The organism is Bradyrhizobium sp. CCGUVB23, assembly GCF_024199885.1.
In the GTDB taxonomy this organism is placed as follows: domain Bacteria; phylum Pseudomonadota; class Alphaproteobacteria; order Rhizobiales; family Xanthobacteraceae; genus Bradyrhizobium.
In genome coordinates, this window is the sequence record NZ_JANADQ010000001.1 from 8,513,027 (window position 1) to 8,568,490 (window position 55,464).

A 55,464-nucleotide genomic window follows, 5' to 3' on the forward strand; every position below is an offset into this window, starting at 1 on the left:
GGTCGAGCAGGCGGCCGGGGGTCGCGATCAGCACGTCGACGCCGCGCATCAGCTTGGCATCCTGGTCGCCGAAGGAGACGCCGCCGATCAGGAGGGCGACGTTAAGCTTCTGGCCGGCGCCGTAGCGGTCGAAGTTCTCCTTGACCTGGGCGGCGAGCTCGCGGGTCGGCTCGAGGATCAGGGTGCGCGGCATGCGTGCCCGGGCGCGACCCTTTTCGAGGATGGTGAGCATTGGCAGCACGAAGGCCGCGGTCTTGCCGGTGCCGGTCTGGGCGATGCCGAGCACGTCCTTGCGTGCGAGGACGTGAGGGATCGCCTGTTCCTGAATGGGGGTGGGGTTGGTGTAACCGGTGGCCGCCACTGCGGCGAGGACTTTTTCGGATAGTCCGAGATTTGAAAAGGACATTGAGCCTCTAGTCGAAACCGCCGTTCGGAATCGAGGGTAATTTAAGGCTGTCGCGCTCCACCCCGAAACGGCGCGCTCTCAAAGAAGCTGGGGGTGCTGACCTACGCGAGCAAGGCTTTGCGCGAACAACGCGCCAAACTCAGGAATCGCGTTTCGATACCGAGCCGCGTTGCCCGGAACATAGGGGGGAATCGGCCAAAGTCAATGGAGCGAGCGCGGGAAGGCTCTTAAAAACCTAGCGTTTTTGCTCAAATTGCGGGCGAAGTCGGGCTTTTCGCCCGATCGCCGGCCGGGCGACCGGGGGGAGGCCAGGAAGGCGGCTAACGCTTCTCGGCCGCCTGCGCCCGGAAATCGCCTGGCGGCAGCCCGTAAGCTGCGTTGAAGACCCGGTAATAGGTCGCAAGGCTTTCGAAGCCGCAGGCGGTGGCGACGTCGGCAATCAGCCGTTCCGGCGCTTCGCGCAACAGGCGGCGGCTCTGGGCCAGGCGTTGCTCGGTCACGGTCTGGGAGAAGCTCTTCTCCGCCATTTCGAACAGCATGTGGAGGTGTCGCAGGGACACCCCGAGCCAGTCGGCGACCATCGCCGGGGACAACCGGGGATCCTTCAGGTGGCGGACGATCAGGCGGCGCGCCAGCGAGAGCCGGCCGATCCGCAGCGCGTATTGTCCGCGGCGGCCGCCGGGCCTGACGATGCCGCGCTCGATCAAGGCGAGACAGGCCAGCGCCTCCACCAGCGGTTTGGCGTGGGTAGTCTCGTCCCCGCCGGCGAGTTCACCGAGTTCGGCAAAGGCGGCATCGAGTAGGGGGGCCAGCGCAGGGTCGCCGAACGGCTTTGGCGTGAGGTCGCGAGCGCGACTGTCCTGCGCCGGGACGCCGGCCACGGGGATCTTCAGGATCCTCAGGTGAAAGCCGGCGGCGCCGAGCGGCACGGTGCGATAGGGCAGGTCGGTATGGCTCGTGGCAAACCTGCCATTTTCGATTGCAAAATCGCTGCTGCGCATGCCGCCGAACCAGCCGCCGCCGCCGAGCTGCTGGTAGACGCAGATGCTGTCGCTGGCCGCGTCCGCAATGTCGGCTTTGCTACGCTCGACCTGGTAAGGTGAGGCCTTGAGCTCGACGAGGCCGGCACCGCCGACCTTGCGCAGCGTGAACTCGCCGGAGAAATCCGCGCGCTGCTCGCGGGCGAGTTCCGCGGTGACGCCGAACAGCCCCTTGGCGCGCACCTCCCGCCAATAATCGAAGCGGTCCTGCGGCTCGACCTCGTCGGTGCACCAGCGATACACGGAAGACCCTCGGGTAGATAGGTAATGCCGCTTAAGCAAAAGCAGATTCCGCTCAGGCCGGCCATAGGACAGATCGCGCGGGGGCATCCCGCTGGGCGCTTGCCTCGCCTTCTTGAAGCCCTGCCATGAACCCCTGACATGGCTCGGCCGACTATGACATCAGTGGCCGCAGGAACCCAACTGACCCTTCCTGCAAACGGGGATTTTTCGATGACGCGCAGGCTTCTTTCGGTTTTGGCGGCCCTTGGCATCATCGCCAGTCTGACGGCGCTCGCAGCCCCCGCGCACGCCGACAAGCGCGTCGCGCTCGTGATCGGCAACAACGACTACAAGAACGTTCCAAAACTGCTCAAGGCCGTCAACGACGCCCGCACCATGGGCGATACGCTGAAGCAGCTCGGCTTCTCCGTGATGGTGGCCGAGAACCAGAGCCGCCAGCAGTTCACCGAGACGCTGCTTGCCTTCGACAGGGCGATCGAGCCGGGCGACACCGCGTTCTTCTTCTATGCCGGCCACGGTTTCGAGATCGCGGGCCAGAACTATCTGCTGCCGACCGACGTGCCGGCGGCGACCGAAGGCCAGGAAGAGCTGGTTCGCGATTCCTCCATCCTCGCCGACCGCATCATCGAGCGCCTCCAGAACAAGAAGGCGCGCACCTCGATCCTGGTGTTCGACGCGTGCCGCAACAATCCGTTCGAGCGGACCGGAACGCGCGCGGTCGCCGGCGGTGGCGGGCTCGCGCCCATGACGCAATTGCCGGAAGGCGTGTTTTCGGTGTTCTCCGCGGGCCCGCGCCAGACCGCGCTCGATCGCCTCTCGAACGATGACGCCAATCCCAATTCGGTGTTCACGCGCACGTTTGCCAGGGAGCTGTTGCAGCCCGGCGAGAACCTCGTGCAGGTGGCGCAGCATACGCGGCGGCTCGTCAGCGAGATGGCCGACACCGTCAAGCACAAGCAGGTGCCGGTCTATTTCGACCAGATGGTCGACGACGTCTTCCTGAGCGGCGCGGCCAAGGCCGCGGCCGACGCCGCGGCACGCCCGGCCGATCCGCCGGCGCAGAAGGTCGCGGCGCTGCCGCCGGTCTCGGCGCCGCGCGTGCCGAAGGAGGAAGCCACCAACGCGCCGATCGCGAGCTTCTCGCGCCACAACGGTGGCTGGTCGGTGACGTTCTCCTTCGCAGATCCCACGCTCGGCATTTCCTGGCGCATGGCAGGCCAGGGCGACTTCCGCGAGACAGGCTTCATCGACACGCTCGATCCGCGCACCCGCAAGCGGCTGCCGAACCCCTCGATCGAATTGCCGCCGGATGCGCCGGCCGGCACCATCGAAGTCCGCTATGTCGATGCCTCCGGCGATATGCAGGGCCCGTTCCCGATCAAGTTCGAGCCCGAGGCTGCGCTGCTCCGCGACCAGCGCAAGATCCTCGACATGACCGCGACGAGCTGGCTGTCGTTCCGTGAGTTCAATGGGCTGCTCGTCTATTACACGCACCTCGTATCCTATCGCTGCGCCATCCGCGAGGTCCGCATCGGCATCGACACCGCAGTCCCCAACCAGGTGCTGAAGATGCCTGCCTGCGACATGCGCGACCCCACAGCGATCTCCGCCGGCATGCCGCTCTACATGAAGCTCGCGCCGTCGACGCAGGTCGTGTCGGTGGAACTGACTTATCGCGATGGCAGCGTGTCGGAGATCAAGAGCTTCCGGACCGCGAACCGCAGCAACAATTGAGCGCCGAATGCCTCAGACGGGCGCAGTCAGGTATCGTGCGTAGATATCCGCACGCCTGTCTGTCGCGAGCCCGACATAGCTTCTGTAGCGGGCAACGTCATCAAGGTCGATTTCCGCGCGTACGATGTCCTCGTCCTCCGTGGTGGACTGCGCGAGAATCTTGCCGTCCGGCGCAACGATGATGCTTCGGCCCATGAAGGCGCAACTGCCCTGCCTGCCGGCGCGGTTGCAACTGAGGAAGAAGACGCCATTCTCGGTCGCGCGCGTGTAGGCGCGGTGCGTGAAGATCTGCTCGTCTTCCAGGGGCTTGTCTTGCGGGCGGAACGACGCCCAGATATTCGTGACGATCTGAGCGCCTTGCACCATGAGTGCCCGCGTCAATTCCGGAAACCGGATGTCATAGCAAATCTGCATGCCGATCGGCCCCAACATCGTCTGCTGCACCGAGATGCTCTCGCCGGCAACGAAGTAGAGCTTTTCCAGATGCCAGCGATGAATCTTGTGGTAGGTGCCGAGCACGCCGTGAGGGCCAATCAGGACCGACGCATTATGCATCACGCCCTGCTGCACCGGATGACGGAGGGCCAGCCCGACGACAACATGGAGGCTGTGCTCACGGGCGAGGTCGCACAGCGACGTGATGAAGGGGCCGTTCTCGGGTTCGGCGGCCTGGAATAATCGGAGGGCATATTGTTCGGCTCCGCCGGATTCCGGGCTGAAGGGGGCGCCGGGCGTCACCGGCTCCACGTATCCCGTGTTCGACAACTCCGGGAATACGATCAACTGCGCGCCTGCCTTTGCCTCCGATCGCATCACTGCCTGCATTCGCTCGAGATTCGACGCCGGCTCCAACACTTGGACGTCAAATTGAATCAAGCTCACGTTTACTTTGCCGGTCATCGCTTGTCCGTTCTCCTGTCGCGGGCCCAGCGATCCGCGCGTGTCGTTCTCTGCTGGCGTTCAGCCGACATCAATGGGCTCTTTCAGGAGCAAGCGGAAATACGCGACGGGTATCCAGCCGCTCATAGGGCAGGAGCCGCAGGTCGGCGACGCCGTGGTCCGGCGTATCCACGATCATGATTTCCTCCGCCAATCCCTCATAGAACGCACGGAAATGGGTCTTTGAACGAAGCACGATGATGTCGAAGTCTTCCGGACGCAACCCGAATACTCCGAATGCATCGCCGTCGACCGCGAATGCAAAAGCGCTGACGACACTCACCGACACGCCATCGACGTCAAGCAACGCCGTCATTCCCAGATCGACAGGCATGCCATGCATGTAGGAGCCCGTCACGCGGTACGATTTCGGGCCTGCCCACTGCACGCGCGCAGTGATGTCCAGCGTCGGCCCTGCCTTCTCGGAGCTGTGGCCGCCAAGCCTTAGGTTCACCAACGCACCAACCCCGGCCTCGAATGCCTTCTGCGCTGCGGCCGCATCCCAGAGAAAGGGCACGGCAGCCCGCGAGACGCCGCGCTTGAGCAGCTCCGCCAGCAGGTACGTTGAGTCGTTCATTCGGTCTGCGTGCTCGACCAGGACGTAGGGGCGCCCCTGCGTCCTGCGCGTCGTCAGGCCTGTGCACGCGCGCGAGACCGCTGACTCTGCGGTGTAGACTTCGAAGGGCCCGGAGAGTGCATGCCGCTCGCTCCAGATCCGTTCCGAAAGATGGTCAGCGATCGCCTGGGCGCGCGCGGGGTCGCCGTCGGTGACGCACAGCACCGAAAAGCCGGCATTGTGCGCGTCGGCATAGGAAAAGCCGGCCATCAGCGAAATGTCGGTGTAGCGCTCGCTGTCACGTTCGATGCGCTGGCCTTCCTCGATGAGATCCGCCAAGGGGCGCAGCGCAGTCGCGCTGAAGATCGACGGGACGAGCACGCCAGGCTTGGCGATCGCCCATGTTGGCGAAATCTCTCCACGCAGTGTACGGAGCATGCAGATGGCGGCACGGCGTCCCGTGTCGCCCGTATCCGTATGCGGCGATTTTCGATAGGCGAACGCCGCGGTCGCGTTTTGCAGCGTGTTTGCATCGATGTTGCCATGGTAGTCCAACGCGACGATCAAGGGCTTGTCTTGCCCCAGGGCGGCACGCACCGTGTCGATGATGAAGCGCTCGGGGTCCGGATAGGAAGCCGTCCAGCACGCCCCGTGGAGGAAGAGCAGCACGCCATCCAGGTCCGACAAGGCGCGGACACCCGATGCCATCTCGTCCGCATAGCGTCTGACGGCCTCATCGGTGGCCGGACCCACGGCGCCGAGGGCCGTGTGGACGAGCGGAGCCAACGCCACGCTCGCCTGTTCGCAGACCTCGATGAAGCCGCCCATCACGGTGTTTGTGCCTCGGAGCTCTTCGACGATTTGATCCCCGCGCAGGGCCACCTGCTCGAAATCGTCCCAGGTCGAGACGGCCGGCAGGAAACTCACGGACTCAATATGGAATCCGGCGATGGCGATCCGAAATGGCTTGTGCATGCTGTGCCTGGGGCCGGAAGGGATTGGAGGCTCGTGGACCATAACGCTTCCCTAGGCCGAGACGACATGCCGGGCCATCAGGTGCCGCGGAATCGCAAAGATCAGCGCGGCCGCGGCGAACAGCGCGATCGCCAGCAGCGAGACGCCGGCCGTCATGCTGCCCGTCAGTTGGCTCAGGACGCCCAGGACGGCTGGACCGGCGAAGCCCGCGCTGGCCGCTCCGATATTGACCAGACCGGCGCCGCTGGCCGCGGCCGTTCCGGCAAGCACGCGTGAAGGCAGGCTCCAGAACATGGCCAGCGTGCACTGGATGCCGGAGATGCCAATTGTCAGGCACAAGAGGGAGAGCGCCGGCGCGTCTCGCGTCGTCACACTCGCCACCAAGGCGGCGCCGCCAACGTTCAGGGGCGCTGCGGTATGCCAGAGCCGCTCGCCGGTCTTCACTGAGTGGATCGAATTGAGCTGCATGGCACAGGCGGCGATCAGGTAGGGCAGTGCGGTCACCACGCCGATCTGGAAGTTCGTCAGCCCGCCGATCGACTTGATCATGCTCGGCATCCAGAAAACGAGGCCGTAATTGCCGAGGTTATAGAGAAACGACGTCGCGAACAAAATCCACAGCGTCGGCTCACGCAACGCTGGCCATAAGCTCGTTTGCTTGTCCTTGGATTCCTGAGCGAGTTCTCGCTGCACCAGGGCCTTCTCGTCGTGCGACAACCATGCGGCATCGTCCGGCCGCTCGACGATCGCCCTGATCGAGACGAGCCCGAGCAGGATCGCCGGGAGTCCTTCGAGCAGGAACATCCATTGCCAGCCTTTCAGGCCGTAGCCGCCATGGGTGACGTCCATGATCCATCCGGACAACGGACCGCCGAGGATCACGCCGAGGGGCAGGGCGAGGAAGAGCAAGGACATCACCTTGCTGAGCCTGAATGAGGGAAACCAGACACTGAAGAAGGCGATCACGGCGGGGAAGAAGGCTGCCTCCGTGATTCCGAGCAGGAACCGAAGCACGTAGAAGCTGGCTTCGTCCCGCGTCAGCAAGGTGGCCATGGAGACGAGCCCCCATGAGATCATCGACGCTGCGATGCACTTCCTCGGGCCGTAGAGCTGAACCAGGTAGCCGGCGGGCACCTGGAGCAGGAGATAGCCGATAAAGAACAGGCCTGCACCGAGGCCATAGGCGGCCTCGCTCAGACGCAAATCGTTGACCATGCCGAGCTTGGCGAAGCCGACGTTCACCCGATCCAGGTAGCCAAAGAAGTAGCAGACGAGGATGAGCGGCATGATGCGAAGCACGATCTTCCGGTAGATCGCATCCGCCTCGGCCACGTAGGCTGATGCAGTGGTGGCGATCGGCACGGGCGACGCTAGTTGCTGCTGGGTGGGCATCGATGCTACCTGTTCCCTTCGATCTGGCTAAACCCCAGGATCGTAGAAACCGCCGACTGCGAGGTCCAATGCGGGTTCGCTTGCGACTGATGAGACTCCCGCATGAAAGTCGAGAACGCTGAACTCGAAGCCTTCGTGATCGCGGCAGAGCTGCTGAATTTCCAACGTGCAGCCGAGAAGCTTCATCTGACCCAGCCCGGCCTGTCGCGCCGGATCCAGAAGCTGGAGCAGACGCTGGGTGTCGAACTGTTCAGCCGCACCACCAGGTCGGTGGTCCTCACCGGAGCTGGACGCCACTTCCTTCCGATGGCTCGCCAGCAGATCAACAACCTGAACGGGATGCTCGATTCAATTCGCGAGGTCGCCGAAAGGCGTTTCGGCAAGATTCGGGTGGCCAGCATTCCGACCGTGGTCTGCCAGGCCTTTCCGCCCCTGCTGAGGACCTTCACCGAGCGGCATCCGAACGTCGGCGTGCAGGTCTTTGACGGTAACCAGGACTTTGTCGTTCGCCAGGTCTTGTCCGGGTTGGCCGAATTCGGGGTCGGCGTGGATCCGGGGCCCGACCCCGATCTGACATTCGCACCGTTGCTAGCAGACCGCTTCGTCCTGGCCGTGCACAAGAACGACGCGCTGGTCGCTCGCCAGGAGGTCGCGCTGCAAGAGCTACAGGCGATGCCAAAGGTTCGGCTCATGATTGGCGGGCGCGACAGCGGCAACAGGCTCCTGCTGGAGGTCTTGCTCGGAAATGCTGCTCTGAAGCTGCGGTGGTTTTACGAAGTCGAACACGTCTCCTGCATCATCGAGCTCCTGGAAGCGGGCGTCGGCTGCGCCATCTTGCCGGCAATGGCCCTACCGACACATCCCGGCTCCAATATCCGGTCAGTTCCCATCTCCGCTCCCGAGATCAAGCGGACTGTCGGCGTCATTCGCCACCGGTCCTTGAGCATCTCGCCGCTGGCCAGTGAGTTTCTCGATCTCGTCACTCGGCATCTTAGTGCCGAGCCTGCGCTATAATCATTGTTGCGCATCGAACCACCGCCGAGGACCGGATCATGAACGCTAACGGGCCAGAACCGCCAGCCGCACCTCGCTCCATGAAAGTTCGCTGCTGCATCGTCGGCGGCGGACCCGCGGGCATGATGCTCGGCTATCTCCTGGGGCGCGCCGGCATCGACGTCGTGGTGCTGGAGAAGCACGCGGATTTCTTTCGCGATTTCCGTGGCGACACCGTGCATCCCTCGACGCTCCAGGTGATGGACGAGCTTGGCCTGATCGACGGCTTCCTGAAGTTGCCGCATCAGCGCTTGCAGACGCTCGACGGCATGTTCGGCGGCACGCCTGTGCGCATCGCCGATCTCCGCCGGCTCGACACCAAATACCCGTTCATCGCCTTCATGCCGCAATGGGACTTCTTGAATTTCTTGCGCGAGAGCGGTCAGCGTTTTCCCTCGCTCAAGGTGATGATGAGCACGGAGGCAACCGACTTGACCCGGCGCGGTGAGGCGATCGCCGGCGTGCGCGCGACGACGCCGGAGGGCCCGATCGACATCGAGGCGGATCTGACCATCGCCTGCGACGGCCGTCATTCGACGGTGCGCCAGCGCGCGGGCCTCGCGGTCGAGGAGATCGGCGCGCCGATGGACGTGTTGTGGTTTCGCGCCGGACGGCGGTCGAACGAAACCGAGAACGTGTTCGCACGCGTCGAGCCCGGCAAGATGATGATCACGTTCGACCGTGGCGAGTACTGGCAATGCGCCTATGTCATCGCCAAGGGGCAGTTTGACGCGGTGAAGGCGAGGGGGCTGCAAGCGCTGCTCGACGATGTCGTCCGCATGGCGCCGATCCTTTCATCCGGAATCTCCGACGTGAAGAGCTGGGACGACGTCAAGCTTCTCACCGTCGCGATCAACCGCCTCAGCCGCTGGACGCAGCCGGGCCTGCTCTGCATCGGCGATGCCGCGCATGCGATGTCGCCGGTCGGCGGCGTCGGCGTCAATCTCGCGGTCCAGGACGCGGTTGCGACCGCCAATCTGCTCGCCGACAAGATCAGGAACGGTTGCCCATCCGAAGCCGAACTCGACGCCGTGCGCCAGCGGCGTGCGTTTCCGGTGAGGATGACGCAGGCGATGCAGGTCGTCGTGCAGAACAATATCATCAGCGGTGCGCTCAGGCCCGGCAATCAGCCCGTGAAGGCTCCGCTGATCGTGCGTCTCGTTACGGCGTGGCCGTGGCTCCAGAAGATTCCCGCACGGTTCGTCGCGCTCGGCGTGCGGCCCGAGCACGTGCATTCGCCGGTCGCGCGCGCATCGTGATCGCGTGATGATCTAATAGGGATAACATCGCGTTAAGTCAGCCTACGCACGTTGCGCACGTGCAACAGCGCGATTGGATTCCGAGGCGCGCGAAAGCCAATGGTGCGGCTTAACTTCGTTGATTCCAATTTTAGTAAGGACTGTCTGTGAGCGTGCAGCCCATCTGAGGACAAGGGGTGTACCATGCGTTCCAAGTTGATTGCCGCCTTCACCTGCGCCAGCGCGCTCGTCGCAGCCGGTAGCGTTTCCGCCGCCGATCTCGCCGCGCGGCCCTACACGAAGGCTCCGGCCTATATCGAGCCGCTCTTCAACTGGACGGGCTTCTACGTCGGCGGCAACATCGGCGGCGCCTGGACCAATCAGCAGTGGATCAACAGTGCGAACACGACGCTGTTCGGCGATCTCTCGCCTGGCGAGGGCTTTCGCCAGCGCGGCTCCGGCCTCATCGGCGGTGCGCAGATCGGCTACAACTGGCAGGCCAGCAATTACGTGTTCGGTCTCGAAGGCACCATCTCCGGGCTCGACAACCACGGCACTGTCAACAACACAGTGTTCGGCGTCGGTCTGGACGATCAGTTCAGCTGGCGCACCAACGTGCTGGCGACGATCGTCGGTCGTGCGGGTTACGCCGTGCAGAACAACCTGTTCTACATCAAGGGCGGCTACGCTGGCGCCAACAATCGCCTCTCGGTGTCCGACACTGTCGGAGTTGCGACCGGCTCGGGCGGTCAGACTCATTGGGCCAGCGGCTGGACTGTCGGCGCCGGCTGGGAGTACGGCATTACCCGCAACTGGATCGTCGGTGTCGAGTACAACTACGCCGCCTTCACGAGCCAGACCTATCAGCTCGCCGGCACGGCCGCGGGAACCTACACCTTCGATGCCAAGCCGCGCGACATTCAGTGGGCAGTGGTGCGAGCGAGCTACAAGTTCGACTCGCCGGTCATCGCGCGCTACTGAGACTCAATCGCTTCGGCAATGAAACGAAAAGCCCCGGCATCGGCCGGGGCTTTTTGCTTTTGGTGCAACAGTTAGGGGCGAACTATTGACCTATCGCGGCCTATTTTACCGCTGATTTGTTGCTGGATGTTGCTGACGCGCCACGTCAGCTGAAAAAGCGAAACAAGACGAAGTGGCGCCCAGGGTTCCAACTCGTTTGATCATGTCAAGAAAGCTATCCTTTCTCCCGGAATTAAATTCGCTTTTTCATGATATTTTTGCAGGGGGAATTAATGAAATACCGCTTGGGCTGGGCGCTTGCAGCGTCACTCTTCTCAGTAGGAATTATCGGGACTGCATCGGCGGCAGACATGGCCGTCAAGGCACCACCTCTTCCGGTTCCGGAAGTCTGGACATGGACTGGCTTCTATGTCGGTGGCAATCTCGGCGGCGCGTGGTCGGACAACAGGCTCGGCTATGACATGCCGTTCACGACACCCGGCAACATCTTCACGTTCTGTGGTTCACCCGCAGGCGTAGCCGCCCCTGTCCTCGTGGGCGCCAATCCCTTCGACCTCTCGACCAGCTGCTCGCGTCCGAGCAGTTTCATTGGCGGTGCACAGATTGGCTACAACTGGCAGATGGGAACTTGGGTCGTCGGTATCGAGGGAGACGGTGCCTGGCAACAGCTCATCCAACATAGCTTTGTCCAGTTCGGGACCAACCGTGCGGTCGGAGCGCCCATGGGCACCGTCGCATCGGACACCGCCTATTTCCGCTCTGAGCAGGGTGCTCTCGGCACTGTCCGTGGCCGTATCGGCTATACCGGCGGCAACTGGTTGCTCTACGCAACCGGCGGTCTCGCCGTCGGCGCGGTGAAACACTCGATGACGGAAGTCCTTGCCCCGGGCGTCGCTTGTCCGGTTGCCCCCTCGGCAACGTGTCGCACGGTCAGCGACGATACAACGCGCGTCGGTTGGACTGTGGGTGCAGGCGCCGAATGGCTGTTCGCGAGGAACTGGTCGGTCGGCGCCGAATACCTCTATGTCGACCTTGGCAGGACGACGCTCACGCTGGCGCCGGCTGGTGGCTTTTTCTTCAATACGAGTACCGCGCGATTTGACGACCGCGAGCACGTGGCACGGGTCAAGATCAACTATCATTTTGGTGGACCGGTGGTCGCCAGATACTGATACCGGCTTGCCCGATCCTCTGATGCAAAGCCCCGGCCTCAAGCCGGGGCTTTTTTACGCGCGCCGTGATCTCAAGCCATCACCGAGAAGCCGCCATCGACGGGGATCGCGGTGCCAGTGACGAAATCGGAGGCGGGTGAGGCGAGGAACACCGCGATGCCGGCGAAGTCGTCGATATTGCCCCAACGGCCCGCGGGCGTCCGCGCGAGCACGCGCTCGTGCAGCCCGGTCACCTGCTGACGTGCGCCGCGGGTGAGATCGGTGTCGATCCAGCCCGGCAGGATCGCGTTGACCTGGATGTTGTCCGCCGCCCATGCGTTGGCGCAGGCGCGCGTGAACTGCACGATACCGCCCTTGCTTGCAGCATACGCCGGCGCGAAGCTCGCGCCGAAGATCGACATCATCGAGCCGATATTGATCACCTTGCCGCGGCCGGATGCCTTCAGCGCGGGATAGGCCGCCTTCGAGCACACGAAGGCGCTGGTGAGGTTGGTGTCGATCACCTTGCTCCATTCCTCGAGCTCGAGCTCGTGCGGTGGCTTGCGGATGCTCATGCCGGCATTGTTGACGAGGATGTCGATGCGGCCGAGCTCCTTTGCGACACGCGCGACCATCGCCTCGACCGCGGCCTTGTCGGTGACGTCCGTCGCGACCGCGATTGCCTTGACGCCACGCTGGCGGAGATCATCGACCGCCGCTTTCGACTTCGCTTCGTTGCGGCCGACCACGGCGATGTCGGCGCCGGCATCGGCCAGCCCGCGGGCCATGCCGAGCCCGATGCCGCCATTGCCTCCCGTGACGATCGCGACCTTGCCGCGGAGATCGAACCGGCTGGATGTCATGCTGTGATGTCCTTTTCTTGTTTGGTTTTTCTACTGGCTGCTTTCCCAGATCAGGACCAGGCCGAAACCGGCCATGGCTATGCCATAGCCGGCCCATTGCAGCTGGTTGACCATGAAGCTCGATCGCGGCCAGGGAAACGTGCCCGTGCCCTGTCCGATCCAGATCAGGCCCATGGCAGTCGCGAACAGGCCTGCGGTCAGCAGAAATCTGCGCATGCGTCCCTCCCATTGGTCTGCTTCTGTCGCGCTGCGGCATCGACGATGCCGGCGGTCGCGAAAGGCTTGGACCAGACTAGCCGCAGCTTTGGTGCGGAGACAATGGCAGCCGGGCTGCGGGCCGGGCGAGGAGTCCTTTCGGCGTCGCGCGGGCAGAGGCGAAGGCCTTTCGCAGCGCGCTCGGCGAGACGATCACGGATGCCGTTTCGGTGCGATCAAGACGCAGCCTCAGGACGCCTGCGGGGCACCGGCTAGCGTGCGGAATTGAATGCTGAAAAAAAGCCCCGGACGATGCCGGGGCTTTGAGTCTCGCATGAAGAGTGGATCAGTACTTCGCGACTACCGGCCACCCCAGTTGAAATGGTAGACCAGCGTGCTCCGGATCGTTTGAACGTATTTGTGAGAGTCGGTGTATCCAGCTGGGGTCGTGGTACCGAACGCGTAGTACGTGTCGCGCACTGTGCCAAAGTCCGAGAACCGATATTCGGTGTTCCACTTCAAGCCCGGAATCCAGCCCAGATCATATTCGAGACCGCTTCCGATGAACCAGCCATCCCGCCAGCCCGAATTCACACTAAAGAGCGGTGCCGTCGGAACCGGAAAAACGTTCCGGGTGAGATTGAAGCCGCTGAAGTGAGCCTGCGTGTAGCCACCGCTGAAGTAGGTGAGCAGGGTGGGCGTAACGAGCCAGCCGACGCGGGCGCCAACAGCCCAGGATTGGTCAAGCTTCTCGTCTCCGAAGTACGGCCAGGTACCGATCGAAGCGTTCCGAGTGCCGTGAATATCGGCGAAGTCATAGTCCGCCAGTGCGCCGACAACCATGTTCCAGCTGCCAAGCGCAAACTGGTAATCGCAACCGCCGCCGACCGTCCCGAACGAGCCGCGCCCACCTGACGTTGCCCAAACGGCGGAGTCGGGGGTACCCGCCAAGGTGAACTCCCGGGTATTTTGGCTCAGCAAGCCGCCTCCACCGCCACCACCGATGTAGCAGCCGGTCCAGCTCGCAACTGGAGCAGCAGCCACCGGAGCTTTGGTGTAGGGCCGCGCACCCAGGTCGGCCGCCGAGGCGGAGCCGGTCATTGCGGCCAGTGCGGTGAGTGCAAACAGGTATTTCTTCATGCCAATCTCCCAACCTTCACGCGAGCGGCCTCGCGTCCCAAAACGTGCGGCCGGCGTGTTCGGCGCAAGATTGGGAATAATCTCCGCGCGTCTTGCCGTCTTGTTCTGTGGCGACGTTCGATTGGTCTGTGGCGAACTCATGGATCATTGCGCGACAGGTGTTGCCGATAGAGCACCCGCCGGTGCAGCCAACGCCAATCGCATCAAGCGTTTTGCGATAATGTGGCGCGCAAAAGCGCGTCTTGCCGCGCCGAGGCATCGGCGACTAGCGATCGACGCGCATGTTGGAGAGCGATCGGGGACGAGGAGGCCTTCGCGGCTTCCGCCTCCCACACCACTGCACGTACGGCTCCGTGTATGGCGGTTCGTCCAAGCTCAGTACTTGGCGACGACCATGCCGTTCGGGTTGGAACGGTAGACGGTCGATGCGCGCCGGCTCACCGTCAGTGCAGAGCAGCCCACAACGAAAAAGCCCCGGGCGATGCCGGGGCTTTTGATGCTTGGACCAGTTCAGTTCAGTGGCGACTAACGACCCCAGTTGAAGCGGTAGACGAGCTCGCTGCGCACGCTGTGCTCGCGGAATTTGTTGGTCTGGGCGATTCCGGTCGGACCGACACCAACCTGGTCGATGCTGACGTCCGCGCGGTCAAACTCCGAATAGCGATACTCGGTTTTCCAGAACAGGCCGGGGAGGAAGTTCAGGGCATATTCGTCACCGGTGCCGATAAACCAGCCACCTTTGGTGAAGCCATTGTTAGCAAGCGGCACGCCCAGGAAGTTGCCGTAGTCGGTCGACTTCCAATGGGCCTGTGTGTAGCCGCCGGAGACATAGGTCAGGAGCTGGGGCAGAGCCAGGTAGCCGACGCGGCCGCCGACAGCCCATTGCGAATCCTGCTTCCGCGTTCCCACCAAGAAACCGGCCGCCGTGCTGTCACCGGACACATCCATGAAGTCGTAGTCGCCGAACAGGCCGACCACGAAATTGCTGATTTGATAGTCGCAGCCTGCTCCCACGGTGCCGAACCAGCCACTCGCGCCAGCCGTCGAGTTTCCGAGCAGCGAAAGGCCAGTCGTGGTGATGGACTCGCTGTGATCGTTCCTGGTGTAGGCGCCGCCACCGCCGCCGGCGACATAGCAGCCGGTCCAGTTGGCGACCGGGGCAGCAGCCACCGGAGCCTTGGTGTAGGGCCGCGCGCCGAGGTCGGCGGCCGAGGCGGAGCCGGTCATTGCGGCCACTGCGGTGAGTGCAAACAGGTACTTCTTCATTCCAATCTCCAAGCCCTTCACGCGAGCGGCGTCGCGTCCCAAAACGTGCGGCCGGCGTGTTCGGCGCAAAATCGGGAATAATCTCCGCGCGTCTTGCCGTCTTGTTCTGTGGCGAATTTCGATTGGTCTGTAGCGAACTCACTGGATCATTGCGAACAGGTGTTGCCGATAAAGCACCCTGCTGTGCCGCCAACACCAATCGCATCAAGCGTTTAGCGACAACCCGGCGCGCAAAACAACGTCTTGCCGCGCCGAGGCTTCGACGTCGAAGTCAAGTTCCGCTTGCTCGGTACTTGGTGCCGACCACGCCGTCCGAGTTGGAACTGTAGCCGGTTGATCTGCGCCGACTCACCGTCAGTGCGGAGCAGCCCCACAAGGAAAAAGCCCCGGACGATGCCGGGGCTTTTGAGATCTCGTATCGAACCGGCTCAGTACTTGGCGACCACCGGGCCCGCCCAGTTGAAGCGGTAGACCAGCTCGCTGCGCACGCTGTGTTCGCGGAATTTCTGGGACTCGCCGTAGCCGGTAGCAGGGCCGCCGTACCCGGTATAGTCGATGGTGACATTGGCGCGATCGAACTCAGAATACCGGTACTCGGTCTTCCAGAACAGACCGGGCAGGAAGCTCGTCAGAGCATATTCGTCACCCGTGCCGATAAACCAGCCGCCCTTGGTTGCTCCGCCAAGAGTTGCCGTTCCGCCCGCGAAGCTAAGTGAGGTGAGGGCCGTGCTCTTCCAATGCGCCTGCGTGTAGCCGCCCGACACGTAAGTCAGCAACTGCGGGAGAACGAGATATCCCACGCGGAGGCCGACGGCCCACTGCTGATCCTGCTTCTGGCTTCCAGTCGAGGTTGGGACGATGGTGCCGTCGATGCTGAGGTCGCCTCTAACATCCATGAAGTCGTAGTCCGCGAAGCCACCGACCAGCCAGTTGGTGCCCGCGAATTGGTAGTCGCAGCCACCTTGGACGGTGCCGAACCAGCCGCGCGCGCCACTCGTTCTATTGGAATTGCTGCTAATCGGTACGCCGGTCGTGGCGTCGTAGGTTTCATTGTGATCGTTGTTGGTCATCGCGCCGCCGCCGCCGGCACCGACGTAGCAGCCCGTCCAGTTGACGGCCGGAGCAACGGCCACCGGAGCCTTGGTGTAGGGCCGCGCCGCGAGGTCAGCTGCCGAGGCGGCGCCCGTCATTGCCGCGATCGCCGTGAAAGCAAACACAAACTTCTTCATTTCGAATTCCACCCCAGGAAGGGGGCGCGAGTGCCCCGGAATCGATTCAACCGATGGGTTCCTTATAAAGGGTTCCCTGGAAAATGCTGTTGCTGTTCCAACACAACAGCCGCGCGACTCCGCTGCCTGACGCGACGCGATAAGCTTCTGGCGTCAGCAGACGGTGTGTCCTGACGGGCTTGTCACAACGAAAAAGCCCCGGACGATGCCGGGGCTTTTGAACTCGGATCAGTACTTCGCTCAGTACTTGGCGACGACCGGGCCCGCCCAGTTGAAGCGGTAGACCAGCTCGCTGCGCACGCTGTGCTCGCGGAACTTTTCGGTCACCGAACCGGCGGTCGTGCCACCGCCTGCCGCGGCAGCTACGTTGAGCGGCACGTTTACGCGATCAAACTCCGAATAACGATACTCCGTCTTCCAGAACAGGCCGGGCAGGAAGCTAGTCAGCGCATATTCGTCGCCGGTGCCGATGAACCAGCCCCCCTTGGTACCGCCGGGCACCGTGAAGGTCGCCCCGATGCCTCCCAGCGGGAAGCTCAGATCCGTGTCTTTCCAATGGGCCTGGGTGTAGCCGCCCGAGACATAGGTCAGCAACTGCGGCAGAACCAGGTAACCGACGCGAGCGCCCACCGCCCACTGCCAATCCTGCTTCTGCGAGCCCGTGAACGGGCCGACGGCCGGCACGTTGATATCGCCCCTGACATCCATGAAGTCATAGTCGGCGAAGGCACCGACCAGCCAGTTGCCAGCGAACTGATAGTCACAACCACCCTGAACCGTAGCGAGCCAGCCGCGTGCGCCAGACGTAGTGTTTTGATCGACGGCAGCACCAGTAGCAGTGAGGAAGGTGTTATGGTCGTTGTTGGTCATGGCCCCGCCACCGCCAGCAGCGATGTAGCAGCCAGTCCAGCTCGGCACCGGAGCAACGGCCACCGGAGCCTTGGTGTAGGGCCGCGCGGCCAGGTCAGCGGCCGAGGCTGCGCCCGTCATTGCCGCGACCGCCGTCAGAGCGAGCACAATCTTTTTCATATCCAAATCCCCAACCAAGTAGCAGGCGCGAGCGCACTGATTCCGTTCAACTGATGCCTGAGCTTATAGACAGTTCCGGCCGGAAAGCTGTTGCTGCCGAGACACAATTGCCGGGAAACGATGTCGCAGGGGGATAGGCCCTTGGCGCGTTGCGCCGCGATTGAGGGGCGGCGCCGATCGGGAGGCAAGAACGAAAAAGCCCCGGGCGATGCCGGGGCTTTTGAACTCAGATCAGCACTTCGCTCAGTACTTGGCGACGACCGGGCCGCCCCAGTTGAAGCGGTAGACCAGCTCGCTGCGCACGCTGTGCTCGCGGAACTTCTCGGTCATCGAGACGCCGGTCGCGCCACCGCCAACTGCAGCAGAGAAGTTAACCGGCACGTTCACACGGTCAAACTCCGAATAGCGATACTCTGTCTTCCAGAACAGGCCGGGCACGAAGCTGGTCAGCGCATATTCGTCGCCGGCTCCGATGAACCAGCCACCCTTGGTGCCGCCGGGCACAGTGAAGGTCGACCCGAAGCCTGCAATCGGGAAGCTCAGATCCGTGTCCTTCCAATGGGCCTGGGTGTAGCCACCCGAGACGTAGGTCAGCAACTGCGGCAGGATCAGGTAACCGACGCGAGCGCCGACTGCCCACTGCCAATCCTGCTTCTGCGAGCCGACGAACCCGCCAAGCCCCGACGGGGCGAGATCGCCGTGGACATCCATGAAGTCATAGTCGGCGAAGGCGCCGACAACCCAGTTCTGGAACTGGTAATCGCAGCCGCCCTGCACGGTGCCGAACCAGCCACGCGCGCCGCTGGTGGCGTTGTTGGTGAGAGCAAGGCCCGTCAGGGGATCGAAGAGGTTGTTGTCGTTGTTGGTCATGGCGGCGCCACCGCCGGCGCCGAGATAGCAGCCCGTCCAGCTCGGAAGCGGAGCCGCAACCACCGGAGCCTTGGTGTAGGGCCGCGCAGCCAGGTCAGCCGCTGAGGCCACGCCCGTCATCGCCACGACCGCCGTCAGAGCGAGTACAACCTTTTTCATATTTACATCCCCAACCTTTGGTCTGAGCACCGAGCGCAAGCGCCGCGAATTCTGTCGCCTGATACAGACTATAGTCGTTCCCAGCTAAAAAGCTGTTGCAGCGCAGGCACAGTCACCGGAAAACAATCCGCACTTCTACGGACGACGACCTCTGGTTGCGCGAGTCGCGTCAAAAATTCCACCGCGTTTATAAGGCGTTGGCGCTGGAAATGGGTAGGACTCTTGCGCCAAACAGGAATAGGACTCAGACGTCCAGCAGGTCCTCGCTGGCGAATTCGGCCTTGTCCGAAATGAAGGCAAATCGTGCCTCCGCCTTGGTGCCCATGAGTCGTTCCACCGAATCGGCCGTGGTGTCGCGATCGTCGGCAAGCAGGACCACCTTGAGGAGCGTCCTCCGCGCCGGATCCATGGTGGTTTCCTTGAGCTGCGCCGGCATCATCTCGCCGAGGCCTTTGAAGCGGTTCACCTCGACCTTGGCGTTGGCGTTGAACTCGCTCTTGAGCAGCGCCTCCTTGTGCGCGTCGTCGCGGGCGTAGACCGATTTGGAACCGTGCGTCAGCTTGTAGAGCGGCGGCACCGCCAGGAAGAGGTGGCCTTCGTCGATCAGCCGCGGCATCTGCCGGTAGAAGAAGGTGATCAGCAGCGAAGCGATATGGGCGCCGTCGACGTCGGCGTCGGTCATGATGATGATGCGCTGATAGCGCAGATCCTCTTCGCGATATTGCGCGAGCGTGCCGGAGCCGATCGCCTGCACGAGGTCGGAGAGCTGGGCGTTTGCCGTCAGCTTGTCCTTGCCGGCAGAGGCGACGTTCAGGATCTTGCCGCGCAGCGGCAGCACGGCCTGAGTCTTGCGATCGCGCGCCTGCTTGGCGCTGCCGCCGGCCGAGTCGCCCTCGACGATGAAAAGCTCGGAGCCTTCCGTTCCCGCGTCGGTGCAGTCGGCGAGCTTGCCGGGCAGGCGCAGCTTCTTGCCGGCGGTCTTGCGCGCGGTCTCCTTTTCCTGGCGGCGGCGCAGTCGCTCTTCGGCGCGATCGATCACGAAGTCGAGCAGCCTGTTGGCCTGGTTCGGATTGCCCGAGAGCCAGTGATCGAACGGGTCCTTCATCGCCTGCTCGACGATGCGCTGTGCTTCAGCGGTGGCGAGACGATCCTTGGTCTGGCCCTGGAATTCAGGCTCGCGCACGAACACCGAGAGCATCACGGCCGCGCCCACCATCACGTCTTCCGAGGTGACGGAGGCCGCGCGCTTGCCCTGGCCGACGCGCTCGGCGTGGTCCTTCAGGCCGCGCAGCAGCGCGCTGCGCAAGCCGGATTCATGCGTTCCGCCATCGGGCGTCGGCACGGTGTTGGTGTAGGAGGACAGGAAGCCGTCGGCGTCCGCAGTCCACGCCACAGCCCATTCGCAGGCGCCGTGCGCGCCGTTGCGGCCCGACTTGCCGGAGAAGATGTCGGGGTGCACCAACGTGTCGGCATGGATCGCGGCGGCGAGATAATCCTTCAACCCGCCGGGGAAGTGGAACGTCGCTTCCGCCGGCACGTCCTCGACGCCCTTCAAGAGCTCGGGCGCACAATTCCAGCGGATCTCGACGCCGCCGAACAGATAGGCCTTCGAGCGCGTCATCTTGAACAGGCGCTGCGGCTTGAACGCCGCCTTGGCGCCGAAGATGTCGGTGTCGGGCTTGAAACGCACGCGCGTGCCGCGGCGATTGTTGATCTTGCCGAGGTCCTCGAGCTTGCCCTTCGGATGGCCGCGCTCGAACGTCATGCGATAGAGTTTCTGGCTGCGCGCGACCTCGACCTCGAGAAGGGAGGAGAGGGCATTGACGACTGAGATGCCGACGCCGTGCAAACCACCCGAAGTCTCATAGACCTTGGAGTCGAACTTGCCGCCCGAATGCAACGTGCACATGATGACTTCGAGCGCCGACTTCTTCGGGAATTTCGGATGCGGGTCGACAGGGATGCCGCGGCCGTTGTCGGTGACGGTGAGAAAGCCGTCCGCGCTCAGGTCGACCTCGATGAAGGTCGCGTGCCCGGCAAGCGCCTCGTCCATCGAGTTGTCGATGACTTCGGCGAAGAGGTGATGCAGCGCCTTCTCGTCAGTGCCGCCGATATACATGCCGGGACGGCGCCGGACGGGTTCCAGACCCTCCAGCACCTCGATATCGGCCGCGGTGTAATCGGCCTCGCCGCCACTCGCACGCGAAGCCGCCTTGGCCGGTGCGCGCGGCTTAGGCTCGTCGCCGCCGAAGAGATCGCCTTTTGCTTTGGTTTTCAATTGCTTGGACATATATCTTGATGGGTTTTGAGGGCCGCGGAGGCGGCGAATCGGTTAGGCCGACTATGCCACGGCTGGCCTGAAAAAGTGACCGTCGGACCGGTCGCCGGTGTCGTTGCGGGCCAATCCCGGCGATTTTACGCCGCCTCGGCCCATTGTTCCCGGCAATTTGACATCGTGGCATGTATTGAGCCGGTCTTTGTGACTTGATGTCACGCAACGCCTTGGCTTACCAGTCCTTTTCACGATCCAGGACGCGAGGCGGGGCGGGGAAGGCATTTTTGGCAATGGAGCAGTATGCGCACGCACTGGCCGACTTCGTGCGCGTTCACCAGGTCTGGGCAGCACCGATCGTGTTCCTTCTGGCATTCGGTGAATCGCTCGCCTTCATCTCGCTCCTGGTCCCGGCCTGGGGCGCGCTGGTTGCGATCGGCGCCCTGATCGGGGTGAGCGGCATCAGCTTCTATCCGGTCTGGATTGCGGGTGCGATCGGGGCTGCGCTTGGCGACTGGGTCTCCTACTGGTTCGGCTTCCGCTACAAGGAGCAGGTCGCGCAGATGTGGCCGTTGTCGCGCTATCCGGAAATCCTGCCGCGCGGCGAGGCGTTTGTGCGGAGCTGGGGCGTGCCGAGCATCTTCATCGGCCGCTTCTTCGGCCCCTTGCGCGCCTCCGTACCGCTCGCCGCCGGCATTTTCGAGATGCCGTATTGGAGCTTTCAGGCCGCCAATTTCATCTCGGCGCTGGTCTGGGCGGCGGCGCTGTTGCTGTTCGGTGATGTGATGGCCAAGATCATGGAGTGGATCTTGCGCCTGGTGTGACAGTGTCAAACCTTGACGCCGGAACCACATGGCCTTATAGCCGCGCGCCATGATCAACGCCGCGACCATTCTGTTCGCCCGTCGCCGCCGCCGCACTTTAGCGGTTTGGGCGGTCGATCGCGTTTGAGATCATCGTCTTTGCCGCTGGATCCGATCCGCGGCATTCTCTCTCCTGTCAGCGCGATCTGATCCGGCGGCCCCCACAAGGAGCCCCAGCAGGAGACCACGATGTACACACCGCCCTTTTTCAAGCAGGACCGCGCCGCGAGCCTCAAGCTTGCGGACGAGCGCGGCTTCGGCACCTTCTGCGCGTGGGACGGCACCAGGCCGATCGCGTCGCAACTGCCGTTCTATGTGAGCTACGCCGCCGACGGCACGCCGCAGGTCGCCTTTCATGTTGCCCGTCACAATCCGCTGGTAAAGCTCGGGGACGGATCGACGTCCTGGCTGCTCGCGATCAATGGTCCGGATGCCTATGTATCGCCGGACTGGTACGTCTCGCCGGACCAGGTGCCGACCTGGCTCTATCAGTCGGTCCATCTGACCGGGCCGGTGCGCGTCTTGTCGGACGCGGAGCTCAGCGTCCAGATCGACACGCTCAGCGCCAAGTTCGAGGACTGGCTGCTGCCGAAGAAGCCCTGGACCTCGGCGAAGATGACGGCGGGTCGGTTCGAGACGATGAAGAGGGCGATCGTGGGGCTGGTCATGACGGTTGAAGAGGTCGAAGGCAGCTTCAAGCTCAACCAGAACAAGTCCGAAGCCGACTTTGCTGCGGTCGTCATCGCGCTCGACAATGGCGATGCCGACGCGAAAGCAATTTCACGATTGATGCGGCAGACGCGGCCGCAAATCTTCGCTGATCAAACCGTTGCAGATGACACGAACAAGCTCGAAAGGAGCGCGACATGAGCCTCGCTGAGACCAAACAAGCCCCTGACGTCGGCGCTGCAACCAAGAAGCCGGTCGTCTTCGTCGACGGCGGCTCCGGCACGACCGGTCTTGGCATCAACGAGCGGCTCAAGCTGCAAGGTGATGTCGCGGTGAAGACGATCGCCGACGACAAGCGCAAGGATCCCGCGGCCAAGAAGGCGCTGATGGAGGAGGTCGACCTCGTCATCCTCTGCCTGCCCGACGACGCCGCCAAGGAGACGGTCGCACTCGTCGACAGCATGGGTGCCGCGGCGCCGAAAGTGCTGGACGCTTCGACCGCGTACCGCGTCGCGCCCGACTGGGCCTACGGCTTTCCCGAGCTGACGCCCGATCAGGCCGGCAAGATCAAAGCGGCGAAAAAAGTCTCCAATCCCGGCTGCTATCCCACCGGCGCGATCGCGCTGCTGCGGCCGATCGTCGATGCCGGCCTCTTGCCGCAGGACTATCCCGTCACCGTCAACGCGGTGAGCGGCTATTCCGGCGGCGGCAAGTCGATGATCGCGAGCTTTGAAGACGGCAGCGCGCCGTCCTTCGAGCTCTACGGCCTCGGCTTCGAGCACAAGCATCTGCCGGAGATGCAGCTCTATTCGAACCTTACGCGGCGGCCGATCTTCATTCCATCCGTCGGCAACTACCGGCAGGGCATGCTGGTCTCGGTGCCGCTCCAGCTCGACACGCTGCCGGGCAAGCCAGGCGGCGCCGATCTGCAAGCTGCACTCGCCAAGCGCTACGTCGGTTCAAAGTACGTCTCGGTGATGCCGCTCCAGAACGAGGCGACCAAGGGCGGCCGGCTCGAGCCGGAGGCGCTCAACGAAACCAACATGCTCGAGCTCTACGTCTTCGCCAGCGACAAGTATCACCAAGCGGTGCTGGTCGCGCGCCTGGACAATCTCGGCAAGGGCGCCTCGGGCGCCGCCGTGCAGAACCTGCGGCTGATGCTGGGATTGCCGGAGGACTAGCCGAGGGTTTCTCCGTCATTGCGAGCGAAGCGAAGCAATCCAGAAATGTCCCCGCGGAAGCGGTCTGGATTGCTTCGTCGCTTCGCTCCTCGCAATGACGAGGAAGAGAGCGTCAGAACACCTGGAAGATCGCCAGCGCCAGCACGGCCTGGGCGAGGAAGCCGACGGTGAAGGCGAGGGTGCGGAACACCGGCAGGCCGAGCGCGTAGACGATCAGGTGCGCGACGCGGGCCCAGAAATAGACGGCGCAGGCGAGCACAGTCCATTTGCTGGAATAGTCGATCGCATTCAGGATCAGCACCAGCGGCGCGAAGATCACGAGGTTCTCGACCGCATTGTCATGCGCGAACATCAGCCGGTTCGCCCATTCGGCGTGCGGCTTGTCGTTACGCGACGGGTTGGCCATCGCGCCCGAGAGGCCGCGGACCTGGCAGCGGTTGATGATGTAGGGGATCCAGAGGATGCCGGTCAGGATCACCGTCAAAGTCAGCCAGAACAATTCGCGCGTCATAGTCCGATCCCCACTTTATTCACCGTGCTGAAGAGGGAGCTTATACAAAAGCGCGGGAGATTCCGCTACGCGCGAACGCGGACGTAGCTGCCGGGTGCGTCCTCGATCGGCGGCACCGCCGCGCTGCCGACGGTGCGCGCCGGGACCTCCTCGGGGTCGAGCCCGCCCAGCCATTCGCGCCAGTCCGGCCACCACGAGCCCTTGTGCTCCTCTGCGCCCTTCATCCACTGCGTAACGTTGACGTCCCTGATGTTGTCGTTGGTCCAGTACTGGTACTTGTTCGAGGCCGGCGGGTTGACGACGCCTGCAATGTGGCCCGAGCCCGACAGCACGTATTTCACCGGACCGCCGAAGAACTGCGAGCCGTAGAGCACGGATTCGGCCGGCGCGATGTGGTCCTCGCGAGTGGCGAGATTGTAGACGGGCACCTTGACCTTGGAGAGATCGAGCAGCGTGTTGTCGAGCACCAGGCTGCCTGTCGACAGCCGGTTCTCCAGGTAGCAGTTGCGCAAGTAATAGGAATGGTTCGCCGCCGTCATGCGGGTTGCGTCCGAATTCCAGTGCAAGAGGTCGAACGCGCTCGGCTGCTGGCCCTTCAGATAGTTGCTGACGACATAGGACCAGATCAGGTCGTTGGAGCGCAGCATGTTGAAGGCCATCGCCATCTTGGAGCCTTCGAGCACGCCGGCGGCCTTCATGTCGTGCTCGAGTGCCGAGATCTGCTCCTCGTCGACGAACACGAGGAGATCGCCGGCATGGGTGAAGTCGACCTGCGCGGCGAAGAACGTCGCCGAAGCGACGCGCTGGCGGCGCTTCTCGGCAAGCCAGGCCAGCGTGGTCGCGAGCATCGTGCCGCCGACGCAATAGCCGGCGGTGTGCACCTTCATCTCGCCGGTCGCCTGCTCGATCACGTCCATCGCCGTGAGCGGGCCTTCCTTCATGTAGTCTTCCCAGCTCTTGTTGCCGAGCCGCTTGTCCGGGTTGACCCAGGAGATCACGAACACGGTGATGCCCTGGTCGACGCACCATTTGATGTAGGATTTGTCCGGCTTGAGATCGAGAATGTAGAACTTGTTGATCCAGGGCGGCACGATCAGGAGCGGCGTGCGCAGCACCTTCTCGGTGGTCGGCTCATACTGGATGAGCTGCATCATCTCGTTCTGGTAGATCACCTTGCCGGGCGTCGTCGCCATGTTGACGCCGAGCTCGAGATTGTCCGGATTGGATTGGCGGATCTTCAGCATGCCCTTGCCGGCCGCGATGTCCTCGGCCAGCATTTGCAGGCCCTTGGCCAGATTGTCGCCGGAGCTTGCGACCGTCTGGCGCAGCACCTCCGGATTGGTCAGCACGAAATTCGACGGCGACAGCGCGTTGGTGACCTGCTGCACGTAAAACTCCGCCTTGCGGCGGGTGTGCGGATCGAGCCCTTGCGCGTCGTTCACCAGCTCCTGCGCGCGCTTGGTGGTGAGCAGATAGAGCTGCATCATGAAATCGAAGAACTGGTTCGATTTCCATTCGGGATCGGCGAAGCGCTTGTCACGTGGCGAGGGCGCGATCGCGGGCGGCGCGTCCTCGCCTGCCATGCGACGGGCCGCCGAGCCCCAGAGGTCGAGATAATCCTTGGCGAGCCGCGTCTGGAGCTCCGAGGAGCGCGCATTGTCCGACAGCCAATATTCCGCGACCGCGGTGAAGGTCTTGACCATCTCGGTGAGCTCGGGCGGCGGCCGGTCCTGGACCTCGCCGGTCTCGCGCGGCTTCAGGTAAGCGGCGAGCGCCTTGCCTCCGCTTTCCATGGCCCGCGCGACGTTCATCGCGAAGGCTTCCGCATCGAACTTCTTCTCGGATGTGGTCGTGTCGGTCGTGACGATACTCATGGCAAGAACAGTAACGATTCATTGCGCGTTCGTCACCGCGAAGCTCGTACCATCTACGGTTAATCGCCCGCGAACATGTGCTGCACTGCGATATAGTTCTTGGTTCTGTCACAATCAGGGTTCACCAACGGCGCAGGGGTCTTGGATGTGGTCGGCTCACGCCATTGAGGGCAGCAATGGTTTGAGCTGAGGCACGCTGTTGGGTAAGCTCCATCGGCCGTGCTGTTGGGACGAGTAGGGGATTCCCTGGTGTTGGCGTTGAGGGACCGACAAACGAGGCGGCTTGCGCCGTGCGCGCTGCTCATTATTGCGTTTACGCTCGGCGGCTGCTCAAGCCAGATCGCCGATTTGACGCCGGCTGACACGCAGCCGCATCTGAAGGAGGCGGGTGGCTATCTGCCCGTGCATGATCTGCCGCCAGCGCGCGACGAGGCGGTGATCCCGCCGGATCAGCGCGCCAAGATCGAAGCCGAGTTGACCGCCGCGCGCGAGCGCCAGGCCACGGCGGCGGCCAAGGATGCGAGCGGCAAATAGCCCTGATCGAAGTAACTGCGCGCGAGGTAATCGCTGGCTTGCCCGCTGGTCCGTGCTAAAAGATCGTCATTCAGCCGAAAGTCAGGGTGAGGGAGTTCAGCCCCCGCCTTAAGAATTTTGCTCTAAGCGCTTGATTTGGAGTGATTTTCAGGCGGGGTCCGGCATCATCTCGATTGAATTGTCGAGGCCGCCCGATTCTGCCCTGGCCGGTGCTCGGAGCCTGGAACCCATGGAAGAATTTTACCGTATCCGCCGTCTGCCGCCTTACGTGTTCGAACAGGTCAACCGGGCCAAGGCGGCTGCGCGGAACGCCGGCGCCGACATCATCGACCTCGGCATGGGCAATCCGGACCTGCCGGCCCCGCCGCACGTGCTGGAGAAGCTCAAGGAGACCCTCGGCAAGCCGCGCACCGACCGCTACTCCGCTTCGCGCGGCATCCCCGGCTTGCGCAAGGCGCAGGCGGGCTATTACGCCCGCCGCTTCGGTGTGAAGCTCAACCCGGACACCCAGATCGTCGCGACGCTCGGCTCGAAGGAAGGCTTTGCCAACGTGGCGCAGGCGATCACCGCGCCGGGCGACGTCATCCTCTGTCCCAATCCGAGCTATCCGATTCACGCCTTCGGCTTTTTGATGGCGGGTGGCGTGATCCGCTCGGTGCCGTCGGAGCCGACGCCGCAGTTCTTCGAGGCGGTCGAGCGGGCGATCGTTCATTCGATCCCGAAACCGCTCGCGCTCGTCGTCTGCTATCCCTCGAATCCGACGGCCTATGTCGCGAGCCTCGACTTCTACAAGGACCTCGTCGCCTTCGCGAAGAAGCACGAGATCCTGATCCTTTCGGATCTTGCTTATGCCGAGGTCTATTTCGACGAGAACAACCCGCCGCCCTCCGTGCTCCAGGTGCCCGGCGCGATGGACGTCACCGTCGAGTTCACCTCGATGTCGAAGACCTATTCGATGGCCGGCTGGCGCATGGGCTTTGCGGTCGGCAATGAGCGCGTCATCGCAGCTCTCGCCCGCGTGAAGTCCTATCTCGATTACGGCGCGTTCACGCCGGTCCAGGTCGCCGCGACCGCGGCGCTGAACGGCCCCGACGATTGCATCAAGGAGATGCGCGACACCTATCGCAAGCGCCGCGACGCGCTGGTGGAGTCGTTCGGCCGCGCCGGCTGGGAGATCCCGCCGCCGGATGCCTCGATGTTCGCATGGGCGCCGCTGCCCGAAGCCTTCCGCAGCGTCGGCAGCATGGAGTTCGCGACCCTGATGGTCGAGAAATCCGGCGTGGTGGTCTCGCCCGGCGTCGGCTTCGGCGAGCATGGTGAAGGATATGTCCGCATCGCCATGGTGGAAAACGAGCAACGGATCAGGCAGGCCGCACGTGGCGTGCGCCGCTTCCTTGAAAGCGGCATCGAAACGTTGCACAACGTCGTTCCGCTCGCCAATCGGCGTTAATTCCTTCCGGCAGGTTTTCGAAGCATTATGGTCGCACCCCTGAAAGTGGGTATCGCGGGGCTCGGCACTGTGGGCGCCGAAGTTATCCGCTTGATTGAAACCCAGGCCCGTGTGCTCGCGGGCCGCAGCGGCCGGGGCATTCGCGTCGTCGCCGTCACCGCGCGCTCCAAGGCGAAGAAGCGCGGCATCGACCTGCGCGGCGTCGAATGGGCCAAGGATCCGCTCGCGCTCGCCTCGCACCCGGACATCGACTGCTTCGTTGAACTGATGGGCGGGGCAGGCGACCCCGCGCTCTCCGCGGTCGAGGCTGCGCTGAGCGCCGGCAAGTCGGTCGTCACCGCCAACAAGGCGCTGCTCGCCAAGCACGGCATCAAGCTGGCGAAAGCCGCCGAAAAGCACGGCGGCGCGCTGAATTTCGAGGCAGCCGTCGGCGCCGCGATTCCCGTCATTAAAACGTTACGTGAAGGTCTCGCCGGAACCGGCATCAACCGCGTCTACGGCATCCTCAACGGTACCTGCAATTACATCCTGACCCGGATGGAGCAGGAGGGCCTATCGTTCGCCGAATGCCTGAAGGATGCGCAGCGGCTCGGCTATGCCGAGGCCAATCCGTCCTTCGACGTCGACGGCCACGACACCGCGCAGAAGCTCGCGATCCTGGCGAGCCTCGCCTTCGGCACGAAAGTTGCTCAAAAGGCCGTGTATGTCGAAGGCATCTCCTCGATCGCTCCGGAAGATCTTCGCGCGGCCGCCGATCTCGGCTACCGCGTCAAGCTGCTCGGCGTTGCCGTGCGCACCGCCAAGGGCATCGAGCAGCGCGTGCATCCGACCATGGTTCCAAAGTCGTCCTCGATTGCGCAGGTGATGGGTGTCACCAATGCGGTCACGATCGATGGCGAAGGTATTCCGCCGATCACGCTGGTCGGCCCCGGCGCGGGCGGTGCTGCGACCGCATCAGCCGTTGTCGCAGACATCGCCGATGTTGCGCGTGGCATTCGCGCCAATCCGTTCGGCCGGCCGGTCGCGCAATTGCACGACACCAGCAAGGCGCCGATGGAGCGGCACGAGGGCGGCTACTACATCCGCCTTTTGGCGCGCGATTTTCCGGGTACCGCGGCCGCGATCGCCACGAGGCTCGCCGAGCAGAAGATTTCGATCGAATCCATCGTGCAGCGCCACCCCAACGGGGCCGCGCCGCAGACATCAGGCAAGGCTGTACCCGTGCCTGTCATCCTGATCACTTATGCGACCCACGAGGACGCCGTGCGCCGCGCGCTTGCCGCCGTTCAGCACGACAAGGTGATCAGCGGACGGCCGCAGGTGATCCGGATCGAGAAGAACTAGAGCATGATCCGGAAGAGCGGTTCGAACCGAACCGAGACGTTGCGAATTGATGCGGCGGACATCCGCTGAGAGCTGTTTTGAAGGAGTGAGCCAATGTCGACCCATATTTCAGTCCCCCCGCAGATGCTGCTCGAGCGCATTCTCACGCTGGAGATCGTGCGGGTGACGGAACGGGCGGCGGTGTCGTCGGCGCGACTGCGCGGGCATGGGCAGGAGAAGGCGGCCGACCAGGCCGCCGTCGACGCCATGCGGCGCGAGCTCAACAAGCTGCCGATCCAGGGCACCATCGTGATCGGCGAGGGCGAGCGCGACGAGGCGCCGATGCTCTATATCGGCGAGCAGGTCGGCCTCAAGGCCGGCCCCCAGGTCGACATCGCGGTCGACCCGCTCGAAGGCACCACGCTGTGCGCCAAGAACATGCCGGGTTCGATCGCCACCATGGCGATGGCCGACGGTGGCACGCTGCTGCACGCCCCGGACGTCTACATGCAGAAGCTCGCGATCGGCCCCGGCTACGACAAGGGCGTGGTCGAGCTCGATGCCTCGCCCGCCGATAACGTCCGGCGTCTCGCCAAGGCCAAGGGGGTCAAGCCGGAAGGCATCACCGTTCTCGTGCTCGACCGTCCGCGCCACGCCGACATCATTCAGAGCGTGCGTTCGACCGGCGCGGCCGTGCGCCTCATCACCGACGGCGACGTCGCCGGCGTGATCCACTGCGCCGACCCCGATAACACCGGCGTCGACATGTATCTCGGCACCGGCGGCGCGCCGGAAGGCGTGCTCGCGGCGGTGGCGCTGCGCTGCATCGGCGGCCAGATGCAGTGCCGGCTCATTCTCGACTCCGACGAGAAGCGCGAGCGCGCCGCCAAGATGGGCGTCAACGATCCCAAGATGATCTACGGTATCGAGGACATGGCGCGCGGCGACTGCCTGTTCGCCGCCACCGGCGTCACCACCGGCTCGCTGCTCTCGGGCGTCAAATTCCGCAAGGACGGCGTGATCGAGACCGAGACGGTCGTGATGCGCTCGGTCACCGGCACCGTGCGCTACATCAAGGCCGAGCACCGGCAGTTGGAGAAGTTCTACCTGGGCTGAGGCTCTCTGTCATTCCGGGGCTCGCGAAGCGAGAACCCGGAATCTCGCGCCACAACTTCTAGATTCCGGGTTCGATGCTGCGCATCGCCCCGGAATGACAACGATAAGAAGACAACGATAAAAATAAGAGGAAGCGCACATGTCCGATCTGTCCGCCGTCAAAGCCCTCGTCTTCGACGTCTTCGGTACGGTCGTCGACTGGCGCACCAGCCTGATCACCGACTTCGTGTGGTGGGCGAAGGGCCGCGGCATCACCGCCGACTGGACCGCGCTGGTCGACGGCTGGCGCGGGGTGTACATCGCCTCGATGGACGACGTGCGCAAACACCCCGAGCGCGGCTATGTCATCCTCGACGATTTGCACCGCCGCTCGCTGGAGAAGCTGGTCGAGAAGTTCGCGATCAAGGGCCTTAACGAAGCTGATCTCGATTACCTCACCAAAGGCTGGCACCGCCTGCACCCCTGGCCCGACAGCGTCGCCGGCCTGACGCGGCTGAAGACCAAATTCGTGATCTCGCCGCTGTCGAACGGCAACGTCGCGCTGCTCACCAACATGGCGAAGTTCGCGAGGCTCCCGTGGGACCTCGTGATGTCGGCCGAGCTGTTCGAGCACTACAAGCCCGATCCCGACACCTATCTCGGCGCCGCGCGCCTCCTCGGCCTCAAGCCGGAGGAGGTGATGATGGTCGCCGCCCACAATTACGACCTGAAGGCCGCACAGAGCCACGGCTTGAAGACCGCCTTCGTCGCTCGCCCGACCGAATATGGTCCGCTTCAAAAGATCGACTTCGAAGCCACGGGCGACTGGGACATCGTCGCGAAGGATTTTGGCGGGATTGCCGATCGGCTGGGGTGCTAGGGCAGGGCGCTTACAAACTCTGGTGGCCCCCCCGAGAGTGATGCGTCGCTTTCAAGGCTCGGTCGAGCGGAACGTGTCCTCGTCGGCTAAACGCTTCGCTAGTTCGCGCAGGCGTGGCATCCGCGCAGCCGTGTCGATGCCGAGTCCCCTTGCGAGCCGTTCCGCGACGAAAGCGGTGACATCGGCCTGGGTGAGACGGCCGAGCAGCAAATAGGGCGAGCCCTGCTCGATCATTGCATCGATCGTAGCTAGCGCATTCGTCATCTGCGCCATGCAATCGTCGATCCAGGGCTGGTGCAGCTTTTCCGGCGGACGATGATTGCGCTCGTAGGCGGCCTGAAGGCCTTTCTCGCACGCCCCCATCATGAGCGCGGCAACCTTTTGCACGGCGCGGCGGTCCCGGCCGGCGGCAGGCGTCAAGGCGCGATGGCGACCATACATTTCGTCCAGATGGTCGATGATGGCGTTGCTGTCGACCAGCGTCTCACCATCGTCGAGCACAAGCGCGGGGATCCGGCCGAGCGGGTTGCTTGCGAGTACCTTGTCCCGATCGCCGAAGCCTGAAAGAGGCCGCTGCTCGAACGGCACCTCATAGATCTTGAGCGTTATTGCGACGCGCCGCGTGAAGGGCGATCGGTTTACCCCAATGAGCAGCATCTCGTCCTCGATAGAGGGGCGCAACTAGCCCGAAACGAAGCCTGGGCGCGGTGTCCAGATCACTGACCATACGACATTTGCCAAATCCCGCATTCTCTATCAGGTTGTGGTCGGAGTGCGCTTAAATCAGGTGCGATCGTACCAGGCAAGTGTCATCCCTTACCGTTGGAGCAGGTCCGTGCAGCATCGGCACTCCCTGAAGAAGTCGGAAAACCATGAGCAAAACGATTCCCGAACGCTATCAGCATCTGCGGACGTTCGCCTTCGGCGACAGTCCCGCGCTCGCCGATGAATTGCTCGAACTGGTCATCAAAGGCATCAAGACCGCAACGTGCAGCACGGAAGACGAGCCGAACACCTCGACGCCTGGCGAGCGCTGGGTCGTCCTCGACGGACGCGGAGAACCGCGCTGTGCCATCGAAACCACCGAGGTCACGTATCGGCGCTTCAACGAAGTCGACGCCGCCTTTGCCTACGATGAAGGCGAGGGCGATCGGAGCCTGGCCTATTGGGGGAGTGCCCATCGCGCTTATTTCGGACGGCTCGGACGATTCAGCGAGGACATGATGCTGATGTGCGAGCGCTTCCGCCTGGTCGAGGTCTTCGACGATCTCCCACATTCCGAACAGTAGCTGAACTTTGCTTGCGTGCGGCCGGCCGAGCGTGTCCGCTCAAGAGGCTGACTTCGGAGCCGCCGGCAACTTGGAGTTCGTCGCCACCGGTTTGGGCGGCATCACCAACAGGCTGGAGTGCTGTCAGGCGCGCGTAGGAACGTCGGAGGTCGGCTCTGGTTGCCGATCATGTCTGCCGTGACAAATCTGCTTGCTCGAAGGCGACAGCTGCTCAAGCAGCTCGAGAGTGGCTCGTCGGACGTTTCACGCCAGGAAACCGAGCGTCAGCTTGAGCAAATCGATACAGCGCTGGAGTTGCTGGAGTGGTTAGCCAAAAGCAGAGATCACCATAAGCCATGACATCGATCCGACAGAGGCCGCCCTGCGGTTGACCCAGGAGTCGCAGACGCTGCGCTTAACCCAGTTAAAGGCGACTCGACCATTCTATGGCTATTGCACGAGGGAGTTACCGATGCGCCTCGGAACCTTCGTCGTCGGGATCGATTTAGCTCATGCGAACCCATTGAGGCAGGTGAGAAAGTGAACACAGGCGGGAGGCTGGAACCGGTCGCAGACAGCTTCATGAAGCGCCCGGTGCTTGTGGTGGACGACGACGTCCTGGTTCGCGCAATGATCGCGGATGTACTGCGGGGCGCGGAGCTGGTCGTCATCGAATGCAGCGATGCGGACGAGGCCCTGGAAATCCTGCGGTCAGGGATAACCGTGGCGCTGTTGCTGAGCGATGTTCGGATGCCGGGTTCGATGGACGGTGTCGGTTTGGCGAAAGCTGTCAGAACCACGCATCCCCATCTCAAGATCGCCCTTACGTCTTCGGAACGACCTCCGGAAGATGCTCTCTGCGATGAATTCTTCGCCAAGCCATGGGATTTCGGCCGCGTGATCAGAGGGGTCAAATCGCTGCTGAACGGCTAGGAACGCTCCAGCGCTGCACCGGTTAGCCGGCATGGACGTACGACCGGACACGAAGACGCGGACCATCTTGCTCGCCGAAGGTGACGTGCTGATGCGGATGCCGCTCGCCGAGTTCCTGCGCGGATGTGGCTATCGCGTGCTGGAAGCCAAATCGGCGGATGAAGCGATTTTGTTCATCGAGGATGATACGTTCACTCCTGAAATCGTTGTGAGCAATGTCGAGCTGGCCGGTGATGGCTTCGGTATCGCCAATTGGATCCGAAACAACAGGCCCGACCTTACGCTGATCCTGACCGGTACGCCCAAACGCCAGCCGATGTGGCAACGTCGCTTTGCGAGAATGGACCGCTGCCTCCGCCCTATGATCCGCAGATATTGCATCGCCGACTGTTGCGCTTGATTGCGAGCCGGAAGTCTCCCCGAGGGCAAGGAAAGCGCAACGCGCTTCAAGCGGGGCTGAAGGCACGAGGATGAACCTCTGCGCCAGCGACGATGATCGCCGGCTTTCGCTGAGCAGGCCGAAGTCGAACAGCTTCCCCGAACGTGAAGCCTACGCGCGCGCTCTCAGCGCTCCGCGGCCAGCCGTGAACCGCCGATACGGTGATACACGGCAAGAAACCGGTCATTCGGAAAATGGCGGTCCCCGCCGCGGCAGTACTCCTTCTTCAGGCCATTGAGAAAGAACATTTCGTGCGTGCGTTCGTGCTTGGCTTCGATCGGGCCGCGCGTCTCCAGTTCGAAGAATTCACGGACATGTCCGGCCACAGTTTCCGAGACGTTGATACGTCCTGCGAGCCCGAACGCCTCCATGAACCATGCGGTGTTGACCGCATCGCCCCAGATATCGAAGGTCATCCTGCGGTGACCGACAACGCCGGAAATAACTGGCCCGGTATGGATGCCGATGCGTAATTGCAGCGCATGTTCGCCAATCGCTTCGCATTGCGTCTTCAGGTGATCGAGCCGGGCTCGCATCTCCAGGGCCGCCAGACAAACGTCTATCGAGTGCCGTCGGTCGGGCGAAAGCACGCCAGCCACTGCCATGTAGGCGTCGCCCATGGTCTTGACCTTCTCCAGACCGTACCGAGCGCCGATTTCGTCGAGTGCCGAGAAATACTCGTCGAGGAGGTTGATGAGCCTGGCCGGCTCGGTCCGTTCGGCCAGCAGCGTAAAGCCCTGGATGTCTGCAAACAGGATGGTCGCCGACCGCGTATATTTGGGCGCAACCCTGCCGCTGCGCTTCAACTCGTCGGCGATCGGCGCCGGCAAGACGTTGCGCAGCAGCTCTTCGGCGCGCGCTCTCTCGACAGCGGTCTCGCCTCGCGCCTGCTCGAGCTCCCTGATCGTCTGGCCGTACGCGATCAGCTTGCGGCGGAGCTCCAGTTGCGCGAGCACCTGATGCGACAGCATTCGCAGGGCCTCGGTCTGGTCGAAGGAAAGCTGCCGCGGCTCGAAATCCATCACGCAAAGCGTCCCGAGCGCATAGCCTTCATCGGTAATGAGCGGCATGCCGCAATAGAAGCGGCAGGACGGCGTCAGCGCGACCATCGGGCTGTTCTCGAAGCGTGGATCCTGTTTCAGGTCTGGAATGACGAGCAGCTCGGTACCGCAAATCGTCGTCGTGCACACGGCGGTCGAACGTGGTGCGTCGGTCACTTCGGCCGGCAAGCCATATCTTGCCTTGAGCCAGCGCCGGTCGTCGTCGATGAAACTGATATAGGAGACCGGGCAGCCGCAGAGTTGCGCCGCAAGCTCGGTGATTTCGTCGTAAGCGGTTTCCGGCGCGCTATCGACAATGTCGAGCGCGTGCAGGGCAGCCAGCCTCTGGGTTTCGTTTGCGGGTGCCGGTGAGGGCATGCTGGTCTCCGCGCCGGAGAACCTGGGACGAGCCTCGCGCTTTCCGCGAAAACAAGCGGTGCGGCTACCCCACTCATTTGGGAAGTGCGGAAGGTGCGACAAGTGGCGTTCGACCGGGCGACGAGGCCGGTTCCGACATCGCGCGGCCACGGCAGGCATCACTCGGGTGCGGAACGTTACTGCGTCAATGGGGTTCACTCACGCTAAACGACAACGCATCGCAACCCGACATATGGAGGGAACCGTCATGACCCGCGATGCAAGCCGCGATGTTTCGCAATTGAGCCCGCTCTTCCGGGCGCCGGGGACCGGACCCACGCTCGACGTGCTCGGTGTGACCCACAGCTACAAGGCGATGGCGAGCGATACCGGCCAGCAGTTCTCCATCTGGGAGTCCATCGTGCCGCCGGGCCGCGGCGCACCGCCGCACACGCACACCCGCGAGGACGAAGCCTTTTATGTACTGAGCGGCGAACTGCTCGTCGACATCGAAGGTGCAACCGATCCGCTGCGTCTCGGCGCCGGGGCGTTTCTTTTTGCTCCCCGCCACCGGCGCCACGGCTATCGCAACATTGGTACCGATACCGCGCGCCTCCTGGTGTTCGCGATGCCGGGCGCCGGCCTCGATCGCATGTTCAGTGCCTTCGACGAGTTGGGAAAGCGGGGCGGACAGTCGCCGGCTATCCAGACCATTGCGACGATTGCCCAACAGCACGGTGTCGTCATCCATTCATCGGCGGGGTGAACGGCGCAAAGATCCACTGTTGCTCCTGACTTGCCGGGCGCGTTGGCCGCAATTCCAGATCGGTCCGAACGGTGTCCGTGTCCAGCACGGGCGGAATGAAGCCTCCGCGTTGCCCGATTTGAGTCGCATTGCGACCTAGGTTGGAGCCAAAAGTCGTGCCGGGTGGGGCGCAACACCGGGGGTTTTCATGTCCGGTCATTTGCGAGTGTTTTGCTCCGCTGCTTTTCTCCTTCTCGCAGGTCTGTCGACGTCACCTGCATTTTCGAATCCCTTCTCTGGCTTATTGGGCCAAGCCGATCCGGTGGAAGCCTCGCCGCCAGCTCCATCCAACTCGGATTGTGCGTCGCAGCCCGGCAAGTCGCCCGCTGAGGGCCAGCATTGGGTCTATCGCTTCGACGGCCGCCGCAAATGCTGGTTTCAGGCCGCGGAGGGCACCCTGATCAGGAAGAAGTCCGCTCGCCATCAGGCCGCGAAACATGTCGCCGCTTTGAAGAAAAGAGAGGCCGCCCCACACAGCCGAAAGGTGGTTGTGGATGCGCGTGCGGAACTGCTCCCTTCGGCGCCGACGGACGCCAACCGCCATGCGCCGTCCGCACCCGAGCTCAAGGTGGCCGATGCCAGTCCCGTTGTTGCTACGGAGGCCCCGGCGCTCGCGCCGTCCGAACCCGGTATAGCCAGGCTCCCGGCCGATCGACTGACGCCGCTCGATCCCAAGGGGGGCCAGGTCGACGTGGAGATGCTCTTGGCCGCCATGCCGGCCGACGGCGACGCGGTTGTCCCCCCGACAGCTCCGGCCGTTGCAGTTCCTGCCGCCGAGGTGGGCGAGGACGGGTTGGGATGGACGGCGACCTTGCTGGGCGTGCTGTTGATGGCGATGGGCTTGGTTGTCCTCCTAAGTTCGAGCCGAGCCCTTCGGCGCGGTGTGCTGACCGTCCGACAGGTCCGGCAATTCATATCGGAGGGCGGGTGGGCGGCGGTCGCCAATGACGATCTGCAAGCATCGTGAACCATCGGGCGGAGTGGTCAACGCGCCGGCAAGGCGGCCATCCGCCGAACCGCACTTCCCGCACGAGCTCAAACGGCGAGCTTGATAGCTGGGCTGACCTTTGATCTAGGTCAACTTTCCGAGCAAAAGTCTCGGCACGATCTTGGGTCGACGAGGTCAACCATTCTGTTGAGCTCACCCTCTGAACGGGTGTTCAGGTGATCACGATTCCAGAACTGTTAGCGCATACGTTATCGTCATTTCTTACGTCCGATACTCGAGATCGGTTTGGTTCTTCGCATGCAGGCCTGACCGAAGTCCTTCCGTTTGCTGCGAGACTTACATTGGAATGCGTTGGCAACAGCGACGCTCTGTATCACGACATAGAACACACTATGCTTGTCACTCTTGCGGGGCACGACATCCTGATGGGACGGATGTTGTTGCGGCCGACGACAGCCGTAGACTACGCGAATTTCATCCTGGCTTGTCTCATGCACGATATTGGGTTCGTGCGCGGGATCGTTCAAGGAGACAACGAAGACTCCTACGTCGCCGATGTGACCGGCCGTACAATTCGCCTCCCACGAGGGGCATCGGACGCCTCCCTCGCACCCTATCATGTGGACCGCTCGAAGTTGTTCGTTGTTGAGCGTCTCGACGGTGTCGAAGACGTCGATGCGAGCCGAATTGCCCGAGCGATAGAATTTACGCGCTTTCCTTATACGGATTCCTCAAACGACGAACTGATCGAAGAGGAAGGAATGTTGCTGCGCGCTGCGGATCTTATCGGTCAACTTGGCGATCCCAACTATCTCAGAAAGGCAAATGCACTGTTCCATGAGTTTGAGGAAATCGGGCTGAACAAGAAGCTCGGTTACGAAACGCCTGCCGACGTCGTTTATAAGTACCCGCAGTTCTATTGGAACAATGTCGCCCCGCAAATTCAGAGCGCCATACGCTATCTCAATATCACCTCGAGCGGTCGGCAATGGATAGCAAACCTTTATAGCAATGTTTTCCGAGCTGAACGCGAACCGGGCTTATCCGGACCGCAGCTATGATTGTGCTGGTGTCCGAATTTAGCGAACGCGGGGGTTGATCAATCGATTCTACGCCGCTGAGACGAGCCCGGAGATAATCTCGATGGGCACCTTCCACGTGTCAGCCGACTTCCCGGAGCGCAATGCGCAGTCAGCCGCAATTCCAGATCGGTCCGATCGGTGTCCGCGTCCAGCACGGGCCAAAGCTGCCGTTGTTGTAGCGGCCACCATAAAAACCGGGCCGGCCGAAATAGTGCCAGTTGCCGTCAAACCCGTAATAGCTGGGGACCGGGTCAATGTACCATGGGCGTCGGTTGCTGCGCGCCATGCGCCGCACCGCGGCTTTCTGGGCATAAAGCGGAAGGCTGTTGCTCGGCGGCTGATGATAGCCCGGCAGGAAGCCGTAGCCGTGCCAGACGGGCGCCGGCCGCTTGTGACTTGGCGCAGCCGTCACGGCGGCCGGCAGTAGCGACAGAACGATGGCAATCGACAGACACACGAGACGCGACATCAGCAGACCATAGTCAGTCGGTTGCGGGGAGGCGATTCAAATCCCGGGTGCAAAGCTGTCCGCCGCTTGCCGTGATCTGCGCGATGATCGACTATTGCCCCTGATTTGCCCGACGTGTCAAAGGGGGGTCCGAAATGCGTTGGCCTCCGGCCGCTACTCCCGGCTACTTTGCATGGGGTTGTTTTCGCGATTTTTGTTCGGGCCGGCGAACGACCGAGCGTTGGCCATTCCGTTTCGGCTGATCAAGCCCCGCAGATGATCACGCCGTACCAGCCCAAGCCCCGGTAGGTCTCGTAGCCTGGCGTGGCGTGGAAGGCGACGAGGGCACCGGTGCGGTCGTGATAGAAACCAGAGCGCTGGCCATTCATCGAGAGCGAGACGCGCTCTGACAAAATGCCCTGGCCGTCGGAGGCGGCGATGACACGAAAGTTCGAGTCGACCAGCAGCACGCGCGCCTTGTCGCTGTCGCCGACGCGCACGCCCTGCACGATGGCGCGGGCCTGCGACTCCCAGTCGAAATGGATGGCGAGCACGCCGATCGGCGCGCCGTTGACCTCGCCGCCCGTGCGCACGCTCGCGCAATAGGTCGCGACCTGCGCATTGCCGAGCAGCGGCTGGTTCTCGACATCGCCGGCGACATAATCGTCGCCGGAACGCAAGGTGCGCGCCTCGCGAAACCATCTTGTATTGGCGACGTTCTGGCCGACCACGCGAAAGCGGTCGGCCCGGCCATTGGCGATCACGTTTCCGTCGAGGTCGCAGAGCCAGAGGTCGAGATAAACGGTGTAGGCGCCGAGGATGACGCCGAGACGCTGCGAGACGTGTGAAACTGCCGCTGCGCTCGGCGAGGCCGCGCAGTCGACAACGGCCGAGTCGGTCGCCCACCAGCGCACGTCGCAGGTGCGTTCATAGAGGTTGCGATCGATCAGCTCGATGGCATTGAGCGACAGATCCATCATGCGCTCGCCGCGCGAGCGTTGGCTCATGCGCTCGATCGAGGAGACGAGGTCGCCGGTGCGCTTCGTCAGTTGGGTCTCGAGCTCGCGCGCGATGGTCTCGACCTGCTGGCCGACGCCGCGCACCTCCTGCGCCACCACGGCGAAGCCCGCGCCCTGCGCGCCGGCGCGCGAGCTCTCGATCAGCGCGTTCAGCGCCAGCATCTTCATCTGGTTGGTGATCTGCTGGATCGCCTTGGTCTTGTCGACCGCGATCTGGTTGACCTCAGCCGTCAGCCGGTTGATCAGCGCGGAGATGTCGGAATTGTCGTCGGCGGGTTCAGGATTGGTTCCGGTGGGAAGCGGCTTGGTCTTCACGGCCAGCGCAGCAGACATCGAGGGAATTCCCTTGCAATGAAGTCTGACCTGCAATGACCCGGAACTAAAAATTACAGATCGAATACGGATCTTTTTCGAGGATTCCGCCTAACGCCCACTTAATTTGCTGCCGGCGCGACTGCTCAAATGATAGTCAGATCGCTTACGGTTTCGGCAATCCACTGCTTTGTTCGGCCCGGACATTGCAAATGGCTCGAGTTTCCCGGCGGAATCCTGACTGCCCGAGGCCGCCGGCCTGATCTGAACCCATCGAAGCCCTCGAATCATGACGCTGCCCGCCACCGCCTTGCCCGTCGAGTTGCCCCAGGCGTTCCTCGGCGTCGCGCGCTCGCTCACCGACAAGCTCTGGCGTGACCGGCTGGACGCGCGCGGGGCGGCAAGGGCGCTCGCCATCGTCCAGCGCCATCAGCTTCCGGAGCTTCTGGCGCGGGTGCTGGCCGGGCGCGGTGTCGACATCGACGCGGTCAATGACTTCCTCGATCCGACCATCCGCAAATTGCTGCCGGACCCGTTCACGGTGACGGAGATGGAGGCCGCCGCCAAACGCATCGCGGAGGCCGCTGCGAAGGGCGAGAAGGTCGCGATCTTCGGCGACTACGACGTCGATGGCGCGACCTCGGCCGCGCTGCTCGCCTGGCATCTGCGCCATTGCGGGCTCGATCCCCTGATCCACATTCCTGACCGCATTTTCGAAGGCTACGGCCCGAACACGGAAGCGGTGCGGGCGCTTGCTGCGAAGGGCGCGACGCTGCTCGTGACCGTCGATTGCGGCACCACCAGCATCGAGCCGCTCGCCGAAGCAAAACGGCTCGGCATGTCCGTGGTGGTGATCGATCACCATCAGGCCGGCGCCGAGCTGCCGGCGGTCGACGCGCTGGTCAATCCGAACCGGCTCGACGATCTCTCCGGCCTCGGCCATCTTGCCGCCGTGGGGCTGGTGCTGGTCACGCTGGTTGCGGTCAATCGCGAGCTGCGCCAGCGCGGCTTCTGGACGTCCGAGATGCCCGAGCCGGATCTCCTGGGCATGCTGCATCACGTCGCGCTCGGCACGGTCGCCGACGTGGCGCCGCTCATCGGCCTCAACCGCGCCTTCGTCGCCAAAGGGCTGATCGCGATGCGGCGGCGCGACCATGTCGGCCACACCGCGCTGATGGACATCGCGCGGCTCAACGGCCCGCCGGAGGCCTGGCATCTCGGCTTCATGCTGGGGCCGCGCATCAATGCGGGCGGGCGCATCGGCCGCGCCGATCTCGGCGTGCGGCTGCTGCTGGAGGGCGACAGCGTCGAGGCCGCACGGATCGCGGCTGAGCTCGACCGCCTGAACAGCGAGCGCCGCATCATCGAGCAGGCGGCGGAAGCCCAGGCCGAAGCCGAGGCGCTCGCCTCGATCGGGCTCGAGGACAAGCTCGGCGTGATCGTCACGGCGTCCGAAGGCTGGCATCCCGGCGTGGTCGGCCTCGTCGCCTCCCGGCTGAAGGAGAAGTTTTCGCGGCCCGCGTTTGCCATCGCACTCGAGCCCGGCGGCATCGGCACCGGCTCGGGCCGCTCGATCGCCGGCGTCGATCTCGGCAAGGCGGTACGGCAGGCCGTTGCCGACGGTATTTTGCTGAAAGGCGGCGGGCATGCCATGGCTGCCGGCGTCACGCTTCGCAAGGAGAAGCTCGCCGAATTCCGCGCCTACCTCGAAAGCGCGCTCGCGCGCGAGGTTGCGGAAGCGCGCCACGTCAACGAGCTCTTTATCGACGGTGCAGTGTCCGCGCGCGCGGTGACGCCGGAGCTCGCCAACACGCTCAATCGTGCCGGCCCCTTCGGCAGCGGCAATCCGGAGCCGGTGCTGGCGCTGCCGGCGCATCAGCTCGTCTATGCCGACGAGGTCGGGCAAGCGCATTTGCGACTGCGCTTCAAGTCGGGCGATGGCGCGATCGTCAACGGCATCGCGTTCCGCTCCATCGGCCAGAAGCTCGGCAATGCGCTTCTCGCCAATCGCGGCCAGCAGCTGCACGTCGCGGGCGCGCTGTCGCTCGACCGCTACCAGGGCGCCGAGCGTGTGCAACTCCGCGTCATCGATATCGCCTTGCCCGACCAGGGGCCCCAAACCATCCGATAAGCCGTAACCCAACAACAAAAAAAGGGGAGTGCAAATGACAGGACAGGTAGAGGGAAAGGTCGCGCTGGTGACCGGCGGCGCTTCGGGCATCGGCGAAGCCGTCGTCGAATTGCTGGCGAAGGAGGGCGCAACAGTCATCGCAACCGACGTCGATGATCTCCGTGGCCCCGAGGTCGTGGCGCGGATCATCAAGGCCGGCGGCAAGGCGATCTTCCTGGAGCAAGACGTCACCAGCGAGGAGCGCTGGGTGGAGATCGCAGCCGAGATCGCAAAACGCTATGGCCGGCTTGACGTACTGGTCGCCAATGCCGGCATCGGCATCGCCGTGCCCTCGATCGTCGACATGACGCTCGCCGACTGGCGCAAGCAGAATGCGGTCAACCTCGACGGCGTGTTTCTCTCGGTCAAGCACTGCCTGCCATTGATGCGCAAGCTTGGTGGCGGCTCCATCATCATGATGTCCTCGCTCGCGGGTCTGCGCGGTGCACCGGGACTGTCGGCCTATTCGGCCACCAAGGGCGGCGTGCGGCTGTTCGCAAAATCGATCGCGATGGAGTGCGCTGGCGCTGGTGACGGCATCCGCGTCAACTCGGTGCATCCCGGTATCATCGACACGCCGATCTGGGGCAAGGTCCCGGCCGGCAACCAGGGCAATGCGCCGATCGATCCCGAGGAGCGCGCGAAGCTCGCAACCCCGTTGGCGCGTGCAGGGCAGGCCGCGGAGATCGCCAGCGGCGTGCTCTATCTCGCCTCCGACGCCTCGCGCTACGTCACCGGCACCGAGCTTGTCATCGACGGTGGCATGAACGCCGGGAGCGTGCCGCGGCGGGCGTGAGGCGCAGGGCAGGGCGGCGGGGCGAGGGGCTGACGCCTGCGCCTCGCCCCTGTACAAGCCGGGCAACGACCTCACCCCAAGAGATGTCTTTGCCATGGCCCACAGTCTGCATTCCGATGCGCCCGCGCCCGTTCGCTCGAACCGTCCGGACCTCGCCACCGATGCGATCCGCACCGCGCGCGAGGACCTCGCCGCCTGCTTCCGGATGGCGGCGCGGAACGGCTTTGAGGAGGGCATCTGCAACCACTTCTCCGCAGTGGTGCCGGGCCACGACGACCTCTTCCTCGTCAATCCCTATGGCTACGCCTTCCGCGAGCTGACCGCGTCGAAGCTGCTGATCTGCGACTTCCATGGCAACGTGCTCGACGGCGAGGGCGTGCCAGAGGCGACCGCTTTCTACATCCATGCCGAGATGCATAAGTGCCTGCCGCGCGCGAAAGTCGCCTTCCACACCCACATGCCCTATGCCACGGCGCTGTCGATGACCGAGGGCGATCCTCTGATTTGGGCCGGCCAGACCGCGCTCAAATTCTATGGCCGCACGGCGGTCGATCGCGATTACAACGGCCTCGCGCTCGACAATCGCGAGGGCGCCCGCATCGCTTCCGCGGTTGGCGATGCCGACATCGTCTTCATGAAGCATCACGGCGTGATGGTGCTCGCCCCGTCCATCGCGGAGGCCTGGGACGATCTCTATTATCTCGAGCGCGCCGCCGAGGTGCAGGTGCTGGCGATGTCGACGGGGCGCAAGGTGCTGCCCGTCGATCCCGCGATCGCAGCCGCGACCTACAGGCAGATGCGCGAGGGCGATTCCGAATCCGCGCGGTTCCATCTCGCCGCCATCCGCCGCCAGCTCGATGCCGAGGAGCCGCAATACCGGCATTGAGGCAGGATCAGTTCAGGAGCCCTGCCGCAGCTTCGCCAGCACCTTCAGCCCGCCATAACCGTCCGCGGGCGTTATGCCGGCCCTCTGCTGAAAATCCTTGATCGCTTTCATGGTATCGTTGCCGACGCGGCCGTCGGTGCCGCCGGTGTCGAAGCCGGCCTTCGTGAGCCGCGTCTGCATCTCCTGCACTTCGGCAAGCGTCAGTGCGCGCTCGGAGCCGGGGAAGGGCTGGATGAAAGGCGGCGCGCCCAGGCAGCGATCGCCGAGATGGCAGATCGCCAGCGCATAGTTCATCGATGGATTGTAGCTCTTCACCGAATAGAAGTTCGGTCCCAGCAGGAATGTCGGGCCGCCCGGGACAGGCGTCCACATCTGCGCCGATGCATTGGGTTGCGGAAACGGCTGGCCGTCGGCGCGCGTGACGCCGGCGGCTTGCCAGGCCGCATACGTTCGACCGCCGCTCAGGTTGGCGGGCGCACGCACCTCGTAGCCCCAATGCTCGCCACGGTGCCACTTGCCGCGATTGACGAGATATTTTGCCGTCGAGCCCAGCGCATCGTCGGGCTTGCCGAATGGCGAGACCTTGCCATCGCCGTCATAGTCGATGCCGACATTGAGCCAGACTTCCGGCATCCATTGCGAATGCCCCATCGCGCCCGCCCAGGAGCCTTGCATCTGTTCTGGCGTGCTCCAGCCCTTGTCGACGATGCGTAGCGCATTGATCAGCTCGGTCTCCCAATAAGCCTTTCGCCGCGGTTCGTTCCAGGCGAGCGCGGCAAGCGAGGGAAATACCGGCTTCATGTGGTTCTGCTGCACCAGCGGATCGCCATAGGCGGATTCCACGCCCCACAGCGCGAGCAACGTGCCGCGCTCGACGCCGAAATCACGCTCGATGCGTGCGAACAGCGCCTCGTTGTTCTTCAGCGCAATTTTGCCGTTGATGATGCGCCAGTCGGACACGCGACGGTTGATGTATTGCCAGACCTGCTCGTTGAACTCCGGCTGATTGCGGATCTCCTTGAACACGCTCATGTCCGGCTCGACGCGCGCCATCGCGCGCTGCCAGGTAGCGGCCGAAATACCCTTGGCCGTCGCGCGTGCACGAAAACTCTCGCGCCATTCATCGAAGCCGGGCGGGGTGGCCGCCAGGGCAGGCGAGGCGATGAAGGCTGCTGCGCCGAGCAGGGATTGCAGCGCGGTGCGGCGGGTCGGATGGGGTGAGGAATCAGGCTGGTTCATGCAGACAGCTTAGCCGGAAGCAGGCGCTCTCGTTGGTGAAACCTGACGCCGGAGGGGCGACTTTCGACCCATCGATTTACGGAACTTTGGCATGTCATCCCGCAGAATGGCTGCCATGCAGGAGTTGTTCGACCTCATCCGCGCCAATCCCTGGCCCTTTGCCGCCGGGTTGATCGTCGTCATCGTGGCGATTCTGGCCGAAAACTACGGACGCGGTGGTGATGGCACCGGATTCCCCGACATGTCCTGGGACGATTAGGCCGGTTCCTTCCTAGCCCTGCTGCAACTCCGTTGCGATCCGCGCCAGCCAGCGCCGGACGGTGATTTCCGCCTTCGCGTCGAGGCCTGCGGCCAGTCGCTGCTCCAGGGCGAGGACACGCTCCCGGCACGTCTTCAGGAGCGTCTTGCCGCGCGCCGTCAGTGTCCATTGCAGGATACGGCCGTGCACGGGATGCGGCGTCTTGCCGATCGCGCCGTCGCGCTCGAGATTGCTGATGATCACGCCGACGGTCTGCGGCGTCAGAAAGGTCAGGCGGGCGACCTCGGCCCCGGAAAGGCCGGGATAGGCCTTCAGCATGGTCAGCACGGCAAATTGCGGCGGCGTGACGCCGAGATCGGCGAGGCTCCGCTCCATGCTGAGCCTTACGGCGGCCTGGGCCTGGCGCAAGAGATAACCGAGATACCCCTCTTCGCCGCGTTTGCCTTCGCCGGGGGCGGGCGGAACCAGCGTCCGTTCCGTTTGCGACTTTGTGATCCGGCGAGGCTTGCGCATAATATAAGAGCCCTGATAACTTGTAAGTACACTTATAATATCACGAGGTGAGGTCCATGTCACACGCTCGCAGCGAATATGAAGACTTCAAGGCGCTTGCCCCCGATGCCTACGACCTGACGCTCGCGCTTGGCCAGCTTGCGGCCAATGCCGGTCTCGACAAGCAGCTGCTCGAGCTGGTCAAGCTGCGCGCCTCGCAGATCAACGGCTGCGCCTTCTGCGTGCAGCATCATATCCTGCTGTCCGAACGGTTCGGCGTGCCCGTCGACAAGCTCAACCTGGTCGCGGTGTGGCGCGAGGCGCCGACCTTCTCGGCGCGCGAGCGGGCGGCGCTCGCCTGGACCGAGGCGCTGACCTTCCTGCCCGAAGGTGTCAGCGACGACGTCTATGCCGAGGCAAGCCGCGAATTCTCGGGAGTAGAGCTGATGTACCTGACCTCGGCTATCGCCTCGATCAACGTCTGGAACCGTTTTGGGGTCGCCTATCGGTGGACGCCGCCGCAACGGCCGGCCATGGCGCACGCCAAGGCGTCGTGATCATACCCTTTCGAAAGGACACAGGATGTCGTCAACGATATCAGCCATCTCCGCCACACCCTGGCGGCTTGAATCACGACCGCTGTCGCTCGCGATCGTCGCGGGTCTCGCCTGTGCGCTAGCCCTTGGAAAGGCGCTGCCGGTGACGATGGACACCGTCTCCGGCGCGCTGGCGCCGCTTTGCGCGAGTGCGGCTGAAGGTTCGCCGCTCGACAAGGTCGAGCCGATCGGCTCCTACGCGCTGCCGAACGTGCCGGGCAAGCGCGTCACCATCGTGCGCGTCACTTACGGCCCGGGCGGCTTCTCGCGGCCGCACCGGCACGCCGGCTCCGTCACCGCCTATATCACCAAGGGCGAGATCCGCTCCCAGCTCGGCGGTGGCCCTGTCGAGACCTTCACGGTTGGTCAGTCCTTCTTCGAACCGCCGGGCTCCACGCATCTGGTCTCGGCGAATGCGAGCAACACGGAGCCGGCGGAGCTGATCGCGGTGTTCGTGGCGGATGAAGGAGCTCAGCTCACGACATTCATCAACTAGCGCTATTGCGTCGCCTTGCCAGCGCCCGACACCATCGACTTCCAGTCGATTGCGGGGGCATGATCGGAATGGATCATGCGCTCGAAATTGCGTTTGGCCTGACCCGTGTCGTGATTGATGGAGGCATCCTTAAGCATGGCGGAGGCCTCGCGGTGGGCGCAAAGGAGAAACACGGCGCTTGCAAGCACGGACAATGTGGATGGTTTGTTGTGCATGGTCGGAACTATCCGTTCAGCGCGAGCGTGCGGAGCAGATTAGGGGCCGATGGCGCGGTCCGAAACCACGGACAGGGTCAGAAGATCGTGAACCAAGGCGGTTCCGGACCTAACCAGCGTGCCTTGACCTTCTGCGCCTGCGTCGGGAGATCGCATCTCGGATGCCGTAGCCTGCGGCCATTCCCGCGCTGAAAATGCCGACGATGATGAAGATTGCGAACATCTCAACTGAAAAGCATTTTGCGTGCCATCGACGTTCTCCGGGACAGGAGGCTCAACGCGCGGCGCGTCGCACAAATTGAATGCCGGCGTCAACGCTGGCCGGGATCGGGCAGCTTCGTGTGGGCCATTGATGCAATGCGACTGTCGCGGTTCTCTGCATCGCGCATCGGCAACGGGATCCTTGGTGCCCCCGGACGCAACGCGACCGGGGACACGTGAGCGGAGAACATGTCCGGTTTCGATCGACCGTGTGGCGATCAACCTCCGTACGAAGCAGGATCGGGATTGTCGGACGGGTTCGCGAAGGCCTTCTTCATCGAGGCCGGCATCGGGACGTGGAAGTTCAGGCCGCGCGGCGGCACCGGCTCTATGAACCATTTGTTGTAGATCTTCTCGATCTCGGTGCTCTTGTAGAGCTTGGCAGTCGCACGATCGACGACCGTCTTGAATGGCACATCGTCCTTGCGCAGCATGATGCCGTAGGGCTCCGGATCGGAGAAGGCACCGGAACTGATGGCGTAGAGCGAGGGGTCCTTCGAGGACGCTATCATGGTCGCGAGTTGGACGTCGTCCATGACGAAGGCCTGGGCACGGTCGGTCTCGACCATCAGGAACGCTTCGGGGGTGTCCTTGGCATTCATCACGGTGATGCCGAGCGAGCGGGCGGCATTGGCCTTGTTGAGCTGGACCAGGTTGGTCGAACCAGAGACCGAGACGACGGTCTTGCCCTTGAGATCGTCGATCTGGTCAAGCTTCTGCGCCTTCTTGGACACGAAGCGGCTGGCCGTGAGGAAATGCGTGTTGGTGAAGGACACCTGCTTCTGGCGCTCGGCATTGTTGGTCGTCGATCCGCATTCGAGATCGACGGTACCGTTGGCCATCAGCGGAATGCGGTTCGACGAGGTGACGACGGTTTCGTTGACATCGAGCTTGTCCAGCTTGAGCTCGGCCTTGATCTCGTCGACGATCTTCATGCAGATGTCGATCGCGTAGCCGACGGTCTTCTGGTGGTCGTCGATGTAGCTGAAAGGCGGTGCGGCGTCGCGCACCCCGAGCGTGATCGCGCCGGTGTCCTTGATCTTCTTCAACGTGCCGCTCAGTTCCTGCGCATCGGCAGGGACGGCGAACGCGACGGCCAGCATGGCCGCCGTGGTCCAAAAACGCATGTGCTTCCCTTATTCCGTTTTCAATACGGCGCTCGCGCATTGGTCGCTGCGCCCCCAGCACCCAAGCAATTCTGAGGCCAGATAGGGCGGAGCCTGAAGGGCGCCAGGTCCGGGTCGCTCGCAGCGACGCTGCTGAGGTGGAGCAAACGCCGTCTGTCGACGGCCGCGCTCGCCTCAATTCTCTTCGCTGCCTGAGCCTTCGCGCTGGTCTGGCTTGACGACGTCCTCGGGTAGGGCATGCGCGAGGGGTTGCGCCGCGCCGGCGACCTCCGGGCCGAACTCGCGGCCGCGGCCGCGGATCAGGCGTTCGTAGGCGGAGACGAGGGTGACGTAGGGGTTGACCCAGATCCAGCCCTCGCGGGTGAACACCTGGACGTCGAAATGCAGGTGAAGCGAGGTGCCGCCGGGATGGTCGAGATAATTGGAGATCACGCCGATCTTCTCACCTTCGCTGACCATGCGGCCGTTGACGAGACCGTCTGCGTTCATCACGGACGGGTTCATGTGCATGTAGCGGAAGCGGATGTGCTCGGTGCGGCTGTTGACCTGGAGCGTCGCCGCCTGGTCCTTCGGCCCGCGGATCACGGTCGCGTCGCGCACGGCGACCACGCTCTGCTGCTTGGGGTCGCAGCGTTCGCCGGCGTCAGCATTTGCCGGGCAATCGGCGGCGCGGATGTCCTCGCCCTGGTGGCCGTAGCCGCCCGGGCACTGCCAGACCTCGAAACTGCGGGACTCGCAAAAATTATCGCGCCAGGGATAGGCGGTCGGCCCGTCCGTCTTGTCGCGCTTGCTGTAGGATTGCGAGCGGACGAAGGCGGGCGCCTTCGCCAGCGGAAAGCGAATCTGCGCGTAGGCCATGACGTCGGGATGGCCCGCCTGTTTGCGGTAGCCGGTGTTGGGAATGATGTCGCCGCTCGGCCGGTAGCCGAAATCCGCCGATCGCCCCGAGGGCCGATCGACCATTTCGGAAGCGACGTCCGTCAGCGGACGCAAGCGCTGCCCGCCCGCCACATGCAGCGCCTTGAGGAAACGCTCGGCAACCGGATAGGCTTCCTTGCAGGCGAGCCGCCGCGGTTTGGCGACGCTGTCGAGACACTGGATCGACACGACATAGGCGGCGCCGAAGCGGCTGAAGGCGTAGCGCACATAGCCTTCGCGGATGAAACGGCGCAGATCCGGATATTGGCCGGATAGCGACTTGACCGGTTCGCCCTTGCCGCCGGCGGGATCGGCAAGATCGTAGATCAGCGCGGAACCGGTGATCTGGATCTCCACCGGCTTTGCGAACACGCGTTGCGGCAGGCCTTCGCCGGCGCCCGGCTCGAGTGAGAAGACGGCGTCGTAGCCGGCATGGCCCGCATCGAACACGTCGGCCGGGCCGAAGTCGGACTGGTAGCGGGCAAGCGACAGGTTCGCCGGCGCGCTGCTGCGCTGCGCGTCGAGATAGGCGGCGGCATCGAAGGGCAGCAGCACCGGAACCGAGCTGCGCGCGATACCTGAGAAGAACTGCGAGGAAACCCCGTTCAGTTGCACCAGCGCCGGCAGCGCGCGGGGATCGAAGCGGCCGACCGAACGCCGCTGTGTGAACACGAAGTCACCGGCGATGGCGGGATGCGCGTTGATTTCGCTGCGGAGCTGGTCGAGCGCTACGCGCCAGTCGACGCGCAGGGCCGTGAGCGAGGGGGTGCGGAATTCGTCCGCCGACAGCGGCGCAGAGCCGGCGACCAAAAGCGTAAGCAACCCCACAAGAGACGAGACGAAGCGGAACCTGTGCCTGCCCACTGTTGTCTCGCCCCCCGGCGAACTTGCCCGTTCCGACCGCTTGGTTGCTTTGCCTAGTCCTTGGCTCGCTCGGCGTAAGAACCGTCTTCCGTCATCACCACGACGCGGGTGCCAACCGAGATGTGCGGCGGCACGGTGGTGCGGACGCCGTTGGAGAGCACCGCGGGCTTGTAGGAGGAGGAAGCGGTCTGGCCCTTGGTCACGGGCTCGGTCTCGACCACTTCCAGCGTCACGCGCTGCGGCAGCGCGATCGACACCGGATTGGCGTCGTGCATGGACAGCTTGACGGTCATGCTCTCCTGGAGATAGGCGGCCGAGTTGCCGACGATGTCCTTGGAAACCTGGACCTGGTCATAGGTCTCGGGATTCATGAAGTGGTAGCCGTCACCATCCTCATAGAGGAAGGTGTAGTTCCGCTCCTCGATCGTGACCTTCTCGACCTGGTCGGTCGTCTTGTAGCGCTCGGAGATCTTTACCCCGTCGCTGATTCGGCGCATTTCGATCTGGCTGACCGGGGTGCCCTTTCCGGGATGGATGTTCTCGGCGGTCACGACGACGTAAAGCTTGCCGTCTTGCTCGATCACGTTGCCCTTGCGAATAGAACTGGCGATGACTCTCAAAGCTGTATTTCCTGCTTGCTTGGCCCGGCACCGGCCAGGACATGGTCTGATTTCGGGGGGACTTGGGGCCTCAAATGGGGCCACTGCGCCCGTTTCGGGCCGCAACATACTGATTTTGCCGTTGGATGCCAGTGTTTTGCTGCCCCCCGGGATGATCCGGTAATGGTTGGGGACAAGCAAAGCAGCCCGTTCTGGACGCCCAATCGCCACCTCGACCGGCGACCATTCCTCCAGGCAAGGGCGGCGATCACGGCGGCCGTCCGGGCCTTCTTCGCCGAGCAGGGCTTTGTCGAGGTGGAAACCTCGGTTTTGCAGGTCTCGCCGGGCAATGAGACCCATCTGCACGCGCCCCGGACCGGGATCATGCGCCCTGACGGCAGCCGGGTGACGCGGTATTTGCGGACTTCGCCGGAATTCGCCTGCAAGAAGCTGCTCGCGGCCGGGGAGCCGCGAATTTTCGAGCTGGCGCGGGTGTTTCGCGACCGGGAGCGGGGCGACCTGCATCTGCCCGAATTCACCATGCTGGAATGGTACCGCGCAGGCGCTCCCTACGACGCCATCATGGCCGACTGCATCGTGGTGATCGCCCAAGCCGCGCAGGCGACCGGGATCGGCCAGTTCTCGTTCCGTGGCCGAACCGCCGACCCCTTTGCGGAGCCGGAGGTTTTGACGGTTGCCCATGCTTTCGAGCAGTTTGCAGGCATCGACCTGCTGTCGACGATTTCGGGCGACGAGGGCGACCGCGATGCGCTCGCCGCTGCTGCAGGGCTGAAGGTAAGGGTCACGGAGGACGACACCTGGTCGGACATCTTCAGCAAGGTCCTGGTCGAGCATGTCGAGCCGCATCTGGGGCAGGGGCGTTTGACCATTTTGTTCGAATACCCATCTCCCGAGGCAGCGCTCGCACGGGCGAAGGCGGACGATCCACGGGTGGCCGAGCGGTTCGAGGTCTATGCCTGCGGGGTGGAGCTTGCTAACGGCTTTGGCGAATTGACCGATGCCGACGAGCAACGCCGGCGCTTTCAACTGTCGATGGCAGAGAAGCAGCGGCGCTATGGCGAGGCCTATCCGCTGGACGAGGACTTTCTCGCCGCCGTCGGCCAAATGCCGGAGGCGAGCGGCGTGGCGCTCGGCTTCGACCGGCTGGTGATGCTGGCGAGCGGCGCATTACGGATTGATCAGGTGGTATGGACGCCGCCTCAAGGTGAGACATGAAGAAGACCAATCTTGCACGCACCTTGCGCGAGCCGGCCGAGCTCGTAGAGCACGGCCTCGCGCCGGCCTCCGAACTCGCGGCGCTCGAGCGCGTCGCCTCGCGCTACGCGGTCGCGATCACGCCCGAGCTCGTCGGCCTGATCGACAGCTCCGATTCCGATGATCCCATCGCGCGGCAATTCGTTCCGAATGCTGCGGAACTCGAGGTGCAGCCGGGCGAAGATGCCGACCCGATCGGCGATCACGCCTGGTCGCCGGTCCCGGGCATCGTGCATCGCTATCCCGACCGGGTGCTGTTCAAGCTCGTGCATGTCTGCGCAGTGTATTGCCGCTTCTGCTTCCGCCGCGAGATGGTCGGCCCCGGCAAGGAGAACGCGCTGTCGGAGAGCGCCTATCGCGCAGCGATCGCGTATATCCGCGCGCACAGTCAGATCTGGGAGGTAATCCTCACCGGCGGCGATCCCCTGATGCTGTCGCCGCGGCGGATGGGCGAGATCATGGCCGATCTCGCCGGGATCGATCACGTCAAGATCATCCGCCTGCACACCCGCGTGCCGGTGGCCGATCCCGATCGTGTCAGCGACGAGATGGTCGCCGCCTTGAAGGTGAAGGGCGCCACGACCTGGGTCGCACTGCACGCCAACCACGCCCGCGAGCTTACGGACAAGGCGCGCGCCGTTTGCGCCCGCCTCGTTGATGCCGGCATTCCCATGGTGAGCCAGTCCGTGCTGCTGCGCGGGGTCAATGACAACGTCTCCGCTCTGTCGGACTTGATGCGCGCTTTCGTCGAATGCCGGATCAAGCCTTACTACCTGCATCATGGCGATCTCGCGCCTGGCACTGCGCATCTGCGCACCACGCTCGCGGAGGGGCAGGAATTGATGCGCGCGCTGCGCGGCCGGGTGTCGGGGCTGTGCCAGCCGGAATTCGTGCTCGATCTTCCCGGCGGCGCCGGCAAATCGCCCGTTGGCCCGAATTACGTGTTGGCGGTGCAAAATACCGCACCCGCCAAAGGTGATGCGGCAACGGAAACGCGCTATCGTATCGTCGACTATTGCGGCGACGTTCATCTTTATCCGCCTGAGAGCTGAGCGGGTGGAGGCAAGGACGAGCCGACGTTTCGGGATGGAGGAGCAGAATGAGAAAAATCGTCGTGGCCCTGTCGCTTCTGGTCTTGCTCGATGGCGCGGCCATCGCCCAGACCGGCAGCAAGGGGGCTTCATCGGGAGGGGCGACCTCGGGCTCGGTGCTGCCAGCGCCGGTCGGTCATCGCCAGCCGCGCGCCTCGGACGTGCCGAACGAGAAGAACCTCAGCGATCCCACTGATCCCCTGAGCAAGGAAAACCAGGCGCTCGACAAGAAGATCAAGAGCATCTGCCGCGGGTGTTAGGTTATTCTCCGCGGGCAGGGCGTGACAGCTCGCCCCGCCCGGGAGGTCCTCGTCTACGCCGAGCGCTCATGGACTCCGGAGCGCTGCGTGTTCCGCCGGATTTCGACCGCGTCGGCGAGCTGCTTGAGCACGCTCGCCGTCGTCGTCCAGTCGATGCAGCCATCGGTGATGCTCTGGCCGTAAGTGAGCGGCTTGCCCGGCACCACGTCCTGGCGGCCGGCGACGAGGTTGCTCTCGATCATCACACCCATGATGCGGCTCTCGCCACCTGCGATCTGGCCGGCGATGTCGGCGGTGACGAGCGGCTGGTTCTCCGGCTTCTTGCTCGAATTGGCGTGGCTCGCATCCACCATCAGGCGGGGCCCGACGCCGGACTTGGCGAGCTCGGTGCAGGCCGCTGCAACGCTCGCTGCGTCATAGTTCGGCTTGCTGCCGCCGCGCAGGATGATGTGACAGTCCTCGTTGCCCGCGGTCGACGCGATCGCCGAGCGGCCGCGCTTGGTCACCGCCATGAAATGGTGCGGATGGGCGGCTGACTTCACCGCGTCCGCAGCGATGCGGACATTACCGTCGGTGCCGTTCTTGAAGCCGACCGGGCAGGACAGCCCCGACGCCAGCTCGCGATGGATCTGGCTTTCAGTCGTGCGCGCGCCGATCGCGGCCCAGGACACGAGGTCGGCGATGTATTGCGGCGTCGTCATGTCGAGAAATTCAGCGCCTGCCGGCAGGCCCAGATTGTTCACCGCGGACAGCACGTTGCGTGCAAGCCGCAGGCCCTTGTTGATGTCGAAGCTGCCATCGAGGTCGGGATCGTTGATCAGACCCTTCCAGCCGACGGTGGTGCGCGGCTTCTCGAAATAGACCCGCATCACGACCTCGAGCTGGTCGGCGAGATCCTCGCGCAGGCGTGCGAGCTTCTCGGCGTAGTCGATCGCGGCCTCGGGATCGTGCACGGAGCAGGGGCCGACGACGACCAGAAGGCGGTCGTCCTGGCCATTGAGGATGGCGTGGATCGCGTTGCGCGCCGCCATCACCACGCGGGTTGCGGTGAGCGTGCGCGGGATTTCCCGCATCACCTCTTCCGGCGTGCTCAGCTCTTTCAGTTCGCGGATACGAAGATCGTCGGTCGTGCTCAGCACGGCGGGCTCCTGTTGTTAGAGAACCTGCCGGCCAATAAAAAAGCCGCCAGGTCTGGCGGCTGTTCGGATGTCTTGCTGCAATGTGTCAGATTGAGCGCGATCCTCCCGCCGCCAGCGAGCTGTCGTAGCTAAAGTACCAAAAATAGCTGGTGGCGAAGGTGATCATGGCGCGCTCTATAGCGCAGCATTTGGGGCTTGTCACCCCCCAAACAAGGGGGAGCCAACGCGCCGCTCAAGTGTTGCTGTTGCGTGCCGCAAGCGAGATGCCGATCAGCGTGGCGCCGCCGAACAGGAGGTTGATCCCGACGAGGATACCGATCGCCCATTCCGCCGAGCTCGGCAGGCCCGTGATGACCAGGAACGAGATCACGATGTCGACGAGGCCGGAGATCAGGAGCCACGACCAGCGGCCGGTCAGCTCGCGGCGATGCTCCAGCGCATACATGATTGTGGCGACGCCCTCGGCGAGGAAATACGCCCCGAGCACGATCGTCAGCGTCAGCACCGCCTGCATCGGCCGCGCCAGCAGGACCATGCCGGCGAGCACGGCCAGCGCCGCCGAGATCAGCGACCACCAGAAGCCCGGCATGTTGCGCGCCCAGAAGGTCACAACCAGCCCGCCGATGCCGCTGATCAGGAACATCCAGCCGAGGAAGATCGTGATCGCGAGGCTTGCGAGCGGCGGCAAGATCAGCGCGGCGATGCCGAGAATGACAAGCAGGATGCCTTCGAACAGGAAGGCTTTCCAATGCGCCTTGACCGCTCGGCTCATGGCGGACTGCAGGCGCGCAAATTCCTCGGGCGACGTCATGGAAGCCTCCAAGCCTGAAGGACCTTGCAGTTCACTCTAGTCTGCGCGTTCCGCCGTGACCACCCGCCTCAGGGAGCGGATGAAAACCCTTCCGCGCTGGTGCGGATGCGGTTGCGGCCGAGAACGTAGATCGCCGTTGTGACAACCAGTAGGGCGATACCGAGCAGGATCGAGGTCAGACCGATGGGGATCAGCACCAGCGTCACG

General features: G+C 63.6%; 56 protein-coding genes (2 of these 56 only partly in view). 28 read left to right on the plus strand and 28 right to left on the minus strand.

Annotated elements, in window-relative coordinates; translation table 11 throughout:
* A protein-coding gene (locus NLN62_RS39695) for a DEAD/DEAH box helicase (RefSeq protein ID WP_254112293.1) crosses the window boundary here: on the minus strand, positions 1-406 show its beginning. Its footprint begins 1,142 nt before the window's first position; the window shows 406 of its 1,548 coding nt (coding positions 1-406); the start codon lies at positions 404-406; its stop codon lies beyond the left edge, outside the window.
* A gap of 320 nt (positions 407-726) precedes the next feature.
* Positions 727-1,689: a helix-turn-helix domain-containing protein gene (locus NLN62_RS39700; protein ID WP_254112294.1), complete on the minus strand. Its 963-nt coding sequence runs from the start codon at positions 1,687-1,689 to the stop codon at positions 727-729.
* Between the two features lie 210 nt (positions 1,690-1,899).
* Between NLN62_RS39700 and NLN62_RS39705 the strand changes: the two genes are divergently transcribed.
* The gene (locus NLN62_RS39705; RefSeq protein WP_254112295.1) at positions 1,900-3,423 is read left to right on the plus strand and encodes a caspase family protein; all 1,524 of its coding nucleotides are present in this window, start codon (positions 1,900-1,902) and stop codon (positions 3,421-3,423) included.
* 12 nt (positions 3,424-3,435) lie between these two features.
* Here the strand turns inward: NLN62_RS39705 and NLN62_RS39710 are convergent, their stop codons facing one another.
* From NLN62_RS39710 to NLN62_RS39720, 3 genes are all read right to left on the minus strand, one after another.
* Positions 3,436-4,323, minus strand: coding sequence for a carbon-nitrogen hydrolase family protein (locus NLN62_RS39710; protein ID WP_027524607.1), 888 nt, complete (start codon positions 4,321-4,323; stop codon positions 3,436-3,438).
* A 70-nt stretch (positions 4,324-4,393) separates the two neighbouring features.
* Positions 4,394-5,935 carry a M81 family metallopeptidase gene (locus NLN62_RS39715; protein WP_371933073.1) on the minus strand — a complete coding sequence of 514 codons (1,542 nt, stop codon included), beginning with the start codon at positions 5,933-5,935 and terminating at the stop codon, positions 4,394-4,396.
* A 9-nt stretch (positions 5,936-5,944) separates the two neighbouring features.
* A complete protein-coding gene (locus NLN62_RS39720) occupies positions 5,945-7,285 on the minus strand; it encodes an MFS transporter (protein ID WP_254112297.1) in 1,341 nt (446 codons plus the stop codon).
* 102 nt (positions 7,286-7,387) lie between these two features.
* On the opposite strand from NLN62_RS39720, the gene NLN62_RS39725 reads away from it, so the two are divergent.
* The 4 genes from NLN62_RS39725 (at position 7,388) to NLN62_RS39740 (ending at position 11,729) form a co-directional block, all read left to right on the plus strand.
* On the plus strand, positions 7,388-8,299 hold the full coding sequence (locus NLN62_RS39725; protein WP_027524609.1) for a LysR family transcriptional regulator: 912 nt from the start codon (positions 7,388-7,390) through the stop codon (positions 8,297-8,299).
* An 80-nt stretch (positions 8,300-8,379) separates the two neighbouring features.
* Positions 8,380-9,597: an FAD-dependent oxidoreductase gene (locus NLN62_RS39730; RefSeq protein ID WP_254112298.1), complete on the plus strand. Its 1,218-nt coding sequence runs from the start codon at positions 8,380-8,382 to the stop codon at positions 9,595-9,597.
* 183 nt (positions 9,598-9,780) lie between these two features.
* A complete protein-coding gene (locus NLN62_RS39735) occupies positions 9,781-10,557 on the plus strand; it encodes an outer membrane protein (RefSeq protein ID WP_254112299.1) in 777 nt (258 codons plus the stop codon).
* 272 nt (positions 10,558-10,829) lie between these two features.
* Positions 10,830-11,729, plus strand: coding sequence for an outer membrane protein (locus NLN62_RS39740; RefSeq protein ID WP_254112300.1), 900 nt, complete (start codon positions 10,830-10,832; stop codon positions 11,727-11,729).
* 71 nt (positions 11,730-11,800) lie between these two features.
* Here the strand turns inward: NLN62_RS39740 and NLN62_RS39745 are convergent, their stop codons facing one another.
* From NLN62_RS39745 to parE, 8 genes are all read right to left on the minus strand, one after another.
* The gene (locus NLN62_RS39745) at positions 11,801-12,571 is read right to left on the minus strand and encodes an SDR family NAD(P)-dependent oxidoreductase (protein ID WP_254112301.1); all 771 of its coding nucleotides are present in this window, start codon (positions 12,569-12,571) and stop codon (positions 11,801-11,803) included.
* 30 nt (positions 12,572-12,601) lie between these two features.
* Positions 12,602-12,787, minus strand: coding sequence for a hypothetical protein (locus NLN62_RS39750; RefSeq protein ID WP_027524613.1), 186 nt, complete (start codon positions 12,785-12,787; stop codon positions 12,602-12,604).
* 339 nt (positions 12,788-13,126) lie between these two features.
* Positions 13,127-13,906, minus strand: coding sequence for an outer membrane protein (locus tag NLN62_RS39755; RefSeq protein ID WP_254112302.1), 780 nt, complete (start codon positions 13,904-13,906; stop codon positions 13,127-13,129).
* 525 nt (positions 13,907-14,431) lie between these two features.
* Positions 14,432-15,172: an outer membrane protein gene (locus NLN62_RS39760; protein WP_254112303.1), complete on the minus strand. Its 741-nt coding sequence runs from the start codon at positions 15,170-15,172 to the stop codon at positions 14,432-14,434.
* 428 nt (positions 15,173-15,600) lie between these two features.
* On the minus strand, positions 15,601-16,401 hold the full coding sequence (locus tag NLN62_RS39765) for an outer membrane protein (protein WP_254112304.1): 801 nt from the start codon (positions 16,399-16,401) through the stop codon (positions 15,601-15,603).
* 240 nt (positions 16,402-16,641) lie between these two features.
* Positions 16,642-17,430, minus strand: coding sequence for an outer membrane protein (locus tag NLN62_RS39770; protein ID WP_254112305.1), 789 nt, complete (start codon positions 17,428-17,430; stop codon positions 16,642-16,644).
* 243 nt (positions 17,431-17,673) lie between these two features.
* On the minus strand, positions 17,674-18,459 hold the full coding sequence (locus NLN62_RS39775; RefSeq protein WP_254112306.1) for an outer membrane protein: 786 nt from the start codon (positions 18,457-18,459) through the stop codon (positions 17,674-17,676).
* Positions 18,460-18,703: 244 nt separating this feature from the next.
* On the minus strand, positions 18,704-20,749 hold the full coding sequence (gene parE, locus NLN62_RS39780) for a DNA topoisomerase IV subunit B (protein ID WP_027524618.1): 2,046 nt from the start codon (positions 20,747-20,749) through the stop codon (positions 18,704-18,706).
* A gap of 275 nt (positions 20,750-21,024) precedes the next feature.
* Between parE and NLN62_RS39785 the strand changes: the two genes are divergently transcribed.
* The 3 genes from NLN62_RS39785 to argC all read left to right on the plus strand — a co-directional run bounded on the left by NLN62_RS39785 (position 21,025) and on the right by argC (position 23,444).
* Positions 21,025-21,555: a DedA family protein gene (locus NLN62_RS39785; RefSeq protein ID WP_027524619.1), complete on the plus strand. Its 531-nt coding sequence runs from the start codon at positions 21,025-21,027 to the stop codon at positions 21,553-21,555.
* A gap of 228 nt (positions 21,556-21,783) precedes the next feature.
* On the plus strand, positions 21,784-22,464 hold the full coding sequence (locus tag NLN62_RS39790) for an FMN-binding negative transcriptional regulator (RefSeq protein WP_254112307.1): 681 nt from the start codon (positions 21,784-21,786) through the stop codon (positions 22,462-22,464).
* The gene (argC, locus tag NLN62_RS39795; RefSeq protein ID WP_254112308.1) at positions 22,461-23,444 is read left to right on the plus strand and encodes an N-acetyl-gamma-glutamyl-phosphate reductase; all 984 of its coding nucleotides are present in this window, start codon (positions 22,461-22,463) and stop codon (positions 23,442-23,444) included. Before NLN62_RS39790 ends, argC begins: the two co-directional genes overlap by 4 nt.
* Before the next feature lie 112 nt (positions 23,445-23,556).
* Here the strand turns inward: argC and NLN62_RS39800 are convergent, their stop codons facing one another.
* Together NLN62_RS39800 and NLN62_RS39805 are read right to left on the minus strand one after the other, a co-directional pair.
* Entirely contained in the window at positions 23,557-23,955 is a 399-nt protein-coding gene (locus NLN62_RS39800) for an MAPEG family protein (RefSeq protein ID WP_254112309.1), read from the minus strand.
* 65 nt (positions 23,956-24,020) lie between these two features.
* The gene (locus tag NLN62_RS39805) at positions 24,021-25,829 is read right to left on the minus strand and encodes an alpha/beta hydrolase (protein ID WP_254112310.1); all 1,809 of its coding nucleotides are present in this window, start codon (positions 25,827-25,829) and stop codon (positions 24,021-24,023) included.
* A gap of 249 nt (positions 25,830-26,078) precedes the next feature.
* Here NLN62_RS39805 and NLN62_RS39810 point away from each other — a divergent pair, with 249 nt between their 5' ends.
* The 5 genes from NLN62_RS39810 to NLN62_RS39830 all read left to right on the plus strand — a co-directional run bounded on the left by NLN62_RS39810 (position 26,079) and on the right by NLN62_RS39830 (position 31,111).
* A complete protein-coding gene (locus tag NLN62_RS39810; RefSeq protein ID WP_254112311.1) occupies positions 26,079-26,363 on the plus strand; it encodes a hypothetical protein in 285 nt (94 codons plus the stop codon).
* Between the two features lie 229 nt (positions 26,364-26,592).
* Positions 26,593-27,813: an LL-diaminopimelate aminotransferase gene (locus NLN62_RS39815; protein ID WP_027524625.1), complete on the plus strand. Its 1,221-nt coding sequence runs from the start codon at positions 26,593-26,595 to the stop codon at positions 27,811-27,813.
* A 27-nt stretch (positions 27,814-27,840) separates the two neighbouring features.
* Positions 27,841-29,157 carry a homoserine dehydrogenase gene (locus tag NLN62_RS39820; RefSeq protein ID WP_027524626.1) on the plus strand — a complete coding sequence of 439 codons (1,317 nt, stop codon included), beginning with the start codon at positions 27,841-27,843 and terminating at the stop codon, positions 29,155-29,157.
* Positions 29,158-29,250: 93 nt separating this feature from the next.
* A complete protein-coding gene (glpX, locus tag NLN62_RS39825) occupies positions 29,251-30,252 on the plus strand; it encodes a class II fructose-bisphosphatase (RefSeq protein ID WP_027524627.1) in 1,002 nt (333 codons plus the stop codon).
* A gap of 139 nt (positions 30,253-30,391) precedes the next feature.
* On the plus strand, positions 30,392-31,111 hold the full coding sequence (locus tag NLN62_RS39830; RefSeq protein ID WP_254112312.1) for a haloacid dehalogenase type II: 720 nt from the start codon (positions 30,392-30,394) through the stop codon (positions 31,109-31,111).
* Between the two features lie 51 nt (positions 31,112-31,162).
* Here NLN62_RS39830 and NLN62_RS39835 read toward each other — a convergent pair whose 3' ends face one another.
* A complete protein-coding gene (locus NLN62_RS39835) occupies positions 31,163-31,768 on the minus strand; it encodes a glutathione S-transferase family protein (protein ID WP_156944464.1) in 606 nt (201 codons plus the stop codon).
* A 215-nt stretch (positions 31,769-31,983) separates the two neighbouring features.
* Here NLN62_RS39835 and NLN62_RS39840 point away from each other — a divergent pair, with 215 nt between their 5' ends.
* The 3 genes from NLN62_RS39840 (at position 31,984) to NLN62_RS39850 (ending at position 33,712) form a co-directional block, all read left to right on the plus strand.
* Complete coding sequence (locus tag NLN62_RS39840; RefSeq protein ID WP_254112313.1) at positions 31,984-32,400, plus strand: ASCH domain-containing protein; 417 nt, start codon at positions 31,984-31,986, stop codon at positions 32,398-32,400.
* Positions 32,401-32,961: 561 nt separating this feature from the next.
* Positions 32,962-33,312, plus strand: a complete 351-nt coding sequence (locus tag NLN62_RS39845) for a response regulator (RefSeq protein WP_035663139.1) — start codon at positions 32,962-32,964, stop codon at positions 33,310-33,312.
* Positions 33,313-33,379: 67 nt separating this feature from the next.
* On the plus strand, positions 33,380-33,712 hold the full coding sequence (locus NLN62_RS39850; protein WP_254112314.1) for a response regulator: 333 nt from the start codon (positions 33,380-33,382) through the stop codon (positions 33,710-33,712).
* 164 nt (positions 33,713-33,876) lie between these two features.
* On the opposite strand, the gene NLN62_RS39855 is transcribed toward NLN62_RS39850, so the two are convergent.
* The gene (locus tag NLN62_RS39855; protein ID WP_051389856.1) at positions 33,877-35,169 is read right to left on the minus strand and encodes an adenylate/guanylate cyclase domain-containing protein; all 1,293 of its coding nucleotides are present in this window, start codon (positions 35,167-35,169) and stop codon (positions 33,877-33,879) included.
* Between the two features lie 247 nt (positions 35,170-35,416).
* Between NLN62_RS39855 and NLN62_RS39860 the strand changes: the two genes are divergently transcribed.
* From NLN62_RS39860 to NLN62_RS39870, 3 genes are all read left to right on the plus strand, one after another.
* Complete coding sequence (locus tag NLN62_RS39860) at positions 35,417-35,914, plus strand: cupin domain-containing protein (protein ID WP_254112315.1); 498 nt, start codon at positions 35,417-35,419, stop codon at positions 35,912-35,914.
* Between the two features lie 187 nt (positions 35,915-36,101).
* Positions 36,102-36,920: a hypothetical protein gene (locus NLN62_RS39865; protein WP_254112316.1), complete on the plus strand. Its 819-nt coding sequence runs from the start codon at positions 36,102-36,104 to the stop codon at positions 36,918-36,920.
* Positions 36,921-37,117: 197 nt separating this feature from the next.
* Entirely contained in the window at positions 37,118-37,963 is an 846-nt protein-coding gene (locus NLN62_RS39870) for a hypothetical protein (RefSeq protein WP_027524630.1), read from the plus strand.
* A gap of 130 nt (positions 37,964-38,093) precedes the next feature.
* Here the strand turns inward: NLN62_RS39870 and NLN62_RS39875 are convergent, their stop codons facing one another.
* Entirely contained in the window at positions 38,094-38,453 is a 360-nt protein-coding gene (locus tag NLN62_RS39875; protein ID WP_254112317.1) for a hypothetical protein, read from the minus strand.
* Positions 38,454-38,695: 242 nt separating this feature from the next.
* On the minus strand, positions 38,696-39,784 hold the full coding sequence (locus NLN62_RS39880) for a methyl-accepting chemotaxis protein (RefSeq protein WP_254112318.1): 1,089 nt from the start codon (positions 39,782-39,784) through the stop codon (positions 38,696-38,698).
* 268 nt (positions 39,785-40,052) lie between these two features.
* Here NLN62_RS39880 and recJ point away from each other — a divergent pair, with 268 nt between their 5' ends.
* The 3 genes from recJ to NLN62_RS39895 all read left to right on the plus strand — a co-directional run bounded on the left by recJ (position 40,053) and on the right by NLN62_RS39895 (position 43,615).
* Positions 40,053-41,894: a single-stranded-DNA-specific exonuclease RecJ gene (gene recJ / locus NLN62_RS39885; RefSeq protein WP_254112319.1), complete on the plus strand. Its 1,842-nt coding sequence runs from the start codon at positions 40,053-40,055 to the stop codon at positions 41,892-41,894.
* 34 nt (positions 41,895-41,928) lie between these two features.
* Positions 41,929-42,729: an SDR family NAD(P)-dependent oxidoreductase gene (locus NLN62_RS39890; protein ID WP_254112320.1), complete on the plus strand. Its 801-nt coding sequence runs from the start codon at positions 41,929-41,931 to the stop codon at positions 42,727-42,729.
* Between the two features lie 94 nt (positions 42,730-42,823).
* Entirely contained in the window at positions 42,824-43,615 is a 792-nt protein-coding gene (locus tag NLN62_RS39895) for an aldolase (protein ID WP_254112321.1), read from the plus strand.
* Positions 43,616-43,627: 12 nt separating this feature from the next.
* Here the strand turns inward: NLN62_RS39895 and NLN62_RS39900 are convergent, their stop codons facing one another.
* Positions 43,628-44,854 (minus strand): lytic murein transglycosylase, encoded by a 1,227-nt coding sequence (locus NLN62_RS39900; RefSeq protein ID WP_254112322.1) that lies wholly within the window; start codon positions 44,852-44,854, stop codon positions 43,628-43,630.
* A 91-nt stretch (positions 44,855-44,945) separates the two neighbouring features.
* Between NLN62_RS39900 and NLN62_RS39905 the strand changes: the two genes are divergently transcribed.
* Entirely contained in the window at positions 44,946-45,113 is a 168-nt protein-coding gene (locus NLN62_RS39905; protein ID WP_254112323.1) for a hypothetical protein, read from the plus strand.
* A gap of 12 nt (positions 45,114-45,125) precedes the next feature.
* Here NLN62_RS39905 and NLN62_RS39910 read toward each other — a convergent pair whose 3' ends face one another.
* Complete coding sequence (locus NLN62_RS39910; protein ID WP_254112324.1) at positions 45,126-45,626, minus strand: MarR family winged helix-turn-helix transcriptional regulator; 501 nt, start codon at positions 45,624-45,626, stop codon at positions 45,126-45,128.
* Between the two features lie 56 nt (positions 45,627-45,682).
* Between NLN62_RS39910 and NLN62_RS39915 the strand changes: the two genes are divergently transcribed.
* Complete coding sequence (locus NLN62_RS39915; RefSeq protein ID WP_254112325.1) at positions 45,683-46,162, plus strand: carboxymuconolactone decarboxylase family protein; 480 nt, start codon at positions 45,683-45,685, stop codon at positions 46,160-46,162.
* A gap of 25 nt (positions 46,163-46,187) precedes the next feature.
* Positions 46,188-46,697, plus strand: coding sequence for a cupin domain-containing protein (locus NLN62_RS39920; protein WP_156944468.1), 510 nt, complete (start codon positions 46,188-46,190; stop codon positions 46,695-46,697).
* A 2-nt stretch (positions 46,698-46,699) separates the two neighbouring features.
* Here NLN62_RS39920 and NLN62_RS53080 read toward each other — a convergent pair whose 3' ends face one another.
* The 4 genes from NLN62_RS53080 to efp all read right to left on the minus strand — a co-directional run bounded on the left by NLN62_RS53080 (position 46,700) and on the right by efp (position 50,702).
* Positions 46,700-46,834 (minus strand): hypothetical protein, encoded by a 135-nt coding sequence (locus NLN62_RS53080; protein WP_256576054.1) that lies wholly within the window; start codon positions 46,832-46,834, stop codon positions 46,700-46,702.
* A 557-nt stretch (positions 46,835-47,391) separates the two neighbouring features.
* Positions 47,392-48,300 (minus strand): amino acid ABC transporter substrate-binding protein, encoded by a 909-nt coding sequence (locus NLN62_RS39925; RefSeq protein WP_254112326.1) that lies wholly within the window; start codon positions 48,298-48,300, stop codon positions 47,392-47,394.
* Positions 48,301-48,474: 174 nt separating this feature from the next.
* Positions 48,475-50,082 (minus strand): M23 family peptidase, encoded by a 1,608-nt coding sequence (locus tag NLN62_RS39930; protein WP_254112327.1) that lies wholly within the window; start codon positions 50,080-50,082, stop codon positions 48,475-48,477.
* 53 nt (positions 50,083-50,135) lie between these two features.
* A complete protein-coding gene (gene efp / locus NLN62_RS39935) occupies positions 50,136-50,702 on the minus strand; it encodes an elongation factor P (RefSeq protein ID WP_027524641.1) in 567 nt (188 codons plus the stop codon).
* Between the two features lie 162 nt (positions 50,703-50,864).
* Between efp and epmA the strand changes: the two genes are divergently transcribed.
* Genes epmA through NLN62_RS39950 form a run of 3 tightly spaced genes read left to right on the plus strand, consistent with a single transcriptional unit; the run spans position 50,865 to position 53,307 of the window.
* Positions 50,865-51,917, plus strand: coding sequence for an EF-P lysine aminoacylase EpmA (gene epmA / locus NLN62_RS39940; RefSeq protein WP_254113830.1), 1,053 nt, complete (start codon positions 50,865-50,867; stop codon positions 51,915-51,917).
* Positions 51,914-53,008 carry a lysine-2,3-aminomutase-like protein gene (locus NLN62_RS39945; protein ID WP_254112328.1) on the plus strand — a complete coding sequence of 365 codons (1,095 nt, stop codon included), beginning with the start codon at positions 51,914-51,916 and terminating at the stop codon, positions 53,006-53,008. Before epmA ends, NLN62_RS39945 begins: the two co-directional genes overlap by 4 nt.
* Before the next feature lie 47 nt (positions 53,009-53,055).
* On the plus strand, positions 53,056-53,307 hold the full coding sequence (locus NLN62_RS39950) for a hypothetical protein (RefSeq protein ID WP_027524644.1): 252 nt from the start codon (positions 53,056-53,058) through the stop codon (positions 53,305-53,307).
* Between the two features lie 53 nt (positions 53,308-53,360).
* Here NLN62_RS39950 and NLN62_RS39955 read toward each other — a convergent pair whose 3' ends face one another.
* The 3 genes from NLN62_RS39955 to NLN62_RS39965 form a co-directional block, all read right to left on the minus strand.
* The gene (locus NLN62_RS39955; RefSeq protein WP_256576056.1) at positions 53,361-54,446 is read right to left on the minus strand and encodes a 3-deoxy-7-phosphoheptulonate synthase; all 1,086 of its coding nucleotides are present in this window, start codon (positions 54,444-54,446) and stop codon (positions 53,361-53,363) included.
* 232 nt (positions 54,447-54,678) lie between these two features.
* Positions 54,679-55,257, minus strand: a complete 579-nt coding sequence (locus tag NLN62_RS39960; protein ID WP_254112329.1) for an HdeD family acid-resistance protein — start codon at positions 55,255-55,257, stop codon at positions 54,679-54,681.
* A gap of 68 nt (positions 55,258-55,325) precedes the next feature.
* Positions 55,326-55,464 carry the 3' portion of a PrsW family intramembrane metalloprotease gene (locus tag NLN62_RS39965; RefSeq protein WP_027524647.1) on the minus strand. Its footprint extends 893 nt past the window's final position, so only the last 139 of its 1,032 coding nucleotides appear in the window; the start codon falls outside the window, past its right edge — the gene reads right to left on this strand; it ends in the stop codon at positions 55,326-55,328.

Bases quoted from the DNA above. Each gene is read 5' to 3' on its own strand.
- NLN62_RS39705 (WP_254112295.1), top strand. From the start codon at position 1,900: ATGACGCGCAGGCTTCTTTCGGTTTTGGCGGCCCTTGGCATCATCGCC.
- NLN62_RS39710 (WP_027524607.1), bottom strand. From the start codon at position 4,323: ATGACCGGCAAAGTAAACGTGAGCTTGATTCAATTTGACGTCCAAGTG.
- NLN62_RS39715 (WP_371933073.1), bottom strand. From the start codon at position 5,935: ATGGTCCACGAGCCTCCAATCCCTTCCGGCCCCAGGCACAGCATGCAC.
- NLN62_RS39720 (WP_254112297.1), bottom strand. From the start codon at position 7,285: ATGCCCACCCAGCAGCAACTAGCGTCGCCCGTGCCGATCGCCACCACT.
- NLN62_RS39725 (WP_027524609.1), top strand. From the start codon at position 7,388: ATGAAAGTCGAGAACGCTGAACTCGAAGCCTTCGTGATCGCGGCAGAG.
- NLN62_RS39730 (WP_254112298.1), top strand. From the start codon at position 8,380: ATGAAAGTTCGCTGCTGCATCGTCGGCGGCGGACCCGCGGGCATGATG.
- NLN62_RS39735 (WP_254112299.1), top strand. From the start codon at position 9,781: ATGCGTTCCAAGTTGATTGCCGCCTTCACCTGCGCCAGCGCGCTCGTC.
- NLN62_RS39740 (WP_254112300.1), top strand. From the start codon at position 10,830: ATGAAATACCGCTTGGGCTGGGCGCTTGCAGCGTCACTCTTCTCAGTA.
- NLN62_RS39745 (WP_254112301.1), bottom strand. From the start codon at position 12,571: ATGACATCCAGCCGGTTCGATCTCCGCGGCAAGGTCGCGATCGTCACG.
- NLN62_RS39750 (WP_027524613.1), bottom strand. From the start codon at position 12,787: ATGCGCAGATTTCTGCTGACCGCAGGCCTGTTCGCGACTGCCATGGGC.
- NLN62_RS39755 (WP_254112302.1), bottom strand. From the start codon at position 13,906: ATGAAGAAATACCTGTTTGCACTCACCGCACTGGCCGCAATGACCGGC.
- NLN62_RS39760 (WP_254112303.1), bottom strand. From the start codon at position 15,172: ATGAAGAAGTACCTGTTTGCACTCACCGCAGTGGCCGCAATGACCGGC.
- NLN62_RS39765 (WP_254112304.1), bottom strand. From the start codon at position 16,401: ATGAAGAAGTTTGTGTTTGCTTTCACGGCGATCGCGGCAATGACGGGC.
- NLN62_RS39770 (WP_254112305.1), bottom strand. From the start codon at position 17,430: ATGAAAAAGATTGTGCTCGCTCTGACGGCGGTCGCGGCAATGACGGGC.
- NLN62_RS39775 (WP_254112306.1), bottom strand. From the start codon at position 18,459: ATGAAAAAGGTTGTACTCGCTCTGACGGCGGTCGTGGCGATGACGGGC.
- parE (WP_027524618.1), bottom strand. From the start codon at position 20,749: ATGTCCAAGCAATTGAAAACCAAAGCAAAAGGCGATCTCTTCGGCGGC.
- NLN62_RS39785 (WP_027524619.1), top strand. From the start codon at position 21,025: ATGGAGCAGTATGCGCACGCACTGGCCGACTTCGTGCGCGTTCACCAG.
- NLN62_RS39790 (WP_254112307.1), top strand. From the start codon at position 21,784: ATGTACACACCGCCCTTTTTCAAGCAGGACCGCGCCGCGAGCCTCAAG.
- argC (WP_254112308.1), top strand. From the start codon at position 22,461: ATGAGCCTCGCTGAGACCAAACAAGCCCCTGACGTCGGCGCTGCAACC.
- NLN62_RS39800 (WP_254112309.1), bottom strand. From the start codon at position 23,955: ATGACGCGCGAATTGTTCTGGCTGACTTTGACGGTGATCCTGACCGGC.
- NLN62_RS39805 (WP_254112310.1), bottom strand. From the start codon at position 25,829: ATGAGTATCGTCACGACCGACACGACCACATCCGAGAAGAAGTTCGAT.
- NLN62_RS39815 (WP_027524625.1), top strand. From the start codon at position 26,593: ATGGAAGAATTTTACCGTATCCGCCGTCTGCCGCCTTACGTGTTCGAA.
- NLN62_RS39820 (WP_027524626.1), top strand. From the start codon at position 27,841: ATGGTCGCACCCCTGAAAGTGGGTATCGCGGGGCTCGGCACTGTGGGC.
- glpX (WP_027524627.1), top strand. From the start codon at position 29,251: ATGTCGACCCATATTTCAGTCCCCCCGCAGATGCTGCTCGAGCGCATT.
- NLN62_RS39830 (WP_254112312.1), top strand. From the start codon at position 30,392: ATGTCCGATCTGTCCGCCGTCAAAGCCCTCGTCTTCGACGTCTTCGGT.
- NLN62_RS39835 (WP_156944464.1), bottom strand. From the start codon at position 31,768: ATGCTGCTCATTGGGGTAAACCGATCGCCCTTCACGCGGCGCGTCGCA.
- NLN62_RS39840 (WP_254112313.1), top strand. From the start codon at position 31,984: ATGAGCAAAACGATTCCCGAACGCTATCAGCATCTGCGGACGTTCGCC.
- NLN62_RS39845 (WP_035663139.1), top strand. From the start codon at position 32,962: ATGAAGCGCCCGGTGCTTGTGGTGGACGACGACGTCCTGGTTCGCGCA.
- NLN62_RS39855 (WP_051389856.1), bottom strand. From the start codon at position 35,169: ATGCCCTCACCGGCACCCGCAAACGAAACCCAGAGGCTGGCTGCCCTG.
- NLN62_RS39860 (WP_254112315.1), top strand. From the start codon at position 35,417: ATGACCCGCGATGCAAGCCGCGATGTTTCGCAATTGAGCCCGCTCTTC.
- NLN62_RS39865 (WP_254112316.1), top strand. From the start codon at position 36,102: ATGTCCGGTCATTTGCGAGTGTTTTGCTCCGCTGCTTTTCTCCTTCTC.
- NLN62_RS39875 (WP_254112317.1), bottom strand. From the start codon at position 38,453: ATGTCGCGTCTCGTGTGTCTGTCGATTGCCATCGTTCTGTCGCTACTG.
- NLN62_RS39880 (WP_254112318.1), bottom strand. From the start codon at position 39,784: ATGTCTGCTGCGCTGGCCGTGAAGACCAAGCCGCTTCCCACCGGAACC.
- recJ (WP_254112319.1), top strand. From the start codon at position 40,053: ATGACGCTGCCCGCCACCGCCTTGCCCGTCGAGTTGCCCCAGGCGTTC.
- NLN62_RS39890 (WP_254112320.1), top strand. From the start codon at position 41,929: ATGACAGGACAGGTAGAGGGAAAGGTCGCGCTGGTGACCGGCGGCGCT.
- NLN62_RS39895 (WP_254112321.1), top strand. From the start codon at position 42,824: ATGGCCCACAGTCTGCATTCCGATGCGCCCGCGCCCGTTCGCTCGAAC.
- NLN62_RS39900 (WP_254112322.1), bottom strand. From the start codon at position 44,854: ATGAACCAGCCTGATTCCTCACCCCATCCGACCCGCCGCACCGCGCTG.
- NLN62_RS39905 (WP_254112323.1), top strand. From the start codon at position 44,946: ATGTCATCCCGCAGAATGGCTGCCATGCAGGAGTTGTTCGACCTCATC.
- NLN62_RS39910 (WP_254112324.1), bottom strand. From the start codon at position 45,626: ATGCGCAAGCCTCGCCGGATCACAAAGTCGCAAACGGAACGGACGCTG.
- NLN62_RS39915 (WP_254112325.1), top strand. From the start codon at position 45,683: ATGTCACACGCTCGCAGCGAATATGAAGACTTCAAGGCGCTTGCCCCC.
- NLN62_RS39920 (WP_156944468.1), top strand. From the start codon at position 46,188: ATGTCGTCAACGATATCAGCCATCTCCGCCACACCCTGGCGGCTTGAA.
- NLN62_RS53080 (WP_256576054.1), bottom strand. From the start codon at position 46,834: ATGCTTAAGGATGCCTCCATCAATCACGACACGGGTCAGGCCAAACGC.
- NLN62_RS39925 (WP_254112326.1), bottom strand. From the start codon at position 48,300: ATGCGTTTTTGGACCACGGCGGCCATGCTGGCCGTCGCGTTCGCCGTC.
- epmA (WP_254113830.1), top strand. From the start codon at position 50,865: ATGGTTGGGGACAAGCAAAGCAGCCCGTTCTGGACGCCCAATCGCCAC.
- NLN62_RS39945 (WP_254112328.1), top strand. From the start codon at position 51,914: ATGAAGAAGACCAATCTTGCACGCACCTTGCGCGAGCCGGCCGAGCTC.
- NLN62_RS39950 (WP_027524644.1), top strand. From the start codon at position 53,056: ATGAGAAAAATCGTCGTGGCCCTGTCGCTTCTGGTCTTGCTCGATGGC.
- NLN62_RS39960 (WP_254112329.1), bottom strand. From the start codon at position 55,257: ATGACGTCGCCCGAGGAATTTGCGCGCCTGCAGTCCGCCATGAGCCGA.